58 protein-coding genes and 1 pseudogene (1 of these 59 running past the window's edge) are annotated in these 55,024 nt (G+C 64.1%); 29 read left to right on the top strand and 30 right to left on the bottom strand.

Annotation, left to right across the window (positions count from 1 at the left end; all coding sequences use genetic code 11):
• Window positions 1-48: 48 nt before the first annotated feature.
• Complete coding sequence (locus tag GSQ89_RS10950) at window positions 49-462, bottom strand: hypothetical protein (RefSeq protein WP_158924939.1); 414 nt, start codon at window positions 460-462, stop codon at window positions 49-51.
• Window positions 463-1,031: 569 nt separating this feature from the next.
• Here GSQ89_RS10950 and GSQ89_RS10955 point away from each other — a divergent pair.
• Complete coding sequence (locus tag GSQ89_RS10955; protein ID WP_158924941.1) at window positions 1,032-2,288, top strand: nitrogen regulation protein NR(II); 1,257 nt, start codon at window positions 1,032-1,034, stop codon at window positions 2,286-2,288.
• 99 nt (window positions 2,289-2,387) lie between these two features.
• Here the strand turns inward: GSQ89_RS10955 and GSQ89_RS10960 are convergent, their stop codons facing one another.
• Window positions 2,388-3,185, bottom strand: coding sequence for a radical SAM/SPASM domain-containing protein (locus tag GSQ89_RS10960; protein ID WP_158924943.1), 798 nt, complete (start codon window positions 3,183-3,185; stop codon window positions 2,388-2,390).
• A gap of 147 nt (window positions 3,186-3,332) precedes the next feature.
• Here GSQ89_RS10960 and GSQ89_RS10965 point away from each other — a divergent pair, with 147 nt between their 5' ends.
• The 3 genes from GSQ89_RS10965 to GSQ89_RS10975 all read left to right on the top strand — a co-directional run bounded on the left by GSQ89_RS10965 (window position 3,333) and on the right by GSQ89_RS10975 (window position 6,148).
• On the top strand, window positions 3,333-4,931 hold the full coding sequence (locus GSQ89_RS10965; RefSeq protein ID WP_158924945.1) for a glycosyltransferase family 2 protein: 1,599 nt from the start codon (window positions 3,333-3,335) through the stop codon (window positions 4,929-4,931).
• Between the two features lie 138 nt (window positions 4,932-5,069).
• A complete protein-coding gene (locus GSQ89_RS10970) occupies window positions 5,070-5,831 on the top strand; it encodes a dienelactone hydrolase family protein (protein WP_158924947.1) in 762 nt (253 codons plus the stop codon).
• Window positions 5,832-5,842: 11 nt separating this feature from the next.
• Window positions 5,843-6,148, top strand: a complete 306-nt coding sequence (locus GSQ89_RS10975; RefSeq protein WP_158924949.1) for a DUF6295 family protein — start codon at window positions 5,843-5,845, stop codon at window positions 6,146-6,148.
• 28 nt (window positions 6,149-6,176) lie between these two features.
• Here GSQ89_RS10975 and GSQ89_RS10980 read toward each other — a convergent pair whose 3' ends face one another.
• The 4 genes from GSQ89_RS10980 to GSQ89_RS38255 all read right to left on the bottom strand — a co-directional run bounded on the left by GSQ89_RS10980 (window position 6,177) and on the right by GSQ89_RS38255 (window position 8,061).
• Entirely contained in the window at window positions 6,177-6,479 is a 303-nt protein-coding gene (locus GSQ89_RS10980) for a hypothetical protein (protein ID WP_158924951.1), read from the bottom strand.
• A gap of 85 nt (window positions 6,480-6,564) precedes the next feature.
• Entirely contained in the window at window positions 6,565-6,969 is a 405-nt protein-coding gene (locus tag GSQ89_RS10985) for a HEPN domain-containing protein (RefSeq protein WP_158924953.1), read from the bottom strand.
• Window positions 6,966-7,340 carry a nucleotidyltransferase domain-containing protein gene (locus GSQ89_RS10990; RefSeq protein WP_158924955.1) on the bottom strand — a complete coding sequence of 125 codons (375 nt, stop codon included), beginning with the start codon at window positions 7,338-7,340 and terminating at the stop codon, window positions 6,966-6,968. Before GSQ89_RS10990 ends, GSQ89_RS10985 begins: the two co-directional genes overlap by 4 nt.
• 466 nt (window positions 7,341-7,806) lie before the next feature.
• Window positions 7,807-8,061: a hypothetical protein gene (locus GSQ89_RS38255; protein ID WP_174254847.1), complete on the bottom strand. Its 255-nt coding sequence runs from the start codon at window positions 8,059-8,061 to the stop codon at window positions 7,807-7,809.
• Between the two features lie 35 nt (window positions 8,062-8,096).
• Here GSQ89_RS38255 and GSQ89_RS11000 point away from each other — a divergent pair, with 35 nt between their 5' ends.
• The 3 genes from GSQ89_RS11000 to GSQ89_RS11010 are packed head-to-tail and all read left to right on the top strand — an operon-like array spanning window position 8,097 to window position 9,483.
• Entirely contained in the window at window positions 8,097-8,525 is a 429-nt protein-coding gene (locus tag GSQ89_RS11000) for a PIN domain-containing protein (protein WP_158924959.1), read from the top strand.
• A gap of 52 nt (window positions 8,526-8,577) precedes the next feature.
• On the top strand, window positions 8,578-9,129 hold the full coding sequence (locus tag GSQ89_RS11005; RefSeq protein ID WP_158924961.1) for a DUF6680 family protein: 552 nt from the start codon (window positions 8,578-8,580) through the stop codon (window positions 9,127-9,129).
• A gap of 9 nt (window positions 9,130-9,138) precedes the next feature.
• On the top strand, window positions 9,139-9,483 hold the full coding sequence (locus GSQ89_RS11010; protein ID WP_158924963.1) for a hypothetical protein: 345 nt from the start codon (window positions 9,139-9,141) through the stop codon (window positions 9,481-9,483).
• A 116-nt stretch (window positions 9,484-9,599) separates the two neighbouring features.
• Here the strand turns inward: GSQ89_RS11010 and GSQ89_RS11015 are convergent, their stop codons facing one another.
• Together GSQ89_RS11015 and guaB are read right to left on the bottom strand one after the other, a co-directional pair.
• Window positions 9,600-11,222, bottom strand: a complete 1,623-nt coding sequence (locus GSQ89_RS11015; RefSeq protein ID WP_158924965.1) for an ABC-F family ATP-binding cassette domain-containing protein — start codon at window positions 11,220-11,222, stop codon at window positions 9,600-9,602.
• Between the two features lie 66 nt (window positions 11,223-11,288).
• The gene (gene guaB / locus GSQ89_RS11020; RefSeq protein WP_158924967.1) at window positions 11,289-12,809 is read right to left on the bottom strand and encodes an IMP dehydrogenase; all 1,521 of its coding nucleotides are present in this window, start codon (window positions 12,807-12,809) and stop codon (window positions 11,289-11,291) included.
• A 243-nt stretch (window positions 12,810-13,052) separates the two neighbouring features.
• Here guaB and GSQ89_RS11025 point away from each other — a divergent pair, with 243 nt between their 5' ends.
• The gene (locus GSQ89_RS11025) at window positions 13,053-13,298 is read left to right on the top strand and encodes a type II toxin-antitoxin system RelB/DinJ family antitoxin (protein ID WP_158924969.1); all 246 of its coding nucleotides are present in this window, start codon (window positions 13,053-13,055) and stop codon (window positions 13,296-13,298) included.
• Complete coding sequence (locus GSQ89_RS11030; protein ID WP_158924971.1) at window positions 13,237-13,587, top strand: type II toxin-antitoxin system YafQ family toxin; 351 nt, start codon at window positions 13,237-13,239, stop codon at window positions 13,585-13,587. Before GSQ89_RS11025 ends, GSQ89_RS11030 begins: the two co-directional genes overlap by 62 nt.
• A gap of 34 nt (window positions 13,588-13,621) precedes the next feature.
• Here the strand turns inward: GSQ89_RS11030 and GSQ89_RS11035 are convergent, their stop codons facing one another.
• The 7 genes from GSQ89_RS11035 to GSQ89_RS11065 all read right to left on the bottom strand — a co-directional run bounded on the left by GSQ89_RS11035 (window position 13,622) and on the right by GSQ89_RS11065 (window position 21,408).
• A complete protein-coding gene (locus GSQ89_RS11035; protein ID WP_158924973.1) occupies window positions 13,622-14,842 on the bottom strand; it encodes an ABC transporter substrate-binding protein in 1,221 nt (406 codons plus the stop codon).
• Between the two features lie 106 nt (window positions 14,843-14,948).
• Window positions 14,949-16,757 (bottom strand): GMC family oxidoreductase, encoded by a 1,809-nt coding sequence (locus tag GSQ89_RS11040; RefSeq protein WP_158924975.1) that lies wholly within the window; start codon window positions 16,755-16,757, stop codon window positions 14,949-14,951.
• Window positions 16,758-16,761: 4 nt separating this feature from the next.
• The gene (locus tag GSQ89_RS11045) at window positions 16,762-17,253 is read right to left on the bottom strand and encodes a sorbitol dehydrogenase (RefSeq protein ID WP_158924977.1); all 492 of its coding nucleotides are present in this window, start codon (window positions 17,251-17,253) and stop codon (window positions 16,762-16,764) included.
• A 56-nt stretch (window positions 17,254-17,309) separates the two neighbouring features.
• Window positions 17,310-18,632, bottom strand: coding sequence for a hypothetical protein (locus tag GSQ89_RS11050; RefSeq protein ID WP_216856112.1), 1,323 nt, complete (start codon window positions 18,630-18,632; stop codon window positions 17,310-17,312).
• A 127-nt stretch (window positions 18,633-18,759) separates the two neighbouring features.
• Window positions 18,760-19,542: an ABC transporter permease gene (locus GSQ89_RS11055; protein ID WP_216856113.1), complete on the bottom strand. Its 783-nt coding sequence runs from the start codon at window positions 19,540-19,542 to the stop codon at window positions 18,760-18,762.
• Window positions 19,535-20,365, bottom strand: a complete 831-nt coding sequence (locus GSQ89_RS11060) for an ABC transporter ATP-binding protein (RefSeq protein ID WP_158924979.1) — start codon at window positions 20,363-20,365, stop codon at window positions 19,535-19,537. The genes GSQ89_RS11055 and GSQ89_RS11060 overlap by 8 nt, the downstream gene beginning before the upstream one ends.
• Window positions 20,362-21,408, bottom strand: a complete 1,047-nt coding sequence (locus tag GSQ89_RS11065) for an ABC transporter substrate-binding protein (RefSeq protein WP_158924981.1) — start codon at window positions 21,406-21,408, stop codon at window positions 20,362-20,364. Before GSQ89_RS11065 ends, GSQ89_RS11060 begins: the two co-directional genes overlap by 4 nt.
• 215 nt (window positions 21,409-21,623) lie before the next feature.
• Between GSQ89_RS11065 and GSQ89_RS11070 the strand changes: the two genes are divergently transcribed.
• The 6 genes from GSQ89_RS11070 (at window position 21,624) to GSQ89_RS11095 (ending at window position 24,491) form a co-directional block, all read left to right on the top strand.
• Window positions 21,624-22,328 carry a GntR family transcriptional regulator gene (locus GSQ89_RS11070; RefSeq protein WP_158924983.1) on the top strand — a complete coding sequence of 235 codons (705 nt, stop codon included), beginning with the start codon at window positions 21,624-21,626 and terminating at the stop codon, window positions 22,326-22,328.
• Between the two features lie 66 nt (window positions 22,329-22,394).
• On the top strand, window positions 22,395-23,126 hold the full coding sequence (locus GSQ89_RS11075; RefSeq protein ID WP_158924985.1) for a TenA family transcriptional regulator: 732 nt from the start codon (window positions 22,395-22,397) through the stop codon (window positions 23,124-23,126).
• A gap of 7 nt (window positions 23,127-23,133) precedes the next feature.
• Window positions 23,134-23,439: a 2Fe-2S iron-sulfur cluster-binding protein gene (locus tag GSQ89_RS11080; RefSeq protein WP_158924987.1), complete on the top strand. Its 306-nt coding sequence runs from the start codon at window positions 23,134-23,136 to the stop codon at window positions 23,437-23,439.
• On the top strand, window positions 23,436-23,726 hold the full coding sequence (locus GSQ89_RS11085; RefSeq protein WP_158924989.1) for a ferredoxin: 291 nt from the start codon (window positions 23,436-23,438) through the stop codon (window positions 23,724-23,726). The genes GSQ89_RS11080 and GSQ89_RS11085 overlap by 4 nt, the downstream gene beginning before the upstream one ends.
• A gap of 4 nt (window positions 23,727-23,730) precedes the next feature.
• Window positions 23,731-24,021 carry a 2Fe-2S iron-sulfur cluster-binding protein gene (locus tag GSQ89_RS11090; protein ID WP_158924991.1) on the top strand — a complete coding sequence of 97 codons (291 nt, stop codon included), beginning with the start codon at window positions 23,731-23,733 and terminating at the stop codon, window positions 24,019-24,021.
• A complete protein-coding gene (locus tag GSQ89_RS11095) occupies window positions 24,018-24,491 on the top strand; it encodes a heme-binding protein (protein ID WP_158924993.1) in 474 nt (157 codons plus the stop codon). The genes GSQ89_RS11090 and GSQ89_RS11095 overlap by 4 nt, the downstream gene beginning before the upstream one ends.
• 165 nt (window positions 24,492-24,656) lie before the next feature.
• On the opposite strand, the gene GSQ89_RS11100 is transcribed toward GSQ89_RS11095, so the two are convergent.
• Window positions 24,657-28,079, bottom strand: coding sequence for an indolepyruvate ferredoxin oxidoreductase family protein (locus tag GSQ89_RS11100; protein WP_158924995.1), 3,423 nt, complete (start codon window positions 28,077-28,079; stop codon window positions 24,657-24,659).
• Between the two features lie 166 nt (window positions 28,080-28,245).
• Between GSQ89_RS11100 and GSQ89_RS11105 the strand changes: the two genes are divergently transcribed.
• Both GSQ89_RS11105 and GSQ89_RS11110 read left to right on the top strand, forming a co-directional pair.
• Window positions 28,246-28,719: an Lrp/AsnC family transcriptional regulator gene (locus GSQ89_RS11105; protein ID WP_158924997.1), complete on the top strand. Its 474-nt coding sequence runs from the start codon at window positions 28,246-28,248 to the stop codon at window positions 28,717-28,719.
• A 226-nt stretch (window positions 28,720-28,945) separates the two neighbouring features.
• Entirely contained in the window at window positions 28,946-29,368 is a 423-nt protein-coding gene (locus tag GSQ89_RS11110; RefSeq protein WP_256367316.1) for a response regulator, read from the top strand.
• A gap of 14 nt (window positions 29,369-29,382) precedes the next feature.
• Here GSQ89_RS11110 and GSQ89_RS11115 read toward each other — a convergent pair whose 3' ends face one another.
• Both GSQ89_RS11115 and GSQ89_RS11120 read right to left on the bottom strand, forming a co-directional pair.
• Window positions 29,383-30,144, bottom strand: a complete 762-nt coding sequence (locus tag GSQ89_RS11115) for an inositol monophosphatase family protein (protein WP_254073166.1) — start codon at window positions 30,142-30,144, stop codon at window positions 29,383-29,385.
• A gap of 20 nt (window positions 30,145-30,164) precedes the next feature.
• On the bottom strand, window positions 30,165-30,710 hold the full coding sequence (locus GSQ89_RS11120) for a cytochrome c family protein (RefSeq protein WP_158925001.1): 546 nt from the start codon (window positions 30,708-30,710) through the stop codon (window positions 30,165-30,167).
• A 220-nt stretch (window positions 30,711-30,930) separates the two neighbouring features.
• Here GSQ89_RS11120 and GSQ89_RS11125 point away from each other — a divergent pair, with 220 nt between their 5' ends.
• The 7 genes from GSQ89_RS11125 (at window position 30,931) to GSQ89_RS11155 (ending at window position 36,603) form a co-directional block, all read left to right on the top strand.
• Window positions 30,931-31,665, top strand: a complete 735-nt coding sequence (locus GSQ89_RS11125) for a 3-deoxy-manno-octulosonate cytidylyltransferase (protein ID WP_254073167.1) — start codon at window positions 30,931-30,933, stop codon at window positions 31,663-31,665.
• On the top strand, window positions 31,662-32,513 hold the full coding sequence (locus tag GSQ89_RS11130) for a prephenate dehydratase (protein ID WP_158925005.1): 852 nt from the start codon (window positions 31,662-31,664) through the stop codon (window positions 32,511-32,513). Before GSQ89_RS11125 ends, GSQ89_RS11130 begins: the two co-directional genes overlap by 4 nt.
• Window positions 32,513-33,295, top strand: coding sequence for an enoyl-CoA hydratase-related protein (locus GSQ89_RS11135; RefSeq protein WP_158925007.1), 783 nt, complete (start codon window positions 32,513-32,515; stop codon window positions 33,293-33,295). Before GSQ89_RS11130 ends, GSQ89_RS11135 begins: the two co-directional genes overlap by 1 nt.
• 387 nt (window positions 33,296-33,682) lie before the next feature.
• The gene (locus GSQ89_RS11140; protein ID WP_158925009.1) at window positions 33,683-33,832 is read left to right on the top strand and encodes a hypothetical protein; all 150 of its coding nucleotides are present in this window, start codon (window positions 33,683-33,685) and stop codon (window positions 33,830-33,832) included.
• 223 nt (window positions 33,833-34,055) lie between these two features.
• Window positions 34,056-34,703: a glutathione S-transferase family protein gene (locus tag GSQ89_RS11145; RefSeq protein ID WP_158925011.1), complete on the top strand. Its 648-nt coding sequence runs from the start codon at window positions 34,056-34,058 to the stop codon at window positions 34,701-34,703.
• Entirely contained in the window at window positions 34,694-35,620 is a 927-nt protein-coding gene (locus GSQ89_RS11150; protein WP_158925013.1) for a 2-dehydropantoate 2-reductase, read from the top strand. Before GSQ89_RS11145 ends, GSQ89_RS11150 begins: the two co-directional genes overlap by 10 nt.
• A gap of 311 nt (window positions 35,621-35,931) precedes the next feature.
• Window positions 35,932-36,603 carry a hypothetical protein gene (locus tag GSQ89_RS11155; protein ID WP_158925015.1) on the top strand — a complete coding sequence of 224 codons (672 nt, stop codon included), beginning with the start codon at window positions 35,932-35,934 and terminating at the stop codon, window positions 36,601-36,603.
• Window positions 36,604-36,728: 125 nt separating this feature from the next.
• Here the strand turns inward: GSQ89_RS11155 and GSQ89_RS11160 are convergent, their stop codons facing one another.
• Window positions 36,729-37,634 carry a class I SAM-dependent methyltransferase gene (locus tag GSQ89_RS11160; protein WP_158925017.1) on the bottom strand — a complete coding sequence of 302 codons (906 nt, stop codon included), beginning with the start codon at window positions 37,632-37,634 and terminating at the stop codon, window positions 36,729-36,731.
• 64 nt (window positions 37,635-37,698) lie between these two features.
• Window positions 37,699-38,034 (bottom strand): cupin domain-containing protein, encoded by a 336-nt coding sequence (locus GSQ89_RS11165; RefSeq protein WP_158925019.1) that lies wholly within the window; start codon window positions 38,032-38,034, stop codon window positions 37,699-37,701.
• Between the two features lie 406 nt (window positions 38,035-38,440).
• Here GSQ89_RS11165 and GSQ89_RS11170 point away from each other — a divergent pair, with 406 nt between their 5' ends.
• Both GSQ89_RS11170 and GSQ89_RS11175 read left to right on the top strand, forming a co-directional pair.
• Window positions 38,441-39,448 (top strand): TRAP transporter substrate-binding protein, encoded by a 1,008-nt coding sequence (locus tag GSQ89_RS11170; RefSeq protein ID WP_158925021.1) that lies wholly within the window; start codon window positions 38,441-38,443, stop codon window positions 39,446-39,448.
• Window positions 39,445-41,298 (top strand): TRAP transporter large permease subunit, encoded by a 1,854-nt coding sequence (locus tag GSQ89_RS11175; protein ID WP_158925023.1) that lies wholly within the window; start codon window positions 39,445-39,447, stop codon window positions 41,296-41,298. Before GSQ89_RS11170 ends, GSQ89_RS11175 begins: the two co-directional genes overlap by 4 nt.
• Before the next feature lie 186 nt (window positions 41,299-41,484).
• Here the strand turns inward: GSQ89_RS11175 and GSQ89_RS11180 are convergent, their stop codons facing one another.
• The 4 genes from GSQ89_RS11180 to GSQ89_RS11195 all read right to left on the bottom strand — a co-directional run bounded on the left by GSQ89_RS11180 (window position 41,485) and on the right by GSQ89_RS11195 (window position 45,776).
• Complete coding sequence (locus GSQ89_RS11180; protein ID WP_158925025.1) at window positions 41,485-43,365, bottom strand: ABC transporter ATP-binding protein; 1,881 nt, start codon at window positions 43,363-43,365, stop codon at window positions 41,485-41,487.
• Between the two features lie 73 nt (window positions 43,366-43,438).
• A complete protein-coding gene (locus tag GSQ89_RS11185) occupies window positions 43,439-43,723 on the bottom strand; it encodes a hypothetical protein (protein WP_216856114.1) in 285 nt (94 codons plus the stop codon).
• A 74-nt stretch (window positions 43,724-43,797) separates the two neighbouring features.
• Window positions 43,798-44,991 (bottom strand): LLM class flavin-dependent oxidoreductase, encoded by a 1,194-nt coding sequence (locus tag GSQ89_RS11190; RefSeq protein WP_158925029.1) that lies wholly within the window; start codon window positions 44,989-44,991, stop codon window positions 43,798-43,800.
• A gap of 11 nt (window positions 44,992-45,002) precedes the next feature.
• Window positions 45,003-45,776 (bottom strand): alpha/beta fold hydrolase, encoded by a 774-nt coding sequence (locus tag GSQ89_RS11195; protein WP_158925031.1) that lies wholly within the window; start codon window positions 45,774-45,776, stop codon window positions 45,003-45,005.
• 115 nt (window positions 45,777-45,891) lie between these two features.
• Here GSQ89_RS11195 and GSQ89_RS11200 point away from each other — a divergent pair, with 115 nt between their 5' ends.
• Entirely contained in the window at window positions 45,892-47,019 is a 1,128-nt protein-coding gene (locus GSQ89_RS11200) for a CaiB/BaiF CoA-transferase family protein (RefSeq protein WP_158925033.1), read from the top strand.
• Here the strand turns inward: GSQ89_RS11200 and GSQ89_RS11205 are convergent.
• The 4 genes and pseudogenes from GSQ89_RS11205 to GSQ89_RS11220 all read right to left on the bottom strand — a co-directional run bounded on the left by GSQ89_RS11205 (window position 47,009) and on the right by GSQ89_RS11220 (window position 50,383).
• The gene (locus GSQ89_RS11205) at window positions 47,009-47,209 is read right to left on the bottom strand and encodes a hypothetical protein (RefSeq protein WP_158925035.1); all 201 of its coding nucleotides are present in this window, start codon (window positions 47,207-47,209) and stop codon (window positions 47,009-47,011) included. The two genes, GSQ89_RS11200 and GSQ89_RS11205, sit on opposite strands and share 11 nt — an antisense overlap.
• 270 nt (window positions 47,210-47,479) lie before the next feature.
• A pseudogene (locus GSQ89_RS40085) lies at window positions 47,480-47,752 on the bottom strand (GxxExxY protein); the annotation flags it as partial.
• Window positions 47,753-48,379: 627 nt separating this feature from the next.
• Window positions 48,380-49,483, bottom strand: a complete 1,104-nt coding sequence (locus GSQ89_RS11215) for an aminotransferase class V-fold PLP-dependent enzyme (RefSeq protein ID WP_158925037.1) — start codon at window positions 49,481-49,483, stop codon at window positions 48,380-48,382.
• Between the two features lie 114 nt (window positions 49,484-49,597).
• On the bottom strand, window positions 49,598-50,383 hold the full coding sequence (locus tag GSQ89_RS11220) for an SDR family NAD(P)-dependent oxidoreductase (RefSeq protein ID WP_158925039.1): 786 nt from the start codon (window positions 50,381-50,383) through the stop codon (window positions 49,598-49,600).
• Window positions 50,384-50,462: 79 nt separating this feature from the next.
• Between GSQ89_RS11220 and GSQ89_RS11225 the strand changes: the two genes are divergently transcribed.
• On the top strand, window positions 50,463-52,598 hold the full coding sequence (locus tag GSQ89_RS11225; protein ID WP_158925041.1) for an acetate--CoA ligase family protein: 2,136 nt from the start codon (window positions 50,463-50,465) through the stop codon (window positions 52,596-52,598).
• Between the two features lie 3 nt (window positions 52,599-52,601).
• On the opposite strand, the gene GSQ89_RS11230 is transcribed toward GSQ89_RS11225, so the two are convergent.
• Window positions 52,602-53,831, bottom strand: a complete 1,230-nt coding sequence (locus GSQ89_RS11230) for a YbfB/YjiJ family MFS transporter (RefSeq protein ID WP_158925043.1) — start codon at window positions 53,829-53,831, stop codon at window positions 52,602-52,604.
• Between the two features lie 28 nt (window positions 53,832-53,859).
• Window positions 53,860-54,612, bottom strand: a complete 753-nt coding sequence (locus tag GSQ89_RS11235) for an SDR family NAD(P)-dependent oxidoreductase (protein WP_158925045.1) — start codon at window positions 54,610-54,612, stop codon at window positions 53,860-53,862.
• A gap of 101 nt (window positions 54,613-54,713) precedes the next feature.
• Between GSQ89_RS11235 and GSQ89_RS11240 the strand changes: the two genes are divergently transcribed.
• Window positions 54,714-55,024: the beginning of a TetR/AcrR family transcriptional regulator gene (locus GSQ89_RS11240; RefSeq protein ID WP_158925047.1), read on the top strand. The gene runs 364 nt beyond the window's last position; the window shows 311 of its 675 coding nt (coding positions 1-311); the start codon lies at window positions 54,714-54,716; its stop codon lies beyond the right edge, outside the window.

The raw sequence follows: 55,024 nt of genomic DNA on the forward strand, positions 1-55,024 counted from the left end.
TACCAGACACCGCGCCCGCGTATCCAGGCCGCCAGCCGGTCGAACCTGCTACCGAACGATCCCCTTGTTCTCGACGCCGAAGCCACCGGCCGCGTTCGCCAACCGCTGCAGATCGGTGCGGGACACCAGAAGATCGGCCGATTTACCGCAGTTTCCGGTGGTTTGATTCGTCTCGGAACCGGCCCAATGGACACGGTACTCAACAGCGGGCGTGTCTTCGAGGCCCTCGACAATCAAGCTGCCGCCCTTATCCGCCATCACATTCGGGTCAAGCGAGCACGCCGCCAGCGGCGAACCCTGTGTCGACACCAATGTCGCGGGAATCGTCATCTGCCACATATCGACGTCCGCCGACCCTGGCTTGAAGGCGACGATGTCGCCCACCTTCGGGCGAAACTCATCCAGTTGCAGTACCAAAAAGGTGCTCAGGCAGCCGGTCACCATAATCGCCATGGCGGCCAAAACCGGCAGCCAGGCCGCCAGCGATGTCCGTTCGGGCGTTCCATTCGGACTGCTGTTCCGGGTGGGTTCGTGTTGATTCGGTCGTCTCATGGCGTCCTTAGCCTTTAACCACGGCAATGTGAAAATCGTCCTCCCACTTATATTGTGCAGTGCAACATATCCGCAAGCCTTGCATTCGACAAATGTGTCGGCCAGGGGACCGAAACAAGACCGGGAATCGGCCCGCGACCGCTCTGTTCGGCTCTCTGGAGGCAGCCATCCACCATCCTCGCTTCGAGCAACCTTACCGCCACACTGGAAGGGGCGTTCATGTTGCGTTCGGACACCCGGCGGCGCCCTGCCTCCCGCGGTCGTGTCGCAACCGTGGTGTGGCACACGGCGTTGTACCGATCCACGACGAGGAAACCTTTCGCCATGCACCGTCAAGGATTGGGCAACCACGGACCGCCCTCTATCCCTGAAGTGGCGACTGGCGAGCGTCTGGTCCGGCGTGCCGGTCGCCCGCCGGCGGCATCGATCGAACCATGGTGCTGATGGGTGCCCTTCGCGCGGCGTTGCGACCGCGCCAAATGGACACACAGGTTCGGGTGGCTCGTGAGCGCTATCGCATGATCGTCGAAAGCGCGATCGACTACGCGATCTTCACCTGTGGGCTGGACGGCCGGATCACCAGTTGGAATGCCGGCGCGCAGGCCATCCTCGGCTACGCCCCGGAAGACATCGTCGGCGAACCATGCGCCCGCGTCTTCATGGCGGACGATATCGTCGCCCATGTCCCCGAGACGGAAATGCGAGCCGCCCGGGACGGCATCAGTGTTCGCGCCGAACGCTGGCACCACCGCCGCGACGGCACCCGCTTCTGGTCCAGCGGCCGCATGCTGGCATTGCGCGACTCACAGGGGCAGGTCATCGGATACCTGAAAATCCTCTACGACCGTTCGGTCGAGAAAGACGCCCGCGACGCGCTGGAAGCGCTGAACGCCGAACTGGAGGACCGCGTCACCGAACGGACACTCGCCCTCGCCGCGGCCAACGAGAAGCTTCGCGCCGAGATCCTGGAGCGGGAGCGGGTGGGGGATCAGATCCGCCAGTCGCAGAAAATGGAGGTGATCGGTCAGCTAACCGGCGGGATCGCCCACGACTTCAACAATTTGCTGACGGCGATCCTGGGTGCTTTGGAAGTGACCCGCCGCCGGATCGACGACACCCGCAATCTGCGGCTGATCGACAGCGCGATCAACGCCGCCCAGCGCGGCGCCAAGCTGATCGCGCAGCTCGTGGCCTTCGCCCGGAAGCAGAACCTGCAGGTGGCGTATCTATCGGTGAACACGTTGGTGGAGGACATGCGGGAGTTGCTGGAACGCAGCGCCGGTTCCTCGGTCAGCGTGGTGTTTGATCTGGCGGACGACCTCTGGCCGGTGATGGCGGACGCCAGCCAGATGCAGACGGGTTTGCTGAACCTGGCGTTCAACGCGCGCGATGCCATGCCGAATGGTGGCACGTTGCGGATCGGCAGTGCCAACATCCACGTTGAGATGGCCGAGTCGGACCTGACGGTGGGCGACTACGTGACCTTGTTGGTGCAGGACAATGGGACCGGCATGCCCAAGGATGTCCAAGCCCGGCTGTTCGAGCCGTTCTTCACCACCAAAGACGTCGGCAAGGGCACCGGCCTGGGACTGGCACAGGTCTATGGCTTCGTCCGCCAGTCCGGCGGCACCGTCCGGGTGGACAGCGCGGTCGGTGAAGGGACGACGATTACGATCCTGCTGCCGCGCTCGGCCGATATCGAGGGAGATGGTGAGCGCGTGATTGCCCCGGGTTAGGCCGCCTGCCAGAAATGTTTCGCCGGCCCGACGCTGTACGACTTCGCGCGGTCGCAGGTCTTGCACAATGACTTGCGGGAAAAAGTCGGATCCATGTTCTCACTGATCAGTCGCGCCAACCCGGATCAGTCGCGCCAACCCGCCGGAAGCATACATCTCGTAGTACTCATGTTCGAGCAGGTTGCCGATCTTGTGTTTCAGCGAATAGTCCATGCAGCACAGCACGACGTCGCCGTTCGGCAGGATGACGTTCTGGTCGTAGAACGGGGTGAAGCTGCACGTTACCGCGCCGTGCCGCTCCGGCATGTCCAGGATGGCCTGTCCCGGCACCGCCGCCGATCCGACATTGCCGGCTCTTGTGTGGCCGACCCAGGCGCCCAACTGGATGCCCAGGTGATCGAGGTCCTGGTGCGGCTTGCCGCCAGCGTCCATCGTCATGACCTCGAACCGCGGCAAGATGCCGGACAAGCCGAGCTTGATGAAGGCGATCAGGTTGGCTTCGTAGACCGGGTTGTATTTCCAGCCGCGCATGTTGCCGTTGCGGTCGGGCAGATGCAGGCACATGACCTCGACCTGCGCGGCGTGGGTTCGGATCAGTTCGGCGACGGTTTCGGCGTCCTCGGCCTCCATGCCGTACAGCGTCGTGTAGATCGCCATGCTGTAGCCGGCTTCGAGCGTGTGGCGCAGCATCGCGGTGGCGTCGGGGTTCGCCCAGGGTTCGGCCATGCCGGAAAAATCGATCCGCACGTGTTTCGGCACCTTGCCCAGCACCGTCTTGAAGTCGTCCAGGGAGAAATACTTGGTGTTCTTGCCGTACAGCCCGCGCAGCGTGTCCTGCGGGCAGAACGTGCATTTCAGCGGGCAGCCAACCATCAGGGTGAATTCGAGCGATGGCATCGGTGTCGTCTCCTGACCGCCGGGTGGCGAACGGGCGCCGTTCTACGACCGATTGGTTGCCAAGCCGTTAACGCGCCGCCGGCCGCATACGTTAGCGATGCGTTAACTTTTCCCGGGCAGGGTTCACCGTGTGTAACGGAGAGCCCAGTGCCCCATCGTCATCGCCCGTCGGGCCAGCCGCGTGTCATCGGCCTGACCATGGTCAAGAACGAGCAGGACATCATCGAGCCGATGCTGCGGCACAACGCCGCGCTGCTGGATGCTCTGATCGTGCTCGACAACGGATCGGTGGACGACACGCGCGTGATCGCCCTGGCCCTGGCGCGCGAGTTGGGCAACGTCGTGGTCACCGACAGCGCCCAGTTCGGCTACACTCAGGGCGAGCGCATGACCCGGCTGCTGCACACCGCCCAGAGCGCCTATTTCGCTGATTTCGTGCTGTTCCTGGATGCGGACGAATTCATCGGCGCCACCAGCCGTCCGGCCTTTCAGGTGGAACTGGAGAAGATCCCGTCCGGCGGCTTCGGCGCCATCGCCTGGCGCAACTACGTGCTGGCCGACGATGCCAAGATCACCGATCCGCCGCGCGGGCTGGAACACCGCCGCCAAGTCGAGGCGCTGCCCGCCTACAAGACTGTCCTGCGGCTCGACGGCGTGTTCTGCCCCGACCTTGTGGTCAACCGGGGCAGCCACGCCGTGACCCGAGCAGGTGAGGCCCTGCCGGGCGTTTTGCTGCCGGACCTGCCGTTGTGGCATTTCCCGATCCGCGGCCATGCGCAACTGACCGCCAAGGCGCTTGTGGGATGGCTCGCCTGCTTGGCGGCCAATCCGCGTGCGGCCGAGACCGTGCAGTCCCATCACTGGCATGGCATGTACCGGCGCATCGTGGATGGATCGGGCTTCGATGGCGGCGACCTGCGCACGCTGTCGCTGCACTATGCCGATCCCAGCTACACCCTGGGCCTGACCCACCCGCCGGATCCGCCCATCCTGCACGATCCGCCGGCGATCGACACGGAACGCCGTTACTCCACCGGTGCGTTCCTCGATCCCCTGGTGCTGGTCGCCCGTTCGTGGGAGGAAACGTTGCGTGCCCGCGACCCGCTGTTCATGCCGGATGAAATTCCGGGGACAGTGATCGATATTCCCCCGTTCCGGTTCCTGGCGGAGAAGCATCAGCCGGCGTCGATCCTGGATGTCGGCTGCGGCATCGGCCTGGACCTGGAGCTGTTCGGCCGCCTAGGCATCACCGACATTGCCGGCGTCGGCCCCCTGCCCCGCGAGGCGCTGGTGCTGCGCCAGGGCGGCTATGTCAGCCATGACCCCACGGTCGGCTTCATCCTGGGCCGGCAATACGCCCTGGTGCTGTGCCTGAACACCGTATCAGCCCTGCCGCCGGACGATGCCGCCGCACTGATCGGCAATGTCGACCGCCACGCCGAAGCGATGGTCGCGTTTTCCCTGGACGATCCGGCCGCCGAGATGTTGGACACATGGCTGGAACGATGGCGCCGAGCGGGTTGGGGTCCCGATCTGCTGGAGACCCAGGCGCTGCGGTGTCTGAGTTCGTCCGCCACGCTGCGTCGGGGCCTGGTGATCCTGCGGCGCGGCGTCGGCGCTGATGAAACCGAAGAACTGCTGGCGATCGCCCGCCGCCCGTTCCGGATGCCTCCGTTCGCCCCCGGCGTGCATGAGGAACCGCTGCTGGACCCGGCCGAACGCAGTTGGATGGGCTACGCCGCCTGAGGGGGGTCGTGTTGCGCGGCGTGCGCAAACGTCGAATAGTGGGGTCGCGGCGCCTTCCGATGGCACAACCCGTTGGCGCGACGCTTTGGACGGCCTGGCAAAGGGGCCGACACCCACGCTCATACAGGAGGACGAACAATGTCATTCTACCGAGGCATGACCTGCGAAAACGTGACCCTGAAAGGGGATAAAGGCGCGCCGATCACGGCCTATGTCGCCAAGCCGTCCGGTCCCGGCCCGTTTCCGGGCGTGGTGCTGATCCATCACCTGCCGGGCTGGAGCGAGCTGTATATCGAGACCACCCGCCGCTTCGCGCATCATGGCTATATCGCCATCTGCGCCAACCTGTATGAGCGCGAGGGTGGCGGCAGTGACGGCAACCCCGACGACGTCGCTGCCAAGGTGCGCGCCGAGGGCGGCATCGCTGACTCCCAGATGGTCGGTGACACCGCGGCCGCTGTCGCATGGATGCGCGCGCAGCCGGAATCCAACGGCAAGGTCGGGCTGATCGGATCGTGCTCCGGCGGGCGGCATGCGTTCATCTATGCGTGCCAGAAGCACGACGTCGATGCGGTGGTGGAGCAATGGGGCGGCGGCGTGGTGATGGCCGCTTCGGAGTTGAACGAGAAGAAGCCGGTCGCGCCGATCGACATGACCGCCGGCCTGGCCTGCCCGCTGCTGGGCATCTTCGGCAACGACGACCGCGCACCGAGCCCCGAACAGGTGAACCAGCATGAGGCGGAGCTGAAGAAGCAGGGCAAAAACTACGAGTTCCACCGCTACGACGGCGCCGGCCACGGGTTCTTCTACTGGCACCGGCCGCTGTACCGGGCGGAGCAGTGCATGGATGCCTGGGGCAAGATCTGGGATTTCTTCGGCAAGCACCTGGCGAAGAAGTAGGGGGAACGTCCATGTGCACGTCGATCATCGAGATCGCTCGGGCCGAGGGCATGGCGAAACGCGGGGACCAATGGTTCCCGCTGTCGCAAACCGTGGTGGCGTATGACCACGCGCGGCATGCTCCGCTGGGGGATGTGATTACGCTGGACTTCGTGAACGGCGAACTGGGCGCCGGGGCACGGGCTGGCGTGGAACTGACGCTGGAGACAGCGAAGGAACTGCGCGCGGCACTGGACCGGGCGATCGCCGCCGCCGATTACGAGGAGGCGGAGGTGCGCGGCAAGGGCGCGGTGCCTCGACTGGTTCGGGCGGCGTGAGGGACGCCGCCCTGGCTTAGCCTGTGGGTTAGGCGCTGGCCTTGAAGCGGGCGTAGCCGCGCACGCGGACGGGGTATTTGTGCCAGGCGGAGGTGCCCTTGTACCGAGCGAACGGGGGCACCTTCTGCCGGGGCGCTCGGCTGAGGGCGTTCGGCGACGCCGCGGCGGCGGCCTGGGCGGCGCTGAGCCACTCAGCGGACAGCGAGGTCGTGGCGTTCAGATGCGCCGGGGCCGGGATTTTGCCGGCACGGATGGCCCGGCGGAGAACCCGGACGGGAACGCCGAGGCGGCTGGCTGCTTCGGGAAGGCCGAATGTGGTGGTGTCAGACATGGGTCGCGATCCTGGTTAAAGCGGCGGTGTATGATCGGGGTTGGGGTTGGGCGCAAGGGCTTGCGCAATCGCCGAGATAGCCGCATCAAGGCGAATGCGGGCGGAACCTATACCGCACCCCACAGATCGCGAGGAAATCGGTGGCCGCCAGCAGGGCGTCCCTGGCTTCCTCGGGCGATGGCACAATCGTTTCGTCGTAGTCGGCCGCGGTTCGCTCGTCCTTTACTTCGTTGAACGCTCTCCCGGCGACCTTCACGGCGTCGTCCAGGTCCCGGACCAACAGTCCGAACTGCTGAATGACCCCATCGTGCCGCTTTGGCGCACTGCCAACCGCCTGAAACAACACCGCTCGGGCAGCATGAAACATCGCGTAGTAGCTGGAATGGATGACAGCCATGGGCGAAGCATACGCATCTTGCACCGAGGCTTCACGGAGGTGCGCTTCGGCCTTTTGCCAGGATACCGCCGCGCGGCCGGGATCGGAATTCACGTGATTTCCACGCCGTCGCGAATGATGTCCTGAGCCAACTCTGTCGGCCGCCGGTCGTGCGGTTCAAGGTAGTCCGATGGTAATGGGATCGGCCGGATGAAGAAGCCGCTTAGGATATGGTCGTAGGCCAGGTCCGAGAGTATGCGCCGGATATGCCGGCGATCCGAGAGATCGCGGACGACGACGGCGATGTCGTAGTCACTGTCGGCGCGCGCCTGACCGCGGGCGCGAGAGCCGAAGAGAATCAGCTTTTCCACATCCGGCAGCACGCGCTGGACGTCGCGTTTGTAGGCCGCGAGGCGAGATGCCGCCTCATGGGGGAGGATTTCGGTTAACGCCCTGGTGGCCGTTGCGGTTTGTGTCTGGGCCATGGCCTACATAATAACACGGGCGGGTGGAGCCTGTCGCTCGTTTCAGTCGGCCTCGGTGGGAGGCGGGATTGCGACGGCAGGGCCAACGTTGACGCCGCGGCAGCAGGCATCGATGTGTTGTCGATAAAAGGGGCGCAAATGCGGGTTCTGATCAAGAAATCGGGTAACGGTGCCTCGGTTCGCATTCCCGTCGCCGTGACGGAAGTGGTTGGGCTGTCGGGGACAGGCCGAGGAGGGTGGTCGCGTGGCTATGGAGCGGATCCCAGGGCCAGTGTTTAGCCTTCGTGAGCTGCTGTCAGAGGTCACCAATGTGAATATTCATGATGAGGTCGACTTTGGCCGTCCGGTCGGCGAGGAAGTGCTTTAGGTGGCTCCGGCGCGGGGTGTCGGCCCTCATGCGCCTTGATTAGACGGGCTGCACCGGATATATTACTGGAAATATCCAGGAGGCTTGGCCGTGGGCGGTTCACAGAAGCGCGCTATCCAAAACTATCGCACGCGCCTCGGCGAACGTGGCCTTGCCCGGTTTGAAGTGCTCGGGCGCGATGCTGATCGCGACCTTATCCGGTCCCTCGCGCGACGGTTGGCTGAGGATGGGCCTGAGGCGTCGCGGTTGCGCGCCTTCGTGAGCCAGACGATCACTGGGGAACCGCCCAAGACGGGTGGCATTCTTGCAGCGCTTCGGCGTTCTCCGCTGGTTGGGGCCGACCTCGATCTTCAACGCCCCCGTGAGGAAGGGCGTAACGTCACGATCTGATGCGGTACTTGCTGGATACCAACATCATCAGCAATGTAACGAAACCGGCTCCGTCCGAGTCGTTGCTGGCTTGGATGTCGCAGCAGGCGGACGAAGACCTGTTCATTGCTTCGCTGACTGTTGCGGAAATACGCCGCGGCGTGTTGGAAAAACCGGCTGGGAGGCGACGTGATCAGTTGGAAAGTTGGTTCAGCGGTCCGGAAGGCCCCCAAGCTCTGTTCGCGGGGCGAATTCTTTCCTTCGATGAGGCGGCGGGGCTGGTCTGGGCTCGGCTTATGGCCGATGGGAAAGCAAGAGGTCGGCCGCGGAATGCGCTTGATACGATTATTGCTGCCGTGGCGGAGGCTAATGGGTGTGTTGTCGTGACTGATAACGAAAAGGACTTTGACGGGATCGAAATCGTTAACCCGTTGCGGAGTGCTACTTGAAGCAGCCAAGTGCTTTACGCTCCGTAATCGGGTTCAAAGGGAGACGAACAACTTGGACATAGCACTCAGCCTAGCCATCGTAATTGCTACGCTCGCTGGCCCCGTTCTTGCGGTTTACGTGACCCGCCGGATCGATGCTGATCGGCAGAAACGAGATCGTCAAATGACGGTCTTTCGTGCCCTCATGGCCACCAGACGGATTCCTCTCTCCCCCGACAAAGTAAACGCTTTGAATATGGTTGAAATTGAATTTTATGGCGTTCCTGCTGTTGAAGAGGCCTATCGAACGGTGATGGCTCATATAAATCATCTTCGCCCCTTGCCTCCCAAATGGAATGAGGAATTGCGAAAGCTTACTACAAAATTGCTTTCAGAGATGGCCAAAGTATTAAATTATGAACTACAGCAACTCGACATGCTTGATGGTGGGTACTATCCTCAGGGATTGGTGGACATCGAAGGAGAGCAACAAGCTGTACGACAAGCTTTAGTCGAGGTTCTTTCCGGCCGCCGCCCTCTTCTCACAAGCCCATCGGCTCCCACACCACCAGCGCCATTTCCACCCCCACCCGCGCCATCACAAGTCGAATCCAAGTCACATTAGGAGAGAAGCATGCAGCAGGGATTCTTCCGTATTGCCTTCACCGGAGTGGCTGGTAGTGGATTCGGTGTCACTGTCCTTCAGAATGGAGCAATTGCCGGAGCGGATGTAGCTGGAGGTACGTTTAGCGGCACATATGTTGAAGACCTACAAAGCAACAAAATCAATTTTGATATAACGATGCATATGCCTGCCGGAGTTACGCCTGTTCAGACCGGAATCCCGCTTGCTGCAGCACAAGACATTCCTATAACGGGATCGTTTCTGTTGGCGGATATATTAAGCGAAAATCCCATATTGCTTCAGACACTGATTGGACCAATAAACATTGTGTTTAAGAAATTAAGCGACCTGTGAATGAAACTATTCACCTGGTTGCAGTGGAAGGTGCAAATTTTCTTTGATGGGGCCAGGAATCCTCCCTGGACGCGCACCAACCACTCTCCAACCGAGGCCGCATCAATAATCAACCCCTACCCATGCAGTCCAGGCGCCTCCTGCCCAGTCCGAGCGACATACTCCGTATACCCACCCCCATACTGATGCACCCCCTCGGGCGTCAGCTCCAACACCCGGTTCGACAGTGCCGCCAGGAAATGCCGATCGTGCGAAACGAACAGCATCGTGCCCTCGAACGCCGACAGCGCCCCGATCAGCATCTGCTTCGTCGCGATATCCAAATGGTTCGTCGGCTCGTCCAACACCAGGAAATTCGGCGGATCGTACAGCATCAGCGCCATCACCAGCCTGGCCTTCTCGCCCCCCGACAGCACGCGGCACCGCTTCTCGACCTCATCGCCGGAGAACCCGAACGCCCCCGCCAGAGACCGTAACGACCCCTGCCCCGCCAGCGGAAACGCCTCCACCAGCGTTTCGAACACGGTGCGTTCGCCATCCAGCAGATCCATCGCGTGCTGGGCGAAATAGCCCATCTTCACGCTGCCCCCCAGCACCACCGACCCGGCATCCGGCTCCGTCGCACCCACCACCAACCGCAGCAGAGTCGATTTCCCCGCCCCGTTCACCCCCAGCACGCAGCAGCGTTCCCGCCGCCGCACCAGCAGGTCCAGCCCGTCGTAGATCACGCGGTTGCCGTACCGCTTCCCCACCCCCCGCAGTGCCGCCACGTCCTCCCCGGACCTCGGCGCCGGCGCAAAATCGAACGCTATCGAAACGCGCCGCTTCGGCGGTTCCACCCGGTCGATCTTCTCCAGCTTCTTGACCCGGCTTTGCACCTGCGCGGCGTGCGACGCGCGCGCCTTGAACCGCTCGATGAAGGCGATTTCCTTCGCCAGCATCGCCTGCTGGCGTTCGAACTGCGCCTGCATCTGCTTCTCGTTCAGTGCCCGCTGCTGCTCGTAAAATTCATAATCGCCTGAAAACGACGTCAGCACGCCGCCGTCGATTTCGATCACCTTGTTGATGACGCGGTTCATGAATTCCCGGTCGTGCGACGTCATCAGCAGAGCACCATCGAACCCCGCCAAAAACTGCTCCAGCCAGATCAAACTCTCCAAATCCAGATGGTTGCTCGGTTCGTCCAGCAGCATGACATCGGGGCGCATCAGCAGGATGCGGCCGAGCGCCACGCGCATCTTCCAGCCGCCGGACAGCGCGCCGACATCGCCGTCCATCATCTCCTGGCTGAACCCCAGCCCGTCCAGAACCGAGCGCGCCTGGCCCTCCAGCGCGTAGCCGTCGAGTTCCTCGAACCGGGCCTGCACTTCGCCGAAACGTTCGATGATCGCGTCCAGATCGTCCGCCTGCGCCGGATCGGCCATCGCGGCTTCCAGCCTTGCGAGTTCCGCGCCGACATCGGCGACCGGGCCAGCACCGTCCATCACCTCGGCGACCGCGCTGCGGCCAGCCATTTCGCCGACGTCCTGACTGAAGAAACCGATGGTGACGCCGCGATCGACCAGGATCTGGCCGCCATCCGGCTCCTCCTGTCGGTTGATCATGCGGAACAGCGTGGTTTTGCCGGCGCCGTTGGGGCCGACCAGGCCGATCTTCTCGCCCTTCTGCAGCGCGGCCGAGGCCTCGATGAAGACCAGGCGCGTGCCGTTCTGCTTACTGATGGTGTCCAGGCGAATCATGGGTCCTCGGGGGCGGTTGCGGGGGGCTTATACAAGACCACCCGCCGCCGTGAACCGCCCCGGACGTCAATCCTGCCGGTAGTTTGGTGCCTCGCGGTCGATCGCCACGTCATGCACGTGGCTTTCCCGCAGCCCCGCCCCGGTGACGCGACGGAACCGCGTGTTCGCCTGCAACGCGGCGATATCGGCGCTGCCGGTGTAGCCCATGCCGGCTTTCAAGCCGCCCACAAGCTGGTGCACCACGTTGCCGACCGGGCCTTTGTAGCCGACGCGGCCCTCGACGCCCTCCGGCACCAGCTTCAATTGGTCCTTGATGTCCTGCTGGAAGTAGCGGTCGGCTGACCCGCGCGCCATCGCGCCCAGGCTGCCCATGCCGCGATAGGATTTGTAGGACCGGCCTTGATACAGGAACACCTCGCCCGGCGCTTCGTCGGTGCCGGCCAGCAGGCTGCCGATCATGCAGCAATCCGCCCCGGCAGCCAGCGCCTTCACCACGTCGCCGCTGGTCCGCATGCCGCCATCGGCGATCGACGGGATGCCCAGTTCCTTGCACGCCGCGGACGTCTCCATCACCGCGGTGAACTGCGGCACGCCGACGCCGGCGACGATGCGGGTGGTGCAGATGCTGCCCGGCCCGATGCCGATCTTCACCGCGTCCGCCCCGGCCTCGATCAGCGCCCGCGCACCTTCCGGCGTGGCCACATTGCCGGCGATGATCTGCACGGTGTTGGAGGCCTTCTTGATCGCCTCGATCGCCCGCAGCACCCCCGCGGAATGGCCGTGTGCGGTATCCACCACAACAATGTCCGCCTCGGCCGCGACCAGCGCCCGAGCGCGGGCTTCGCCGTCGGGACCGACCCCGGTGGCGGCGGCAACGCGCAGCCGGCCGAGTTCATCCTTGTTGGCGAGCGGATGGGATTCCGCCTTGTCCATGTCCTTGACGGTGATCAGGCCAATGCAGCGATACAAGTCATCGACGACGATCAGCTTTTCGATCCGATGCTTGTGCAGCAACTGCCGCGCTCGGTCTGCACCCACATCGGCGGTGACGGTGACCAGGTTTTCCCGGGTCATCAGTTCGTAAACTTTGAGGCTGGGTTCGGTGGCGAAGCGGACGTCGCGGTTGGTGACGATGCCAACCAGGCGGTTGGTTTCGCGCTCCACCACCGGGATGCCGCTGATGCGGTGGCTGCTCATCAGCAGCTTCACATCGGCCAGGGTCTGGTCCGGGTGAATGGTCAGCGGGTTCACCACCATGCCGGATTCGTATTTTTTCACGCGGCGGACCTGCGCGGCCTGTTCCTCGGGCGACAGGTTCTTGTGGATGACCCCCATGCCGCCGAGCTGCGCCATCGCGATCGCCATTTCGGCTTCGGTGACGGTGTCCATCGCGGCGGAGATCAGGGGAATGTTCAGCGAAATGTCACGCGTCAGCCGCGTGGCGGTGCTGGTCGAGGACGGCAGCACCTGGGAATAGGCGGGAACGACAAGCACGTCGTCGAACGCCAAGGCCTCCTCGACCCGAGGGTAAAGCCCCCCCGAATGGGTGGAGGAAGGAAGAGTCTGCTGGGGAGTATCGAATGCCATGGGCGGGTGAGCCTTTCCGCTACCTTGGCGCCCCCACATAGGCGGGTGGAGGGGAGTCTGCAAGCGTCTGGTTGATGAAGATGTGATAGGAAGGCCAGGGCACACCACCGAACCGGGTCCCAGCGCGTTCCGATCTCGGGTGATACCCGAATGCCACCGCGGCGTTGAACCGTACCATGCAACCGTGTTGTGCCGTTGCGAACCGCCCTGTAAATAGCCAGTTATGGGCGATGGAGAATGACGATGTCTGAGGCCCTGCTTTCATTCCGGGTGGATGAGCAAATCGAACGTCGAGCGGAAGCCGTGTTTGCCGCGGCCGGCTTGACGCTCGCCGATGCGGTGCGGGCGTTCCTGGAGGATGTTGCCAACAACCGGGTGCCCTTCGACATCCCCAACGCCGAGACGCAAGCGGCTCTGAACGGCCCCCATGTGGGCCCCTTCTCAAGCGCGGAAGCGTTGTTCAGTGCCCTCGACGAGAGCGGCCGGTAAACGCGCCAGGCTTCCGCGTGCCTCGTATTATGCGAAGACCTTCGAAAAGGACTGGAAAAGTCTTTCGGAATCCGGTCGCTACGATCTGAACCTCCTGAAGGACGTCATGATGAGTCTGATCGCCAATAGCGGCCCGCTGCCGCCGGAGCGGAGGGATCATGACCTAGTCGGCAAATGGGCGGGCTATCGGGAATGCCACATTGGTGGCGACTTCCTGCTGATTTACAAAATCACCGATACCACGATCAGCTTTGAACGGGCCGGCACGCACGCCCAGCTATTCGAGTAAGCATCGACGATACACCCACAACGAGCGAAGCAGATCACATTTTCGGCCAGATTGTCGCCGCCTGTGCCATCTCCGGCGGATCGGTCGTGACGATCCGCCCATTCTGCCACTGCACGATCATCAGCTTCGCATCCAACCGCCGCCCGGCGGCGTCATACTTGACATGCTGCCCCGGAAACAGCAGCGCCGGCCCGTCCCGCAGGTCGAACGCTCGGATCTGCTCCGCCACTTTGCGCCGGTCGGCGCTGCCCGCGCGCTCCACCGCGGCGGCCAGCAGCATGATGTGGCCGTAGGCCATGATCGGCTCCTGCAGCATCCACGGCTCCTTGGTCCTGGCCATGTAGCGGCGCTCGATGTCCTCCAGCCCCTTGCCGGCCCCGGCGGCGGTGACGATCATGATCCCCTGCACCACGTCCTTGCCGGCATTCGCCACCAGCTCCGGCGTCGCCCAGTGGCCGCCATTGCCCACCACCGGCAGCTTGCCGCCGCCCAGCCCGTATTCCGACAGCTTGTCCAGGACCATCTTGTCGTCCGGCACGTTGGACGGCAGCGCCAGCAGGAAATCCGGCCGAGCCGACCGCACCCGCTGGATCAGCGTCGTGGCATCGGTCAGCGGCGGCGTGAACACCTCATCCACCACCGCCGTCAGCCCCAAATCCTTCAGCACATGGCCGCGGATCGGCTTCAGGAAACTGACGGACGACGCCGTGTTATCAGCGATGATGCCGATCCGAGTCGGCCGCTTGCCGGTACTGCGCTCCGCCAGGTCCAGGATCGTCGGCAGCGCCTTCTCCGCCTGGTCAACGGCGGTGGGTGACGACTGGAAGATGTAGTGAAACCCCCGCCCGGTGATCAGATCCGAATACGACTGAGTAAACCACGGGATCTGCGCCCGTTCGGTGACCTCGGTGACCGCCAGGGTGAAGGTCGACAGCCACGCCCCGAACCCGCCGCTGACGTCGGGTTCCTGCGCCACCATGCGCTGAGCGGCATCCTTCGCCTTCTCCGCCGAATCCCCGGCATCGAACTGCACCAGGCGGACCTTCGCGCCGCCCAGCGCCTTGATCCCGCCGGCGGCATTGATGTCGTCTACCGCCATCGCCGCGCCGCCCAGTTGCAACTGGCCTTCCCTGGCCCACGGCCCGGACAGCGGACTGATCATCGCGAACGTCACTGTTGTCTCCGCCCGCGCTCGACCGATCGCCGGCACCGAGGCAGCGCCCGCGAGCAATGCCCGCCGCTTCAGGGTGGCCATGGTTCCCTCCCGTTTGTTGGTTCCCCACAGCACCGCACGCCGACGCGATGATGTAAAGGCTCGGGTTGGAACGGCCAGGCCCCCTGCCGACGACTTCAACCGGCGGCTACAGCCCGCTTGCCAGGATGGCGTCGGCGGTCCGCAGCGCCAGCGCCGCGATGGTCAGCGTCGGGTTGCCCGTCGCCACTGTCGGGAACGTCCCGCTGCCCACCAGATACAGATTGGGATGATCCCAGGACCGCTGATTGGCATCGACCACTGAATCCGTCTTGTTCCCGCCCATCCGGTAAGTGCCGACGATGTGCCCGGCTCCGAAATAACCGAACGTTTCGCCCTCGAAGGTGAACTGTGCCGGCCCCGGCGCCACCGCGGTGAACTGTTTCGCCCCCAGCTTGGCGAATATCGCATCCGCGGCCCGTTTCGCCGCCACGAACCCCTGCTTGGTGTAATCTGAGATGTCATACGTCACGCGCGGCCGCGGCAAACCCAGATGATCCACCCGGTCCGACAGCGTCACACGATTGCCCGGTTCCGGCGACTGCTCGACCAGGAACCCCAGCCGGAACTGGCGGCTCAGCGCAGCATTCATCGCTGAGGTCAGCGCCTGCCCCGACAGCGCCTTGCCGCCCGGATTCAACCGCGAGACATTGCCGCCGTTGATCAGGTCCATCACGGTCGTGTACGGATCGCCGATCGGGAAATTCCAACCTTCATTGCCGATCTCGATCCGGAACGCGGCGCGATCCTTGCGGAAGATACCATCGCGCAGCGTTTCGATTCCGGCGGTGGACAGCGGCCCGCGATAGCCGAACACCGGTTGCGGCATCTGCGCCCAGGCCAGGTAGATCGGGTGATCCATCAGGTTGCGCCCGACCAGGTCACTGCTGTTGGCCACGCCGTTCGGCGTGCGTCCCTCATTCTTCGACATCAGCAGCAGCTTGGGCGTCTCGATCGCATGTGCGGCCAGGATGAACACCTTCGCCGTGACGCAACCGCGTGCCGTGGCCGGGCCGCCGGCCGTTGCATACTGGATATAGTCGATCTGGCGGACCTGCCCGGTCCCGTCCACCGCCACGTTGCTGGCAACCGTGTTGCCCCAGATCACCACATTGCCGGTGTCCAACGCCTTGTTCAGCGTCACACTGGGATCGTATTTAGCCTGGATCGGACAGATCGGGATGCAGTTGGTGTTGCCCGCGCAGACCCGCCGGTTATCATACGGTTGCGAATTGCGGCCCGCCGGCGTCGAGGTCACCGTCAGCGCCTCGCCGTCCAGTTCCATCCCATCCACCTTCGCCGCCACCGCCTGGTCCACCAGCGACAGTGGAATCTGCGGCATCGGATAGTTGTAGTCGGGCGGAAAGGCGATGCCATGATAGGCTTGGTCGGCCTTGTTGGCCGACACCCCGATCGCATGTTCGGCGTCGCCGTACCACCGCTCCAGCTCGTTGTAGCCGATCGGCCAGTCGACCAGCCGGCCATAGGTGGTTTTCATGGTGAAATCATGCGGCACGAAACGCAGGCTGGTCCCCAGCCAGTGCCGCATCGTTCCGCCTGAAACACGTTCATAGGTGCTGGCGAACGGCAGTTTCCCCACCTGATCCAGATAAGCCTGCTTCGGATCCTTCCAGTTGTCCCCCAGCGTCAGCACCGTCGGCCGCGGCGCGTTCATCGTCCCCGGATCGACCAACCCGGTGCTATCCATCAGGGCCGGCGTATACGGGATTTCCGGAACCTTGGCGGTGGCGAGATAGAATCGCTGCATATAGTCATTGACATTCGGCGGCAGCGGGTCCCCCGCCTCCATGATCAGCACGCGCTTGCCTTTCAGGCCAAGCTGCCACGCGATCATCGCGCCCGAGATCCCCGCACCAACGATCACCGCATCGAAAACCTGTGTCTGGGACTGGCTCATGACATCACGCTCCCGAGCCGATGTAGTCGGTAAGGGACGGCGGTGCCGCACTCCAGTAGCCGAAGATGTTGGTGCTGAAGCCCATCGGATGTGCCTGCGCGACACTCCAGGCGAAGCCTTTTGTATAGGCGTTCATCGTGATGACCCGGAACGCGATCGGCGTCGGCGGCGGGTTCGGCCCCGCATACAGCTTCAGGTCGCCAGGATCGTACCAATTGCCCAGATACCACGCCAACATGATCGCACGAGCCAGAAACCGGACATCGTCGCCCGATTGTTGCAGCACCAGATCGGCCAGTTGTTGCGGCGGCAGCGTCGAATTGTTGGCGACGATCGTCAGCAATTGCCCGAACACGGTCGGATCGGCCTGTTGCGCGGTATCGAAATAGGTCTGCTTGATATCGATCGGATCGATCCCCGGCGCCAGGATCCCGGACGCGATCCCGGTGAGTGCGCTGGAAAGCGTGACGAACTGGTCCATCGGTGAGGCTGCCATGATCGGTCTCCCGGTGAGTGTGATCGCCCGAGGGCGTGAATCACACGAAAAACGCTCTATTGCGCACGCTCAAGGATATAGGTGAAGTCGGAGAAATGGCCCGGTTTGTCCGCCGCGTCCTTGTGGCAGTCGATACAGGTCGACGACGTCACCGGCACATGTCCCTGGATGTAGGTTTCCATTGTGGTGTTGGCCAGGAACTGTGGCGCCGGCGCCCCCGTCAGGTCCGTTGTGCTGGTGGGGTCGGTCGGCCATTGCGTGCTGAGCAATTCGTAGTTCGCCCACACCGTCCCCTTCAGGATCGACTGAAACTGTCCGTTCAACGCCACCGTCGCCGCCGTCAGCGGGGTCACCCGCACGATCTGGCTGTGATAGCCATTGGCGAACGGCTCGACATTCGGGTTCCATGGCCGCGGCGGCGGCGTATTGACCACGCACTGGCTCGCCGAACACGCCGGATCGTAGAAATTATACTTGGCCAATAGTTTCTTCGCATCGATATCGGCCTGCGACGGCACGTTGGCGACCTGCTCGAACGATGACCACACCCATTGCGGCTCCGCGACGGTCTTATGGCCGACATGCAGGCCGACCAGGACAACCCGAGCGGAACGGCAGGATTCGGCGATGGGTGGATTGACGACGGCCTGCTGATACAGCAACGCCGTTTCGGTATGAAAACTTCCGGGATCGTCACCCGGTTCCAGCACCTTCCAGGCGGCCTTCACCATGATGGCGCCGATCGTCGGCGGCGCATCGACACCGGCCGGAAAATCCACCTTGCCGGTGAACGCGTCCTGCCCGGCTTTACTGTATAACTTGTTAGCCATGATGTAGTCGAACATCGGCTGGTTGATCAGGATCTCATAATGCACGTAACGGCCTGCCTGATCGATCAGCGGCCCCGTGTCGAACGGCTGGTTGATCGCGGTCAGCAGGTCCGGCGTCTTGCCCACCATCCGCAGCACGGCAGTGTGCGTGTCATGCGGCACCGATTGGCAGATCGCCGGGATCGGATCGGGCGCGCCCCACGGCGTGGGGGTCTGCCCCGGCGGCACCATCACCGCGAAGATGTTCTTCCACGACTCCCAGATCGCGGTGGCATCCTTGCCGATCGGCCCAGACCCATCCGCCGGGGCGTTCAGCGCCAGGAAACTCAACCAGGAAAAGAAATCGAACGCATCCTGCAGGTGCACCAAATTGAACGGCGCCACCGCTTCGACGGCGCACGGCAGCCCGCTGGTCAGCAGCGCCGGCGTGATCGGGGTTCCTTGCGGGGTCGTATTGCAAACCACCGGACTGGTTTGCGCTGAGGCCGGAGACACCCCCAGGATTGCCACAAGACCGACGACAGTCGCCAGCGTTACGCGCTTTCTCATGACCGCCCCCGTCGCTTTCTTCCCCGTAAGGGATGAGAATTACAATCGGAACGGGAATAGTGTCAATGCAAATCCATCCAGCCGAACAATCTCTCTCTATCCTATGATCCTCGGTTGTATACCAAGGCTATGCCTCTCGCCGTTGCGACGCATGCCACGGCACGCACCGTCGTTCCAGCAGCGTCATCCCCCAGAACAACACGATCCCCGCCGCCCCCAGCAGAATATTGGCGGCGAAAATCTGCGCGGTTTCAAACGTCCCCTGCGCCGTCAGAATAATATAGCCCAGACCGTGATCGGACGCGACGAACTCACCAACGATCGTGCCCACCAGCGCCAGTGAAATACCCACCTTCATGCCCGCGAAAATACTGGGCAGCGCCGTCGGCAACCGGATGCGCCAGAACTGAGCCAACTGGCTCGCCCGCATGCTGCTCGCCAAGTCTAGCATTTCCTTCGACACCGACTTCAGCCCCAGCACGCTGTCGATGACGATGGGAAAGAACGCGATCAGAAAGGCGATGGCAATCTTCGGCCCGTACCCGGTCCCCAGCCAGATCACGAACAGCGGGGCGATCGCCACCTTCGGCACGCTGTTCAACGCCGCGATCAGCGCATACAGCGTGTTCTCCAGCAGCTTCACCTCGACGATCAGGATCGCCAGCAATATTCCGACGACCACCGCCAGCCCGAAGCCGATCAGCATCGTCAACATGGTGTACAGCCCCTCCTGCATGAACCAGCCTGGCTGCGCCGCCAGTGCCTCCAAAATCGCGCTCGGGGCCGGCAGGATCACCTGGCGCACGTGAAAAGCCTCGACCAGCACCTGCCACACGACAAACATCAGGATGATGGTCGCCGTGGGCGCGCACATGTCCCAGGCCCGGCGCAGGCGGCTGACGTCATTCATCTTTCAACAGCCCCATGTCACCGAACAATGCGCGTATCTGCCCGCAGTACAGCGCGAATTCCGGCATTTCCCGCACCATCATCCGGCGCGGCCGAGGCAAATCGATCGTCAGCGTCATCGCGATCCGGCCCGGACGCGGGCTCATCACCACCACCCGGTCCGACAGGAACACCGCTTCCCCGATCGAGTGCGTCACGAACAGGATCGTTCGCCGCGACGCCGACCAGATCTTCTGCAGTTCCAGGTTCATCTGGTCGCGGGTCAGCGCATCCAGCGCCCCGAACGGCTCATCCATCAGCAACAGATCCGGGTTCGCCAGCAGCGCCCTGCAGATCGCCGCACGTTGCCGCATGCCGCCGGACAGTTGCGCCGGAAACGCTTTCTCAAACCCCTTCAGGCCGAACAGATCGAGCAGTTCGTGCGCCCGCTCCATATACCGGCCACGCGGTTCACCGCGGAAATCCACCTGCAGGAACATGTTGTCGAGGATGGACCGCCATTCCAGCAGCACGTCGCGCTGGAACACCACGCCCATGTTCGCCGGCGGCTTGCGCACCGGTTCCCCATGCACGCGGATTTCCCCGCCGGTGGGACGCTCCAGCCCGGCCACGCAACGCAGCAGGGTGCTTTTGCCGCAGCCGCTGGGTCCAAGGATGCTGAGGAATTCCCCTTCCCGCACCGACAGCGACACCTGATCCAGCGCCAGGACACCCTTGGCGCCATATTGCTTGCTGACGCCGGTGGCCTCGATATGGACCGCGGCCGGCGGCGCAGCGGCCACCTTTGGTGCCAGGCTCAGGGCTTCCAGCACGCTTGCGTTCATGCCTTCGTTCCGACTGTACGAGCATACAGCGACGAATCGAACAAATCGTTGGAATAACAGTCCGTCGCCGCCAGCCCCTTGGGGATCAGATCGGCCGATGCCAGCGTCTTCATGGCGTCAGTCCAGTCGACAGGCGCCATCTTGCCCACCGGGGCGTCCTTGGTCGCATCGGTCTTGAAGAATGAAATGAAACTGTTGACCTGCCCCAGCATCGCGGCGGCGTTCAGCTTGGCGTTGGGACGGGCGGTGTGGATCGCCGCCACGCTTTCTTCCTGGTGACCCGCCGCGACATACGCCCATGCACCGTCGGTGACGCTGGCAAAACGGGTCAGCGCCGCCTGTTTCGCCTTGATGTCGGAATCCCGTGCGAACAAGCCGTAACTTGGCATGCGCAGCCCGGCATCCGCCAGCATGATCGCCCTCGACTTGCGCTGCGTTTCCACCACGGGAACGAAAAACGGAATGGATGAAAACGCCCCATCCAGCTTGCCGGTCAGATACGCCGCCAGCTTCGTCGCGCCATCCAGGTTGACCAGTTCGACATCGTCACGGGTCAGCCCGCCGGCCTTCAGGAACAGTCCCAGGAACGGCGTCTCCAGCGAACTCGCGGTGTAGCCGACACGCTTGCCGCGCAGATCCTTGATCGCACGGATGGGGGAATCGACCGGTATCATCACGCCGATGTCGCTGGTGCGCACGTAGGACGCGATGGCCTTCAGGTTCAGCCCCTTGCCGCGCGCGATGATCATCGACGACAGCGCCGCATGTCCCACATCCACGTCGTCACCGCCGCCGACGATCTGCACCGTCTGGTTGGTGCCGTTGCCGTCATCCACCGTGACATCCAGGCCGGCGTCGCGATACCACCCCTTGACCGAGGCCAGATGGATGGCGGCATGTGCGCCCCAAGGCGTCCAATCCAATCGAATCCGCAATGGTTCGCCCGAACCGGCACGTGTTCGCGTGGCGACGAACGGGGCGGCCAAAGGGGCAGCGAGCAAACCGAAGCCGACAGCACGGCGTCCGAGGCGGAGGGAGGACATGAAGGCCGATCTCCTGATGCTGGCCCGTCGGGCCTGATTTCGGCTACTGTATACAAAATCACGGAGCCGCCAATCTTTTTCTGCATGGCATCGTGAATTCAACCCGAGATTGCGATATGATAAGACCGACAGTGCCTGACGGACAGCAAAGTTCTGTTTTTTGTATCCAAAACTGCCTATATGCTGGGCAACGCTGACACTGGAGACCGACGCCCGTGGCTGATTCCGACTCCCTCACCCAAGTCCGGCCGCGCCGCATCGGCGCCGATCATGCCCCGTTGCGCGACAAGGTCGCCGAGGAAATACGCGCCGCCATCCTCTCCGGCCAGTTCAAGCCCGGCGAACGCCTGGTCGAGGATCGCCTCGCCGAGGAATTCGGCGTCTCCCGCAATCCGGTGCGGGAAGCGATGCGGACGCTCGCCTCCGAGGGGTTGATCGAAGTCACCGCTCGGCGCGGTGCGGTGGTTGCGTCGCTGTCGCCGCAAGAAGCCGAGGAATTGCTGGAAGTGCGCGCCACCCTGGAAGGCGCCAACGCCCGCCTCGCCGCCCGCCGCCACGACCCCGAGGTGCTGGAACAGTTAAAAAGCGTTCTGATCAGAGGCAACGCGGCGATCGAGGCGGCACGTCTCGCCGAACTCTCCGACCTCAACATCGCCTTCCACGACCATCTGGCGCGGGCGGGCCGCAACCGGGTCCTGGTGGATCTGATGAAGACCCTGCGCGACCGATCCGGCCCGCTGTTCCAGGGCGTCGGCATCGAATTCGCTCGGGAATCCTGGGCCGAACACGCCAGCATCCTGCGCGCGGTGATCGCCGGCGATCCGGAACTGGCCTCGATGCTCGCCTACCGGCACGTCCTGAACGCCGGCGCCCGCCGTCCGCCCGCGGCAGCCGAGGACGCCACCTCCCCGCAGGAATAAGGCTTGACGTTCATGGACATTGTATACAGTATCCGTTCATCAAACCCGACCGAACAGGAGGCTCGCATGCCCGCATTGATGGATCCCGTGGAATTCCGCGGCGCTCTCGAAACCGCCATCAAAGGCAAAAGCGCCAATAAATCGCCCTTCAGCATCGCCTGGGCCGAAGGCAAGCTGTCCCGCACCCACCTGTGCCGCTGGGCGGAAAATCATTACCATTATGTCGGCCCGTTCGCGGATTACCTGGCCTACGTCTACGCCCGCATGCCGGACCAACTGACGGACGCCAAGGACTTCCTGCTCGCCAACATGTATGAGGAAGAGATCGGCGGCGACCGCCACACCGACCTGCTGATCCGCTTTGCCGAATCCTGTGGAACCACCGCCGACCGGGTCAAAGACCCCGACAACATGTCCCCCACCACCCGCGGCCTGCAAAGCTGGTGCTATGCCGTCGCCATGCGCGAAGACCCGATCGTCGCCGTCGCCGGTCTTGTCGTCGGCCTGGAATCGCAGGTGCCCTCCATCTATCGCCGCCAGACCCCGACGTTACGGGAAAAATATGGCTTCACCGATGAAGAAGTCGAATTCTTCGACCTGCACATCGTTTCCGATGAAATCCATGGCGAACGTGGCTTCCAGATCGTCCTTGAACACGCCAAGACCGTCGAACTGCAACAGCGCTGCCTGAAAATCTGCGAAGTCGGCGCCCAGATGCGGCTGTTGTACACCACGGCGCTGTATCACGACTATGTCGAGGCGGAACTGCCGCTCAGCGCCCTGCCCCTCGCCGCCTGACAGCGCAATGCCCAACGTTGTTTTCCACAAGCTTGGTGTCACCTATGCCGAAGACGTTCCGGAAGACACCAACCTTGTGGTCAACACGGCCATCAAACGATTCCCGTTCCCACACCTGACCTTCGGCTGCGGCATGGGCAAATGCGCGCGATGCGCCTGCCGGGTTCTCAGCGGCGCCGAACATCTGCCCGAACCCAACTGGAAAGAACAACAACGACTGGGTCCACGCCTGGAACAAGGCTACCGGCTGGTTTGCCAGCTCTGGCTCAAGCACGACATCGAACTCGCCCAGGACGCTCCCGTTCGGCCATGACCTACGTGATCCTGACCAGCAAACCGGGAGTTTTCCATACGGAACCGGACGATGCGGTCCGCCCCTGCGAAACCTATGACTATGTTTTCCATGGCCAGCGAAAAGCCCGCTTCATCATTGCCGAATTGCTGCGGCCGACCAAACTGCGCATCGTCGACGAAACCCCGCCCGAGGTCACCACGCTCGTTCCTTCCAAGTTTCTGCCGGGCTTCTCCACCATCGAAGCTGCCCGCCGCGAACTCCAGCAACTCTCCGGCCGCGACATGGTATTGGAAAGACTGCCATAACCGCATGATCACGATCACCTTCGTAACCAACGACATGAAGTCGGTCACCGCGCCGGAAAACAGCAACCTGCTGCGTATATCCTTGCGCGAAAAAGGCGGCATCCCGTTCAAGTGCGGTGCCGGCCTGTGCGGCACCTGCAAGTGCCATTTCGACGCCGGACTGGAACACGCCGACGCCATCAAGCCGAAGGAACGAAGGCATCTCACAGATGCCGATTTCGCCAACGGTTACCGCATGGCCTGCCAGACCTTCGTCAACGGTGACGTCAGCATCTCCTGGAAAACACAAGCATGAAAACCGCCCTGAAACTGGAAACCAGCGAGGCCCGCCTGATGGTCGCCGCCGCCGTCGCCAAGGCGGCGGAACTCGGCGTGCCCGAAACCGTCTGCATCACCGATGAAGGTGGCTTCCCCATCATCATGGAGCGCATGGACGGTGCCCGCATCACCGGCCCGCAAATCGCCTGGAACAAGGCCTTTACCGCCGCTGGCCACAAACGGTCCACCCACCTGTTCAACCGCCCCCCCAACGGCCCTGCCCTGCCCGGCAACGAGGCCTACGGCATCCAGTTCAGCTTCGACGGAAAATTCGCTGTCTTCGTCGGCGGATTCCCGATCGTGGTGGATGGCCAGGTGGTCGGCGGAGTCGGCCTCAGCGGCGGCAACGGCGAACAAGATACGCTGTGCGGCGTTGCCGCGCTGGCGGCGCTGCAGGAAGCCCTGAACGGCCACGACGTTCTGGTCGCCGCAGACATCAAGACATGAAGCTTACGGTTCGCAGCGAACAACCCCATCGTTCGGCGCGCATCACCGTCTACCGTCATGGTGTGCGAAGGCACACCATCCACGCCTTCGTTTCGCACGAAGAAGGCGTGGATGCTGACCTACGTCAGCATGACGGGGCCAACACCACAATAGCGCCGGCCAGTATTACTCCGCCGCCATCATCACCGGCGCTGGCTGCGCGAACGCCGCCAGTAACTCCGCCCGCCGAACCTCTGCCTTCGCTCGGTTTGCGTCCTTCACCGGCCCAAATCCCCTGATCTGGTCAGGCAATTCCGCCAACGCCACCGCCGTGTCGAAATTCGCTGCCGTCAGCCGGTCCAGCACGCCGCGCAAATCCGCGGTATACTGTGCAATCAATGCCCGCTCCTGCCGCCGCTCCACCTGGTACCCGAACGGATCCATCACCGACCCCCGCACCAGCCTGCCATGCCGCAATACCTTGAACAGCGGCAATCCCAGCCAGCCTGGAATAACAATCTTCCGCCGCCGTCCCGTCGCCTTGTCGATGCCCTGCCACAACGGCGGAGACATATGGAACGCCGGCTTCTCACCATACGTCGCGCTCGCGTGCAGCCTGGCGACCTCGTATTCATCCTTGTAGGCCATGACGCGATACAGCCCCTCGGCCGCCGCGCGAGACAACCGTCCCGGCGCCCCAGCCACGGCGGTTTCACGCGCAACCACATCCTTCATCAGCACCTGGAACCGCCGAGCGTAACGCTTCGACTGATACGCCGTCAGCGCCGCCGTCCGATGCGCGATCAGCCCGTCCAGATCGGCCGGAGGCCCCTCGACCACGCCTTCCAGCACGTCCTTCATCAACCCCGGCTGCTCCGCCAGGATCCGCCCCCACAGGAACGCCCGCTTGTTCAGTTTGACCGCCGCGCCGTTCAACTCGATCGCCCGCAGGATCGAAGCCTCGCCCACCGGCACCAGCCCGCGCTGCCACGCCATCCCCAGCAGCATCGTGTTCATCGCCTGGGCGTTGCCGAACAGCCGTTCCGCCAGCCGCACCCCGTGCAGCCAAATCGAGCGGCCCTTGTTCGTAGCCTTCTCGATCGTCCGCCTATGCAACGCCGCGTCGATCGACAGCGCCGCATTGCGCTTGAAGTCCGCCGTCGCCGCCAGATCCAGGTTGCCGATCACCACCGAGGACCGCGCATTCCGCTCCAGCACCCCCGCGGCGCAGCCAACAGCCAAATCCGCCGCCAGCATCACATCGGCGCTGCCCAGCGGAATGCGCACCACATCCAACGCCGCCTCATCCGCCGCGATCTGCACATGCGCCACCACCGCGCCGTTCTTCTGCGCCAGCCCAGTGAAATCCAACGTCTTGACCGCTCGGCCTTCCAGATGCGCCGCCATCGCCAGGATCGCGCCGGAGGTCACGATCCCGCCCCCGCCGATCCCCGCGAACAACCCGCGCCACACGCCCAGCGCCGGCACGACCGGCATCGGCAACCCGGCCGCCAATTCGGCCTCCCGATCCTGCCAATGCGTATCCGCATCCGGCGCCGCCGGCGGCCCCGCCACGGTCACGAAGCTCGGGCAGAACCCTTTCAGGCACGACAGATCGACGTTGCAACTGGTCGGATTGATCCGCCGTTTCCGCCCAAGCTCCGTCTCCACCGGCTCGATCGCGATGCAAGCCGACTGCACCGAACAGTCGCCGCAGTTCTCACATACCGATTCGTTGATCACGACATGCCGCGCCGGCTGCACCATCGAGCCACGCTTCCGCCGCCGCCGCTTCTCCGTCGCGCACACCTGGTCGTAGATCAGCACCGACGGCCCTTCGAAGTCGCGCAGTGCCGTCTGCACCGCCTCCAACTCCTCCCGCGTATGCCGCGTCACCCCCGCCGGCAACGCCGAGGCCGGCGGCAACCGCTCCGCCTCATCAGCTACAATCACAATCCGCTTGACGCCTTCCGCCGCCAACTGCGCCGCGATCGACGGCACCGTCGGCGCGCCCTCCGTCGGTTGCCCGCCTGTCATGGCGACCGCATCATTGAACAACAGCTTGTAGGTAATCCGGGTCTTCGCCGCGACCGCCTGGCGGATCGCCATGCTACCCGAGTGCTGGTACGTTCCGTCGCCGAGGTTGGCGAACATATGCTTCATCTCGGTAAAGCTGGACAGCCCGACGAACGGCGCGCCCTCGCCGCCCATGTGCGTAAACGTCCGCGTATTCGGCCCATCATCCATGGCCATGAAATGGCAGCCGATGCCGGCGCTCGAGAAGCTGCCGTCCGGCAGTTTGGTGGAGGTGGCATGCGGACAGCCCGCGCAGAACGCCGGAATTCGCCGCAACAGCCCATCCGGGCGTTCCGCCGCCACCGGCATCGGCGCCGCCGGCAAATTCAGCCCGGCCTGCCCCAGGAACGAGGTCAGCCCGCCGGCGACGCTCTCCGGAGACAACTCCATCAGCGGCGACAGCAACGGCGCACCACGCCCGTCGGTCTTGCCGCTAACCTCCGGCCGTTCGTCCGCCGGCAGGTTGTACAGCGCGTCGCGGATCTGGCTTTCGACGAAGCTGCGTTTCTCCTCGATCACCAGCAACTGCCGCTTGCTGCGAGCGAAGTCTCGCAGCCCCTCGGTCTCCAGCGGCCAGGTCATGCCGACTTTGTAGACTGCGATCTGAGGATGCCGATCCAAACCAAGCCGCCGCAGCGCATGCATGGTGTCCTCATGCGCCTTACCCACGGTCACTAGCCCGATGGTCGCGTCAGGCGAGCCGCTGATCAGCCGGTCGATCCGGTTGGCACGCGCCCAGGCCAGCACCGCCGGCATCCGTTCCTCGATCATCCGCCGTTCCAGTTCGGCTCTGTCGCCGGGGAAATGCAGCGTGTGGTCGTAATTCAGCCCGTGCGGCGGCAGCGCGATGTCCGGGGTCACGAACCGTCGCTCCGACGGCACGATCGCCGTCGACGCCTGCTCCATCGTCTCCGCCGTCGTCTTCATCGCCACCCAGACGCCGGCGAAGCGGGACAGCGCCCAGCCTGCCAGCCCCAGGTCGATCACATCCTGCACCGATGCCGGGTTGAGCACCGGGATGAAGCAGTTCTGGAACACATATTCGGTCTGGTGCGGATAGGTGGACGAATGCGCCCCATGATCGTCGCCGGAGATCGCCAGAACGCCGCCGAATTTGTGCGTGCCGCTCATGTTGGCGCAGTGGAATGCGTCACCGCTGCGGTCCACGCCCGGACCCTTGCCGTACCACATGCCGTAGACGCCATCGACCCGTTTGCCGGGGAAGGCGTCGATCTCCTGCGTGCCATACAGCATCGTGGCCGCCAGGTCCTCGTTCACCCCCGGCTCGAACCGGATGTCATGCGCCGCCATCAGCTTCTTCTGGACCCATAGCTCCCGGTCCAACCCGCCCAGCGGCGATCCCCGATAGCCCGATACCAGCGCCGCGGTCTTCAACCCGGCTGCCATGTCGAGTCGCCGCTGTTCCAGCAGCAGCCGCAGCAACGCCTGGATGCCCGTCAGCAAAACCGGCTGATCGAGGTCGGCAAACCGCGACTCCAGGGTAATGCCGCCGTGTCCGAGACCGATATCCATGGGCGTTCGTCCCTTCGAGGATTCTGACTACTAGATAGTAGGTATGGCACTGCAAAAAAGCTTGCCATAGTGGGGGCGGCGGCTGGCCATTTTTGGCAGGAACCACCAAGAATGCGCTCGCAACCCAGGATGCCGTCATGGAGTTCGCCTAAATGGGTCTGGCCACATGGAACTAGATCGCCTCGATCTGGCCATACTGGATCACCTGCAGGCCAACGGCCGAGCCACGGCGCAGGATTTGGGCGACGCGGCGCATCTGTCGGCGTCTCCGTCCCATCGGCGGCAGAAGCTGCTGGAGGAAGCCGGGGTCATCACCCGCTATGTCGCGCTGCTGGACCAGGACAAGGTCGGGCTGCCGGTGAATGTCTTCGTCACCGTCAAGCTCGCCAACCACAAGGACGAAACCCTGATCGGTTTCGAACGCGCCATCGAAGCCTGTCCCGAGGTGATGGAAATGTACGAGATGACCGGTGCCACCGACTACCTGCTGCGCGTCGTCGCCGCCGACGTCGCGTCGTATGAGGCATTCCTGCGCGGCCGGCTGACACACATCCCGGGGGTGCAGTCGTTCGAATCAGCCCTGGCGCTGAAGCGGGTCGTCTACCGGACCAATCTGCCGTTGCGGCAGGGCGGCCGCTAATCCGGCACCCAGTCGCTATCCCCGAAACCGAGGCCGATCGCCGCGCAATGACGCGGCGAAATGCGTCGGAAAACCATCATGAAATCACAATATTGAGAGACTTGGATCGTCGCTGCATACAAATCAGCGCTCGTTAACTTTTTTGCAATAAGTCCAAGCTACAAACGACAAACCTGATCCGAGGGTCTGTCACGTGCCTCTTATGCCGTCCTATCAATGGCCCCAAATGCCGCCCCATGATGACTGGGCCGGCTCTTGTAATGACCTTCGTTCGGCGCGCGGCCGTCTCACCATTCTTGTCGTCGAGGATGAGGAATTGATCCGCCTGTTCGTGGCCGATGTCCTCCAGGACAGCGGACACACGGTGCTTGAAGCCGGCACCGTGGCCGAGGCCAAGCGTCTCCTGATCGAGAATTCCGTCGATCTGGTCTTCAGCGATATCAACATGCCCGGATCCGAAACCGGCTTCGCACTGGAAAAATGGGTCCGTCGCCAATACCCGCGGACCAAGGTGCTGCTAACCTCCGGCTTCCCGCAAAACCCCTGCGATACAAGCAGCCTGCTCGAACCGATGCTGCAAAAACCTTATACCACTTCGGTGTTGCTGCAACGCATCAATGGCATTTTCGACGCCGATCCCATGGCCTGAGCCTCACCGAACCATCAGCCGTCCTGTAACGCCGCCACCACGCCGGCCAGCAACCCTGGATCGCCCACCGCGATCACCCGCCCGTCGCCATCAACCCGCAACGCCTGCCCGCGCCAATCCGTCACGATGCCGCCGGCGCCGGCGATCACCGGCAGCAGTGCCGCCCAGTCCCACGGCTTCAGGTCGCATTCCACGATCACGTCGATCTGCCCCAGCGCCAGCAGCCCGTAGGCGTAACAATCGCCGCCCCAGTAATTCCGCCGCACCCGACCCGCCAGGCGCTGAAACGCCGGCAGCGACGGCCCCAGCATCTCCGGACTCGTGCAGGACAGTTCCGCCAACGCAAGATCCGCACAGGCCCTGGTCCCGACGCGTCCGCCCAGCGGCCCGGAGAACGACGTCGGCCGTCCCGTCGCGCCGATCCAACGCTCCCCGGTCACCGGCTGGTCGATGATCCCCACCAGTGGTGCGTCGCCATCCAGCAATCCCACCAGCGTACCGAATGTCGGCCGCCCGGTGATGAACGCCCTGGTCCCGTCGATGGGATCCAGCACCCAGCGCAACCGCGCCTCGGGCCTCACCAGGCCAAATTCCTCGCCCAGGATCCCGCATTCCGGGCACAGTTGCTCCAGCACCGCCCGCATCGCCAGTTCGGCGTCACGATCGGCGATCGTCACCGGTGACTGGTCGGCCTTCAGGTCCGCCGCCACCGCACCACGAAAATGCGGCCGGATTACCGCTCCGGCCGCATCGGCGGCAGCCTGCGCCGCCGCCACATAGCGTTTGAGGTCGATACTCAGGGCGTCGGCAGCGGCACGGGGCTGTGCGACAGCGTGTGCAGATAGTCGATCACGTCCGCCCGCTCCTGGTCGTTCTTGATGCCCGCGAAGGCCATCCGTGTGCCCGGCACGTAAGCCGAGGGCTGATGCAACCACTCGTTCAACTCGTCGAACGTCCACGGCCCGGTCTTCGCCTTCATCCCGGCCGAGTAGTTAAAGCCTTCCATATGCGCGTGCGGTCCGCCGACGACATTGTACAGGTTCGGTCCGACGATCGCCTTGCCGCCTTCGTTGAAGGAGTGGCAGGACGAGCACAGTTTCTTCACCGACGCTTCACCGGTCGCCACATCGGCCTTGGCCAGCAGCGGTGCGATCGGCGGCAGCGGCGCGGGTTTCGCTGGGGCCGCCGCGGCTTCGGCGCCCGGTGCCGCCGGAGTCACGATCGCCGGCTTCTCCAACCGGTGCTCGACCACCAGGTTCATGCCAACCGTGCCGGTCAGAAAGAACGCAATGCCCGCCACCAGGACCGCGGCCACGCCCTTGTTGATTTCCATGCTGTCCATGCAGCGAAGCTTCCCGATCAGATAAGGGCAGACAGCCCCGGTTGAATGGACGCAAGCGGACCCGCCCACCCGCCGTTGCATGGCGACGAGCGCATCCGTAAGCTGGCCGCACCATAGGGAAACGAATACGCCTCTTCAACCCCACCCGCCGCACGCGCCAGCCGGATCGATGCCGGGACGGACGCGAAACCGGCGAGACATTTCCAGGAAATCCAGGCCGTTGAACCCCATCGTCGTCATCCCCGCCCGCATGGCCTCCACCCGCCTGCCCGGCAAACCGCTGGCCGACATCAACGGCAAGCCGATGATCGTGCACATGCTGGACCGCGGCCGGGAAGCCGGAATCGGCCCAGTTGCCGTGGCCTGCGGCGACCCCGAGATCGCTGACGCCGTACGCAAGGCAGGCGGCCGAGCGGTGCTGACCGACCCTGATCTGCCGTCGGGGTCGGACCGGGTGCATGCCGCGCTCGCCGAACTCGACCCGAATCGCGAGCATGACGTCGTGGTCAACCTGCAAGGCGATTTTCCGACTCTCGATCCGGAGGGCCTGCGCCTGGTCGTCACGCCGCTGGCCGACCCGAACATCGATATCGGCACCCTGGTGGTGCCGATTCGCGACGAGATCGAGGCCACGACGGTGTCCTTCGTCAAAGCCGCCTGCGCGTTCGAGGACGGCCAGACCATCGCCCCGGCGCTGTATTTCTCACGCCAACCGATCCCCTGGGGTCTCGGCCCGCGCTGGCACCATGTCGGCATCTACGCCTATCGGCGGCCGGTGCTGGACCGCTACGTCTCGCTGCCGCCAAGCCCGCTGGAGCGGCGTGAACAACTGGAACAACTGCGGGCACTGGAGAATGGAATGCGGATTGCCTGCGTACGGATGGAACACGGCCCGTTCGGGGTCGACACCGCCGAGGACCTGGAACGCGCCCGCGCAATGGTGCCACATTCATGACCGGAAAGATCGCCTTTCAGGGCATGCCGGGCGCCTATTCCGACCTCGCCTGCCGCGATGCCTATCCCGGCATCACCACCCTGCCCTGCCTGTCGTTCCAGGCCGCGATCGACGCGGTGCGGGAAGGCGGCGCGTCGCTGGGCATGCTGCCGTGTGAAAACAGCCTGGCCGGCCGGGTCCCCGACATCCATCATCTGCTGCCCGAGTCCGGCCTGTTCATCGTCGGCGAGCACTTCCAGCGCGTCGAGCACTGCCTGCTGGGCGTCAAGGGCGCCACCATCGCCGACCTCCGCAAGGCGCATTCCCATACGGTCGCGCTGGGTCAGGTGCGCCGCATCCTCGCCGACCTGAACCTGACCCCGGTGGTCGAAGCCGACACCGCCGGCGCCGCGCAGTTGGTCGCCGAGTGGGGCCGCAAGGAGGACGCCGCCATCGCGTCCTCCCTGGCCGCCGAGATCTACGGCCTGCAGATCCTGCGCGCCAACGTGGAGGACGCCGCCCACAACACCACGCGGTTTTACGTCGTCGCGCCGCGGGCCGCCGAGGTCGATCCGGCGACGCCCAATCTGATGACCACCTTCGTCTTCCGCGTCCGCAACGTCCCTGCGGCGCTCTACAAGGCGCTGGGCGGGTTCGCGACCAACGGCGTCAACATGACCAAGCTGGAAAGCTACATGATCAACGGCCAGTTCGCCGCCACTCAGTTCCTGTGCGACGTCGAGGGTCACCCCGAACACACCGGCCTGCGCAATGCGCTGGATGAACTGTCGTTCTTCTCCACCGAGGTGCGTGTCCTCGGCGTCTACCCGATGGCATCGTTCCGCCTTGCCCAGGGGGACGGCAACTGATGGACGACATCCTGGTCGAGTCGCGAGACGGCTGGCGACGGCTGATCCTGAACCGGCAGGCCAGGTTGAACGCTGTCAACGCCGAGATGCTGACCCGCCTGCTGGCCGCGATCGATGCGGCCGAGGCTGATCCAGGGTGCCGAGCGGTGATCCTGACCGGGGCGGGCCGCGGTTTCTGTGCCGGCCAGGAACTCGGGCCCGACGTGACGCCCGGTGCAGACGGGCCGCCCGACCTGGAGAAGCTGGCGGACACCCACCACCATGAGGTCGTGCGCCGCATGCGCGCGTCCCGCTTGCCGTTCATCTGCGCGGTGAACGGGGTCGCGGCCGGCGCCGGTGCCAGTTTCGCCCTGGCCGGCGATATCGTCCTGGCCGCAAGGTCGGCGACGTTCGTTCAGGCGTTCATCCGCATCGGCCTGGTGCCGGACACCGGCGCCAGCTTCTTCCTGACCCATCTGGTTGGCGATGCCCGCGCCCGAGCCCTGGCCATGCTGGGCGATGCGATCGACGCGGAGACCGCCGAACGCTGGGGGATGATCTGGAAGGCGGTGGACGACGCATCACTGGGTTCCGAATCCGAGACCCTGGCGGTTCGTCTGTCGAAGGCCCCGGCCGAGGCGTTGGCCGCGATCAAGACGATGTTCGCCGCCGCGCCGGGGAACACGCTGCACCAGCAGCTCGACCTGGAAGCCCGGCTGCAAGGCCAGGCCGGCCGATCCGCCGACTTCGCCGAGGGCGTGCGTGCGTTCCAGGAAAAGCGGCCACCGCGGTTCGGTGGGTAGCTTCATGCCGCTTAGCGTTTACGCGTCGCCTGATGGTGGACTCTACCCGTCCCATGGCGTGACCCCAGGTTGGTCAGTGCAGGGACTCACTCAGCAGCTTCAGGCCCCGGCAGGTTGGGGATCCTGTCGGGGCCGTTAGCTCATCCGGGCGCTTCACCGGGATGGAGATACCGAGAGCGCATCACCAGGATGGCAAAACCCCATGTGGTATCAGTACCAATCCGGATCAATGACGTGGCCAAGCTGTAATGCATGGCTCGTTGGCATCTTCATCGCTCAGCGCATAAGTCTGATGCTGCAATGCGGCATTATCATTCGCGATACGGAGTTCCATCTACTGCTTCATTGAAGCCGGACACCTCGCCCGACGATAGATGGAGAAATCCGATGAAGAAGCTGATCCTTGCTGCTTTCGCCGCCCTGAGCCTCTCGGCCGCGATCGCCCCTCTGGCCAATGCGGAGATCTATTCCCACCATACGGGTCCGTATGACAACACGGCGAACAGCCTGAACCGCAACGTGATCGGCGGGCAATAAGCCAGGGCCTGAAGGGTCAATGATAGCAAAGGCCGGGGCAAACCCGGCCTTTTTGCTGTACCGGGCGGGGAGCGCACTGGCCTCGGACGCGGGCATCGACAGGCAAGGAAACAAAAGGCGGCTTATCTCGTCGGTTCTCATCGTGAAAGTGCCAAGGCTGCTCAGTCGCCAACAAACCGGGCCCATTTGCCTTCCCCCCGAATCCCAAGCACTCTCCCGCGCCATGACCCAAGACCCCTCCCGCCTGACCCTCTACGGCAGCTTCACCTCCAGCTCGTCCTACAAGCCGATGCTGTATCTCGCGCTGTCCCGCCTGCCGTTCAGCTTCCGCACCGTGAACCTGAAGAACGGCGTCCAGAAGCAACCCGAGTATCTCGCCATCAACCGCTACGGCCAGGTCCCTACGCTCCGCCATAACGGCCTGACCATCGTCCAGTCCAACATCATCCTGGACTACCTGGCCCGGACCACCGGCCACTTCGCCGGCGAAACCGAACAGGACAAATGGACCGCGCGCGAGTGGCTGTCCTGGGAAGCCGACAACATCACCAACGTCGCCAAGGTCCGCCACTACAGCCGCTTCCGCAAAGTCGACGACGCGGTGATGGACTATTTCCGTCCCCTCGCGCTGGCCGCCGTCACCCTCGTCGACAAAGCCCTTGAAAATAAAGACTGGCTGGTCGGCAACACCCTGACCATCGCCGATATCGGCTGCTGGGGCCGCATGGTGTTCATGGCCGAGGGCGGCCTCGACATCACCACCTGGCCCAATGTGTACGCCTGGTCGAAACGGCTGAAGGACCAGCCCGGCTTCGCCCTGCCCTACGACCTGATACCCTCCAAAGATAAAGAGTTCGATCCATGCGCATAGCAGTCATCGGAGCCGGCGGCGTCGGCGGAGCTTTCGGAGCCGCCCTGGCGAAAGCCGGCGCGGACGTTACTTTCGTCGCCCGCGGCGCCCACCTGAAAGCCATGCGCGAACACGGCCTGCGCGTCGAGGGCGGCCGCGGCGAGACCCACATCAACCCCACCCAGGCCACCGACGACCCCGCCAGCATCGGCCCGGTCGATTACGTGCTGTTCTGCGTCAAGCTGTGGGACGTCGAATCCGCCGGTGCCGCGATCAAGCCGCTGGTCGGCCCCACCACGGCGGTGATTCCCTTCCAGAACGGCATCGACTCGGCCGAACGCCTGATCCCCATCCTCGGCAAGCAGGCCGTCATGGGCGGCGTCGCCCAGATCAGCGCGACCATCGCCGCCCCCGGCGTCGTCCGCCAGGTCGGCACCTTCATGCGGCTGATCTTCGGCGAACTGGAAGGCGGCAAATCCGCCCGTGGCGAGGCCTTCCTCGGCCTCTGCCAAAAAGCCGGCTTCGACGCCACCCACAGCGACCAGATCATGACGGAGCTGTGGATGAAGTTCATCCTGCTCGCCACCAACGCCGCGCTCACCGCCGCCACCCGCACGCCTTTGGGCATCCTGCGCGACGACCCCGACATCGCCCCGCTGTTCGCCCGCGCCGCCGCCGAGGTCGCCGCCGTCGGCCGAGCACGAGGCGTGAAACTGCCGGACGACGCCACGGAAAGAACCGTCGGCTTCACCAACGCCGCACCGCCGACGATGATGGCGTCGATGGCGCACGACCTGATCCGCGGCAACCGCATCGAACTGCCCTGGCTGTCCGGCAAGGTGGTTGCCCTCGGCCGCGAACTCGGCGTTCCCACCCCGGTGCATGAGGTTCTCTACGCCGTGCTGAAACCCTTCGTGGACGGCAAGCCGGGGACTTGATGGCGTATACCGCACAACCCAATCCACGGCAGGCACCCATTCCGGTCTTCGTCGTCTGACAGCAATTGTCAGGCGACGCTTGGCTGTCTTCGCATATTCTTCATTCCACGTGCCTGCGACGCCGCGGCATACGCTCCTATACAGACGTGCAGAGGGGCTGCTCACCCTTCTTGTGGTTCGTGAAAACGCGAGACTCCCCGGCAGAGCCGCAAGGTGTGACAATGACCTTCCCGACCTCTGCCTATCCACGGCCGCAATTGCGGGACTGGGCGGTCCTGGCGACTAGTCTGGGCTTCGCCGTCATCGGCCTGTTGCTGTTCACATCCGATCCCGGCACGGCCATCGTCACGGTCGGATTTTTCGGATCTTGCGCACTTTTTACCGCCGTCCTGATCTACCAGAAATTACGTCGTCACGCGCATGCGCTAGTTCGGGTCGGGGTAGTCGGCGGCGTACCGATCAGACCCTCAAGGTTCCTCCTTGCCGCCCTCGCCACATGGATGTCGACACTCGGCGTGATCACGCTTTGGGTCGGATGGTACAGCGGAATACCAGGCTACCTCGTCAGTGGCCTTCTCCTCGCCGGCCCTGGGTTCTGCCTGGCAATCGGGCTTGTGACAGGCCGGATTCCGACTGGATACTTCCAGTTCGATGTTTCGGGCCTCACTTTCAGCGGGCATGGTTCCGTCCACACGGTTGCATGGGACAACATCCAAGGGATCGGAACCGGGACATTCAATTCCGCCCCTGTCGTGCTCATCAAGCTCCGAGAACTAACCATCATCGACGTGCATCCACCCGACCGCGCAGTCCGCGTCTTCCGGCAGTGGGCAAAGAACGAAACGACGTTTGGCGCGCAGATCGTTCTCCATCCCATGCGATACCTGGTTGATATGAATCTGTTGCTGCAGGCCCTGGATCGTTACGTTACGGACCCATTTAGCCGCATGGAACTAGCGCCGCGGCAACGACTGCCAGGTTGACGCCGCCGGCCATCAATTCCCCCGCCGTCCATTCGATCGAGGCCGTCCGGCGCCGAACACCTGGTCAAGAGGCACTCGGTCCAAGACCGCGCCTCGGGCACATCGTAAGGCCCTTGCGAACCCGATCAGACAATCGGCACATGGCTGATCGCGTGCCAACGCATCATCCGTAGCCGTCCGTCCTTGATCAGCCGGCGCAGCAGCAGCCACAATTCCGCCTCCCGCACCAACTGCACGGCCTCCTGCCGGCTGGGCTTGCGATCCAGGTCGCGCAGCAGCACCCGCCAACCCAACATCGCGTGGTCCAGGTGGCGTTGCGACATGTCCTCGGCGACTCGGACATCCAGGCCAACACGCCCCAGCATGCGAGTCACCGAGATCGGCGCCACCATCAGGGTCGGATCGCGATGATCCAGGTCGGCCCACCGGCGCACGGTCGGATCGGCCGGGTCCAGCGGCACCGGGGCCGTCAATCCGGTGATCACCATCTGGCCGCCTGGCTTCAGCACCCGGGCCAACCCATCCAGGATGGGTTCGGGGCGCGCGCGCTGAAACGGTTCCAACGCCAGGCAATGATGGTGGGTTTTGGCTTCGAACGCCGGATTGGCCGGGTCCCACGCCTTGATGCTGACCTTCTTGGTCATTTGCGCCCGTTGTATCAGCACCCGGGCAGCCGTCAGCAGCGACGGATCGGTATCCATCCCGGTGACCCAGGCACCCAGGTTGCGAGCCGCCGCCGCCGCCGGCCCGCCATTGCCGACTCCAACGATCAGCAGGCTGGCCGCCGCGGACAGGCCCAGCGGACGGGTCAGCCGCAGGGTTTCGATTTCGCCACCGGGGAAGATGAACCCCGGACCCCAGAGCTGGTCGGTGAGGGTCAGCCGGCCAACCGGCCACGCAGTTTGGATTCGGGCCTCAGGCAAAGCCGCTTCGGTCGTCGGCGCAGGCCCGCTCTCAATAGGCACAGCGACGGCCTGCACCGTCCCCAACGGCGGTCGTCGAAACAGGCCACGCATCGTGGACGCCAACATTATTCGGTCTCCATCGACCGAAACTAGGCTGCAATCCCTACCAAAAAGTTTACAGACGCGAGGTTTATTCGAATTCCGTCAGTACATACCGCACCGTATCGGGACCAGGCACGCTCGGTTTGTGGCGATGCTGCGGCCCGGCCGGGATATGCAGCATGTCGCCGGGTCCTGCCTCGACGCTGTGGGTGTCGAAGCGATAGCGGATACGGCCGGCCAGGATGAAGATCGAATGGCCGGTCTCACACCAATTGCTTTCAGGCGCCGGGACGGGGTCCGGCGCACGCTCCTGGTAACGCAGTGCGATGCCGAAGCCGGAAACGGCCTCACGCACCTTGAGCCGATCGGTCGCGTCGAGCAGCGGATGATCCGCGGCTGGGAATAGGTATGGGCTGTCGGTCATGGCCCCACCGTAATCGTAAAACCCGATATGGCATAGCTGGGCTTCGACCGTCGGTATGACAAATACGGGCCAGCCGCGGGAACGCTGTCGGAATATTTTGCGGGCATGCAGTCCGTGAATCTGAACCAGCCAGCAAGATATTGAATAGAAACATCTTATTCTATGATACAACCTTTGCTTCGGGCGCCCCTCAATGCGCGCGCCGCCGACAAGCAGGTAAGCCGTCATCACTGTCTTTTCGAAATGGGGCATCTATACTTTGTTGCCTTGTCGCGCCCTTTAGCCACGGGTCAACAAAATGGAGCACAAACCAACAGACCCCTTCCGAACCCCTTGCCACATCACCGTCACCGGGTATTTTGCCCGCCCCACACGCCATTAAACAGAAACGCCCAAGGACCCCTGCATGACCCGCCTCTACCGCCGCACCCTGCTGACCGGGGCCGCGCTGCCGTTGTTCGCCATCAACACCCGTCCCGCCCGAGCGGCGGACTTCAGCCTGAAGCTGGCGAACAACTCGCCTGTTACCCATCCGCAGAGCGTCCGCCAGCAGGAAGCCGCCGACCGCATCAAGAAGGCCACCAACGGCGCCGTCGACATCCAGGTGTTCCCCAACAACCAGCTTGGCTCCGACACCGACATGCTGTCGCAGCTCCGCTCCGGCGCGATCGATTTTTTCACACTGTCCGGCCTGATCCTGTCCACCCTGGTGCCCGCCGCGTCGATCAACGGCATCGGCTTCGCCTTCAAGGACTACGACACCGTCTGGAAGGCGATGGACGGCAAACTGGGCACCTATGTCCGTTCCGAGATCGACAAGCGCGGCCTGACCGCCATGGACAAGATGTGGGACAACGGGTTCCGCCAGATCACCAGCTCCACCCATCCGATCAAGGTGCCCGCCGACCTGAAGGGCTTCAAGATCCGCGTCCCCGTCTCCCCCCTGTGGACCAGCATGTTCCAGGCGCTCGGTGCATCGCCCATCAGCATCAACTTCGCGGAAGTCTATTCCGCGCTACAAACGAAGATCGCCGAGGGCCAGGAAAACCCGCTGTCCCTGATCCAGATCGCCAAGCTGTATGAGGTGCAGAAATACGTCTCCATGACCAGCCACATGTGGGACGGGTTCTGGATGCTCGCCAACAAGCGCACTTTCGCGACGTTGCCCGCCGACGCCCAGGCGATCGTGGCCCGCGAACTCAACAAGTCCGCGCTGGATGAACGCGCCGACATCGCCAAGCTGAACGGATCGGTCGCCGACGACCTGAAGGCCAAGGGCCTGACCTTCGTGGAGGTCGACAAGCCCGCCTTCCGCCAGGCGCTGAAGTCGGCCGGTTTCTACGCCGACTGGAAGAAGAAATACGGCGACGAGGCCTGGGGAATCCTGGAAGCGGAAGTCGGCACGCTGTCTTGACGCAGACGCACGCCGGCACACCACCCCGCCTGACCGCCGCCGCCCGCATCGACCTGCTGCTGCGGCTGGTGGCGGAAATCCCCGCCGCGATCCTGGTGGTCGCCGAGGTGGTGGTGCTGTTCGCCGGCGTCGTCGCCCGCTACGCGCTCCACACGCCGCTGATCTGGACGGACGAACTCGCTTCCATCCTGTTTCTCTGGCTGGCGATGCTGGGCGCCGTCATCGCGCTGCAACGGTCCGAACACATGCGCCTGACAGCGGTCGCCGGCGGCCTGTCATCCACCGGACGCGCGCGCACCGATGCGCTGGCCGCCGCCGCGGTGGCGACGTTCCTGCTGATGATCGTGCCCCCAGCCTGGGACTACGCGTCCGACCAGTGGTACATCCAGACCCCGGCCCTGAGCATCCACGACACCTACCGAGCGGTCGCCATCCTGGTGGGCGGCGTGCTGATGCTGATTACCGCGCTGACCCGGCTGCTGGCGCTATCCTGGAAGGACGCGGCGTTCGGCATCGTCGTGGTGGGTGCGCTGGCGGCGGTGCTGCACTTCGCCGCGCCCTGGCTGCTAGGTTTTGGCAACTGGAACCTGGTGCTGTTCTTCGTCCTGCTCTTGGGCGCCGCCGTGCTGCTGTCGGTGCCGATCGGCTTCGCCTTCGGCCTGGCCACACTGGCGTATCTGGCCACCCTCACCCGCACACCGCTGACAGTCGTCGTCTCCCGCATGGATGAGGGCATGTCCTCGCTGATCCTGCTGGCGGTACCGCTGTTCGTGTTCCTCGGCCTGCTGATCGAGATGACCGGCATGGCGCGCGCCATGGTCAACTTCCTGTCCGCCCTTCTGGGTCACGTGCGGGGAGGCCTGTCCTACGTGCTGCTGGGCGCGATGTACCTGGTCTCCGGCATTTCCGGCTCGAAAGCCGCCGACATGGCCGCGGTTGCGCCGATCCTGTTCCCCGACATGAAACGGCGCGGCTTCAACGAAGGCGAACTGGTCTCCCTGCTCGCCGCCTCCGGCGCCATGAGCGAGACGATCCCCCCATCCCTGGTGCTGATCACCATCGGATCGGTCACCGGCGTATCGATCGCCGCCCTGTTCACCGGCGGCCTGGTGCCCGCCGCCGTGTTGGCCGCCGCCCTGGCCTTCATCGCCCGTTGGCGCGGCCGCAACGAAAACATGGAAGGCGTGACGCGTCCCCCCTGGGCGGTGATCGGCAAAGCATTCGTCATCTCCCTGCCCGCCCTGGTCCTGCCGTTCGTGATCCGCTTCGCCGTCATCGAGGGCATTGCCACCGCCACCGAGGTCTCCACCATCGGCATCGTCTACGCGATCATCGTCGGCATCCTGGTCTACCGTCAGTTCCCGCTGCGCCGGCTGTATCCCATGCTGGTGGAAACCGCGTCACTGTCCGGCGCTATCCTGCTGATCATCGGCACCGCCACCGGGATGGCCTGGGCGCTGACGCAATCCGGCTTCTCCCACCAACTGGCCGCCGCGATGACGTCCATGCCCGGCGGAGCGACAGGCTTCATGGCCGTTTCCATCGTCGCCTTCATCGTCCTCGGCAGCGTGCTGGAGGGCATCCCCGCCATCGTGCTGTTCGGCCCCCTGCTGTTCCCCTCTGCCCGCCTGGTCGGCATCAATGAGGTCCACTACGCGATGGTGGTCATCCTGGCGATGGGGATCGGCCTGTTCGCACCGCCGTTCGGCGTCGGCTACTACGCCGCTTGCGCCATCGGCCGCGTGTCCCCGGACGCGGCGATGCGGCGGATCTGGCCCTATCTGCTGGCGGTGCTCGCCGGCCTGATTGCCGTGGCGGCGGTGCCATGGTTCAGTACCGGGTTTCTGTAGAAGCTGACTGCGACGCGAACCGCTCCATTCATCGATCACGGAAGGTCAGACTGATATCACGGTGGAGTTCGGTCCCAATAGGACGTCAATCCAATCCAGCGGCTTCGATCGTGTCTACCCGGCACATCGTAGTCAGAATTTCCAAGTATCGAAGCCCACTCCATATCGGCCGGCAACGTATCGCCCCTACTTCGCCGCCAGACCGTCGCTGACGCGCTGGTCACCGAACGCCCCCGACTGGCGCCGCCACAAGCGGGCATAGACCCCGTCCCGCCGCAACAGTTCGGCGTGAGAGCCGGATTCGACGATGCGCCCTTCGTCCAGCACGATCAGCCGGTCCATCCGCGCGATGGTGGACAGCCGGTGGGCGATGGCGATCACCGTACGCCCCTCCATCAGCCCGTCCAACTGTTCCTGGATCGCCGCCTCGACCTCCGAATCCAGCGCCGACGTCGCCTCGTCCAACACCAGGATCGGCGCGTCCTTCAGGATCACACGCGCCAGGGCCACGCGCTGGCGCTGCCCGCCCGACAGCTTCACCCCGCGCTCCCCCACATGCGCGTCGTAGCCGGTCCGGCCATGCCAGTCCTCCAGCCCCAGGATGAAGTCGTGCGCCTGCGCCTGTTTCGCCGCCGCGACGATCTGCGCCTCGGAGGCCTGCGGCTGGCCATAGCCGATATTCTCCCGAATCGAGCGGTGCAGCAGCGACGTATCCTGCGTCACCATCGCGATATGCCGGCGCAAACTCTCCTGAGTCACGCCTGCGATATCCTGCCCGTCGATCAGGATGCGCCCGGATTCCGGATCGAAGAAGTGCAGCAGCAAGTTGACCAACGTCGATTTGCCGGCGCCGGACGGCCCGATCAGCCCCACCCGCTCCCCCGGCGCGATCGTCAGGTCGATCCCATGCAGCACCGCCGGATACCGCCCGCCCGCATCCGCCCCGCGCACCCGCCCATAATCGAAATGCAGGTTCTCGATCCGGATCCCACCGCCGGTCACCACCAGTTCGGCCGCATCCGGCGAATCCGGCATCTGCCGCGGCACATCGATCGAGCGCATCCCATCCTGCACCGTGCCGATATTCTCGAAGATCGAGGTAATACTGCGTGCCACCCACCCTGCGATGTTGTTCAACTGCCAGGCCAGCGGGATGGCGGTCGCCACCGCACCGATCGAGATATGCCCAACCGACCACTGCCACAGCGCCACGCTCGCCATCGACACCACCAGGCAGGCATTCATGCTCACTAGGGTCGAGGTATACGCCGTCGTCATCCGTGTCTGGTCGCGGAACGCCTCGGTATGCTCATCGATCGCATCCCGCACGAACGCATCCTCATCGGCGGCGCGTGCGAACAGCTTGACGGTCAGGATGTTGGTGTAGCTGTCGACGATCCGCCCGGTCAGCATCGACCGCATCTCCGACATCCGCCGCGACCGGTCGCGCAGCCGAGGCACGAAGAAGCGCAGCATGACGGCATAGAACGCGAACCACAGCAACATCGGCAAGGTCAGCCGCCAGTCCAGGCGCGCCAGCAGCAGCACCGCGCTGCTGCCGTAGACCAGGATGTACCACGCCGCGTCAAACGCCATCACCAGGCTTTCCCGCAGCGCCGGCCCGGTCTGCTGCACCCGGTTGGCGATGCGCCCGGCGAAATCGTTCTGGAAGAACGTCCAGCTCTGCCGCACCACATGCCAATGGTTCTGCCACCGGATCATGTTGGAGAACCCGGGATTGACGATCTGGTTCACCAGCACGTTGTGCGCGATGAAACTTGCCGGCCGCACGAACAGCAGCACACCCGCCATGCCCAGCAGCACCGCACCGTGGTCGCGAAACAGCGTCTCCGGAGTCTGGGAGGATACCAAACTGACGACTCGGCCGATGAACACCGGGATCAGCGTATCGAGGATCGCGATCAGCCCGCCGCAGACGAACAGCGCGACCGTCAGCGCGCGCACCTGCCCGATATAAAACCAGTAGAACCGCGGCAACCCGGCGTTCGGCGGCGCGGCTGGCGTACCGGCGGTAGGATCGAGCAGGGCTTCGAAGCGGCGCAACATGGGATCAGCGGTGGACCCAGTTGGCCGCTACGTCAATCGTGGGCGCCGTTGCCGCGGCGCACCATCGAACCCCTCAGCGGCGCCAATAGCCGCGGTGCCAGCCGCCGCCATACCAACCCGGCCGGATCCACACCCTCGGCCCATAGTAGCCGACCACTGGCGGAGCATAAACCACCGGCGGCGCATAAACGACCGGCGGCGCGTAATACACCGGCGGAGGCGCCACCACGACGGCGGGGCCGGGGATCCACACGCCACCGCGCCACCAGGCGTTCGCATTGTGCGGCATCGCCATGACGCCGACCGTCGCGAGCCCAAGCACCGCGGCCACCGAAGCCACCCGTTTCATTCCAAGCATCGCAACCTCCTGTCGTCCGGATGACTGTAGATATAACATCTCTTTGTTACAATGGTATGTCTTGTTGTATCACCTTATTCGGCGGCTTCGGCCTGTTCGGGGGCGCCAAGCTCCAGCAGGCGCGGCGCGACTTCCTTGCCGAACAGCGCGATATTCGCCTTCGCATCCTGGTGGTTCAGTTGGCCGCCCTGCCCGAAGAACAGCAGATGGCCGACGCCGCCCATACGCTGGTTGAACGCTTTCAACTGGTTGAACACGTCGTCCGGCGTGCCGGCGAACACGGTTTCAGTGTCCATGAACTGTTCGACTGTCGCCGTCCGATGGTCGATCGGCACGCCGTTGCGGTCCGTCACCATCCGGTGCGCACGCGGCCCGGCCTTCAACATCGCGATGTTGGCGCCGACGGAATTGTAACCTGGCGGATTCGTGAAGGGCTCGAACACCACCGGCGCCGTACGCACGTAATCGGCGATGATATTCGCCCGCCGCAGCCCTTCCGCCCGCGTATCCCCGACACCGATGATCGCCGCATAGGCCATGCGGTCCGGCCCGGCCTGCCACCCCAGTTCGCGGGCGCGCTTGCGGTACGCCTCATACATCGGCTTGGCCAACCCGCCCGACAGCAGCGTGCCCACCACATGGCCGCGTTCGGCCGCCGCGATGCCGGTGTCGACACTCATCCCGGTCATCCAGATCGGCGGCGTCGGCTGCTGGATCGGCCGCGGCCAGATATTCACCGCGCGATACTGGTAGAACTCGCCTTCCCAGGAGAACGGGCCGGTCGTGGTCGACAGCGCCTTGATAATCAGGTCGTGCGCTTCCCAGTAGCGCCGCATCAGCCGCCCCGGATTGCTGTTCGCCGGCGCGATCTCATACGGCGCCCCCTTCACCAGCCCCATCTCGATCCGCCCGCCCGACAGGCAGTCGAGCCACGCCATCTCCTCCGCCACCCGCACCGGATCGGGCCGGTTGGCGATCGGGTTGCCGAGACTCAGCAGACGCGCCTTCTTGGTTTCACGCGCAATCACCGACAGCGCCATCGGCACCGAAATGGTCATGCACGTCGCCGTGCTGTGATGCTCGTTCACCATGATGTCGAGCCCGACCTCATCGCACAGCGCGAATTCGTCCAGATAACGGTTCAGCAACGTGCCCGCTTCCACCGGATCGAGGTTTTCACTGGGAAAATTGACCCGCAACGACCCGCGGGCAAGGCCCTTGTCCCAGGCCGGGTGATAAGCCATTTCGGAGAAATACCAGGTGCGCATGGCGGTTTTTCCTACAGGCGATTGGTGAAGGTTTTTACGCGTGCCGCGAAGCTGTTGGGGTGTTCCCAGTGCGGGTAGTGGCCGGTGGCCGGCATCGTTTCGATCGTGGCGCCTCGGATTTCGGCTTTCCATGCCTCGCCATAAGCAATCGAAACGATACCATCCTCTTCTCCCCAGACCAGGTGCGTCGGAATGTCGATACGATGCAGCCAGCGTTTCAGCCGAGGATTGTGCATGTACGGCTTCCAGCCGAACACCGCCAGCGTTTCCCGCCCGCGCGCGATACCCGCCAGTTCCGCATCCGCCAGCTTGGTATAATCGATCGCCCCCTTCTCCGGATCCGCCCACGCTCGGCGCATGAACTCGGTTCGGGAAATGGCGTGCATGTCGGTGATGTCGCGATCCAGCACCCCGCCGACCTTGATCCCCAGCGGCGCTGCCAGCAGCAAGCCGGCAAAGCGGGCGGTGTTGCGCACCGCCATCTCCGCCGCCACCCAGCCGCCAAAGCAATTGCCCACCAGCACGGCGTTTTCCAGCTTCAGCGCCGCCGCCAGATCAAGATACAAATAGGCCAGGTCATCCACCGAACCCACCCAGTCCGGCAGCACCGACCCGCCAAACCCGGGATGATGCGGCGCGATCACGCGATGGTTTTCCGCCAGCCTGTCCAGCCATGGCCGGTTGGGCTGCAAGCCCTCGCCCGGGTGCAGGAACAGGATCGGACGCCCCTGCCCTTTCTCCTCGATCTCCAGGCTGACGCCGGAGACAGTGACCTGGCGGCTCATGCCGTTTCCCCTGTTCTTTTTCCTGCCAGCGAGTTTACCCATCCGCGACCGGCCGGCAACCTTGCGCCCGCTGCCCCGGCCGTGGTTCCTGTCCCCGGCTGACAAGGACCGCACCATGACCAAACCGCTGCAAGGCCTGCTCGTTGTCTCGCTGGAGCAAGCCGTCGCCGCCCCCTACTGCGCCGCCAGGCTCGCCGACGCCGGCGCCCGCGTGATCAAGATCGAGCGCCCGGAAGGCGATTTCGCCCGCGGCTACGACAGCGCGGTACAGGGCCTGTCCAGCTATTTCGTCTGGCTGAACCGCGGCAAGGAAAGCCTGGTCGCCGACATCAAGGACCCGGCGGACGCGGCCTTGTTGCACCGCCTGATCGCCAAGGCCGATGTGTTCATCCAGAATCTGGCGCCGGGGGCAGCGGCCCGTTCCGGGTTCGGATCGAACGACCTGCGCGTCCGCTATCCAAGGTTGATCACCGTCGATATCTCCGGCTATGGCGAAACCGGCGAATACGCCTCGATGAAGGCCTACGACTTGCTGGTGCAGGCGGAGTCAGGCCTGGCGATGGTCACCGGCCATCCCGCCGGACCGGGCCGCGTCGGCGTGTCGATCGCCGATGTCGGCTGCGGGATGAATGCCTATACAGGTGTCCTGGAAGCATTGATCGAGCGCGGCGTGACCGGCTGCGGCAAGGGCCTGAAGGTCAGCCTGTTCGACGCCGTCGCCGACTGGATGAACGTCCCGCTGCTGTATTTCGAGGGCACCGGAAAGTCGCCCCAGCGCATGGGCCTGGCGCATCCGTCGATCTGTCCCTACGGCGCGTTCGCCACCAAAGATGGCGCACTGGTGCTGATCTCGATCCAGAACGAACGCGAATGGGCCATGTTCTGTGCAAAATTCCTGGATGCGCCGGACCTGCCCCGACAACCCGGTTTCGAGACCAACACGATCCGGGTCGCCAACCGAACCATGGTGGACGAACGCGTCGGCCAGATGTTCGCCACGCTGACACGGGACCAGGCGGCGGTGAAACTGCGAGCGTCCAACACCGCCTATGGGTTCGTCAACGATCTCGCGGCCCTGAGCCACCACCCCGCCCTGCGGCGCACGCAAGTGGAACTGCCCAGCGGCGGGGTTGCCAAGATCGTCGCCCCAGCCGTCATCCGCGTCGGTGAGACCTTAGATCTAGGCTCCGTCCCGTCGGTCGGCCAAAACAGCGCCGCGATCCGCGCGGAATTCACAGGATAATCGCATTGCCGCGAATTCTCCACACAACCTCCGCCGTGGGGTTGGAGGGGCTCATGGCCATTCCGGTTCGATTGATGACGTGCCAGCCGGGCACTGCCGGTGCGGTTGCCAATACCGCATTTAACACAGAGGTCACGAAGAACACCGAGGCCGCAGAGAAGAATTTTTGGGCCTTCGGCCCAGGTTTCATACCAGCTGCCGTTGAGGCCAACCCTTAATTCGTCATGCCCAGCGGCGTCCGGGGCATCCGCCCCAGTAAGGTGCTGGATCGGATGCCCCGGACGCTGCTGGCCTAAGACGAGCCTGATGTGTCAACATCAACGGTCGCCGGTATGAGTTTCCACTGGCAGCCCGACCCGCCATGAATGAAACTCGGCCCGTGGGAGCCACGGTCATGGCTTTTCTTTTTATAAGGCGGATGAAGCGGGATAAGAAGAGATGAAGGAGATTGGTTCCGCAATCAGGCTTGGGCGGTGATGCGGCGGATTTCGACTTTGCGTTGGCCGACGTTAATCAGTAGCCACAGGGGCTTGCCGGTTGCCCGCAAGTAATTTCGGCATTGCGGGACATGCACGCCGCTTAGCCCGCCGACCACTTTGAGTTCGACGATGACCTAATCCTCGACAAGCAGGTCGGCTGCATATTCACCAACAATCACGTCGTCGCAAAAGACCACCATTCCCCGCTGCTGCACGACGCTGAGTCTGGACTTTCGCATCTCATGCGCAAGGGCATTCTCGTAGACTCAACGAACCCATGACCGAGCGGATCGGCAACCCGAAAAGCACACCCAACGATCCGTTCGGTGACCGGCCCCCAAAACCGCAAATCTCCTTCATCCATCTGCATCCCGCTAATCCGCCTTAACAAACCTGCCTTGGCGTCCGTGCCGAGCCTGAAGGGGGCGCGAAGGTCTTACGCTGCTTGTATTAGCGAACCATAAATCCCTCCGAACGCGGACAGCCCATTATTCGTGTCTATTTAGTATCGTTTTGCGTTCGACCGCCCCGCTAACCCCGCGCGCGATACCGACGGCCCTGATTGCCGGAAGAGTCGGCAATCAGGGCCGTCGGTATTATTTGCTGCTTTTACCCCCTGATACATGCCGGGGTACGCGTTATACGTTTTCCAGTCGTACTGAAATTCTTCTCTGCGTCCTCAGTGCTCTCAGCGACCTCCGTGTTAAATGCGGAATAAGCACCCACACCGGCGCGCGCCAGCACAACGTACACGAAATCCCCTGTCGACGCCCACACGAAACCGAATCAACCCGGAAATCTCGCCCCAACCGGAACAACGCAATCGGGACGACGCGAAACCACCCGACCCGCATCATGCATCCGCTTCGACTTCACCTCCATCACCAACACCCGGACAAAGCCTCCACCACCCGATCCACATCGGCCATTGTGTTATAACCATGGAAACTGAACCGCACCCGTCCCTGCCCGTTCCACGCGTACACGCCACATTCGTGCAACGCATCGACAATCGCCGCCGCCCGCGGTGAGGCGACGCACACGCTGGCCCCATGCCGCGCCGGATCGTTCGGCGTCATGACCGGAACCTGAGAGGCCGCCAGCGCCTCGATCAACGCCACCGTCAACGTCTGCACATGACGCTGGACATCCCGCATGTCGTACCGTGACAGATACGACAACGCGCTGTTCAGCACATAGAGCGGGCAGTGCGCCGGATTGCCCCGGGTAAACCGCATCGCATCGGCTTTCAGCGCCGGAATCGTGTCATAACCACGCGACCCCGGGGCAAACGAATGCCACCCCGCCGACGCAGGACTCCAATCCGGCTGTCGGACCCGGTTCCAGTACGCCACCGCCACCCCGGTGATACCCAGCATCCATTTGTAGCAGGCCGAAAAAGCGAAATCGGCAACCGAGGCCTCAATCGGCAAATACCCGGACGCCTGGGTGAAATCGACGATCAGCAGCGCCCCGACCCGATCCGCCAACGCCCGCAGCGCCGCCAGGTCCACCCGCTCACCCGTCAGGTAGGAGACATAGCTGGCGGCAATGACCCGCGTGCTGCCATCGACGCAGGATGCCAGGCGATCCCGTTCGGTGCCTCGGGCCTGGCGCACCTGAATGACCGGATCGCGGCGCATGACAATGGGGCCGACGACGGACGGGTATTCGTTGGCGTCAATGGCGATGGAATCGCCGTCACGCCAGTCGATCGATTCGGCGACAATCGACACCCCCTCGGCGACGTTGCTGACGAACCCAATGTCGCCCTGGTTCACGCCCCACAGCCGAGCCATGCCGGCGCGCGCGTCCTCGATCTCCCGCTCCTGTTCGGTGCGCCCGGGCAGGCCGCTGCTTTTGTCCGCCAGGTAGCGCAGCACGGCTTCGTCATGCCTGCGCAGGGCCGCCGTTTCACCCCCGGCGCAGACATGGGCAATGCCGGGGGGCAGGCGGAAATCGGCTGGATCGAAGAGTGAGTTCATGGATGCCCCGCCGGTGACGGCCGCTTCCGCAATAACGCGGTTGCCGGCCGAGGATGCGCAAACTACCGCCAGGTGACCCCATGGCAAGGGTCGCGCCGGCGCCTTCGCAGGTCCTCAATCGTCGGCCGAAACAACCGACCCCGCGGTTGTGCCACCATCGATCACGATCGCCTGGCCAGTGGTGAAACTACCCGCCGCCGATGCCAGGAACACCGCAGCGCCGGCGATCTCATCCGGCTCGCCGATCCGTTGCAGCGGCGTATCCCGGGTCCGCTTGCGATACAGCACCGGATCTTCCCACAACGCCCGGGCAAAGTCCGTCCGCACCAAACCCGGCGCAATGGCGTTGGCCCGAATGTTTTTCGGCCCCCACTCCACCGCGATATTCCGCGCCAACTGAATGTCGGCCGCCTTGGACAGCCCATACGTCCCCAGTTGCGCCGATCCCCGCAGTCCGCCGATCGATGAAATAATGATCACCGCGCCACCCCCACGAGGGACCATGTGCGGGATCGCCATATTCGCCAGCCACCAGTTGCTGCGGACATTGGTGTTCATCACCCGGTCGAACGCATCGTCGGGCATGCCGGCGGCCGGCCCGAGATAGGGATTCACCCCGGCATTCTCCACCAGGATGTCGATCCCACCGCAGCGCGCCACGGTCTGGTCCACCAGCGCCTGAAGCTCCTCCTTGCGCCCGACATGGCACGGAATGACCTCCGCCTTGCCGCCCGCCCCGCGAATGCCCGCGGCCACCTTCTCACACGCGTCCGCCTTGCGGCTGGACACCACCACCGTCGCCCCGTGCTCCGCCATCCGCGTGGCGATAGCCAAACCGATCCCCTTGGTGGACCCGGTCACGATGGCGACTTTGCCGGTCAGATCGAACAGTGACGACATCCCGTTTTCCCCCTGCGCTTGCCGGATAGCTACCGGTGAGTATGCTGCCTGTCCAGGGAACGTCAATCAGGCGAGAACAATGCAGAACAGGCGCACCGGCGTTTACAGCCGCGAACAACTCACCCGGCTGCTCCATCCGGCCAGCATCGCGATCATCGGCGCCTCGACACGCGCCGGTTCGTTCGGCGAACGCACGCTTTTCAACATGAAGCACTATGCCGGCCGAGCGTACCCGGTGAACGCGCGCTATCAGACGATCGGCGAGCACACCTGCTACCCCTCCGTCGCCGCCCTGCCGGAGGTACCGGACTGCGCCGTGATCACCGCCCCGCGCGAGTCCGTGGAAGAAATCGTGCTGGACTGCGCCAAAGCCGGGATCGGCGGCGCCATCATCTTCGCCTCGGGCTATTCCGAGACCGGAAAGGAAGACCGCACCGCCCAACAGCAACGCCTGGCAGCAATCGCCAGGGAAACCGGCCTTCGCATCGTCGGCCCCAACTGCATCGGCGTGGTGAACGCCCAGCTGGACTGCCGATCCACGTTCATGGACATCACCCCAATCCCGAGACCGGAACGAAACGCCGTCGGCGTCATCAGCCAGTCGGGCGCGCTGGGGATGGCACTCGCGCAAGGCGTGGTGCGCGGCCTGTCGGTCAGCCACGTGCTGACATCGGGCAACTCCTGCGACGTGGACATGGCCGATTACGTCAACTACCTGGCGACCGACCCGTCCTGCGGGTCCATCGCCTGCGTGTTTGAAGGCATGGCGACTCCCGATCGCCTGCTGCTGGCGGCGGAAAACGCATGGAAGGCCGATAAGCCGCTGGTGATCTTCAAGATGGCCACAGGCGAACAAGGCGCCCAGGCCGCGATGTCCCACACCGGCTCGCTGGCCGGCTCGCACGCATCCTATCGCGCGATGTTCCGCCGCGCCGGCGCCATCGTGGTCGACGATTTCGAAGCGCTGATGGAAACAGCCGCATTCTTCGCCAAGGCCCCGCCGCCGAAAGCCCCCGGCGCGGCGGTCGTCGCGGCCTCCGGCGGCGCCGCGATCATGGCCGCCGATCGCGCCGAACAGCACAACGTGCCGATGCCGCAGCCCACCGAAGCAGTCCGAACCATCCTGGAATCCCGGATCCCGGAGTTCGGATCGTCGCGCAATCCCTGTGACGTCACCGCACAAATTCTCAGCGACCCCGAATCCCTCGGCATCTGCGCCGGCGCGCTGCTGAGCGACCCCCAGTACGGCGTCCTGGTGTCGCCGCTGACCTACGGCTACGCCCCATCGGCGAAACGGCCGCAGGTCTACAGCGCGTTGGCCGAGGAACACGGCAAAATGGCCTGCGTCGTCTGGCAGACCGAATGGCAGGACGGACCAGGCGTTGTCGAAGCGAACCAATGCGACCGCGTGGCCCTGTTCCGCTCGATGAACGCCTGCTTCTCAGCACTCGCGGCCTGGCAGTGGCGAGCGGACAAGCGCACCGCCGGCGCCCAGATCGTTTCGGCAACCGCGGCGGCAACGATCGCAAAGGCTCGAGGCTTGATCGCCGAGGCAAGCGGTCCGACCCTGACCGAACGCGAAGCCAAGACGGTGCTGGCCCTCTACGGCGTACCCGTTGTGGGCGAGCAACTGGTCCAGTCCGACGACGAAGCGGTGAACGCGGCCGCGGCTCTGGGATACCCCGTGGTGCTGAAAGTCGAATCCCCCGACCTGCCGCACAAGACCGAGGCCGGGGTCATCCGCCTGAACCTGCGCACCGCCGATGAAGTACGGGAAGGTTACGCCGCCGTGATGGCGAACGCCGGCAAGGTGACGCCGCCCCCAAGGATCAACGGCGTCCTGATCCAGCCCATGGTGCCGCAAGGAATCGAGCTGGTCGTCGGCGCTCGGAACGACCCGCTGTTCGGCCCGCTGATCGTCGTCGGCCTGGGCGGCATCCTGGTGGAGGTCCTGAACGACACCGCCCTGTCCCCCGCCCCGGTCACCCCGTTCGAAGCCGAGGCACTGCTGCGGCAATTGAAAGGCATCAAACTGCTGCAAGGCTTCCGCGGCATGCCGGCGGTGGACATCAAGCACCTCGCCGGCGTGATCAGCGACGTGTCGCGCTTCGCCGCCGATCACCGTGACTCAGTCGCCGAACTGGACGTAAACCCACTGATCTGTTCGGGCGACCGTATCACGGCGGTGGATGCGCTGATCGTCGTCGCGCGGTAGGCTTCAGAAAGCGTCCGACGGTTCGCGTTGCAGCGCCGCAACGACGGTGGCGACCGCCAGGATGCCCACCGAAAGCCACAGCCCGGCTCGCAGGCCATCGGGTCCATCGGACAGCGCACCGCTCAACACCGGACCAATGCACTGGCCCACACCGAACGCGACGGTCAGGGCGGCGATCGCGGCCGTCCAGGCATGCGGCTTGGCCGCACGGCGCGCGAACGATGTCACCGCGGCAACGACGGCGAGAACAGAGCCTCCAAAGAAAACGGCAGACAGATAAGCGCCTGCCGGTGCGGTCCATACGAGCGGCACCGCGGTCCCGATCGTGACGGCGCTGAGTGTGGCCGCCGTTCCCCAACCGCCTTTCAGCCGGCCGAGGATGTGTCCCCAACCGAACGCGGCAGCAACGGCAACCAATCCGAAGACCGCCCAGAAGCGCGTGATGCCCGCACTGGAGAATCCTTCCTCGCTGCGCAGATAGGCGATGATGAAGGTCGTATAGGCGATGTAGCCGGCACCGAAGAGACCATAGGCCAGCAGCTTGCAGGTCATGAACCGCGCCGACCAACCCCCGCGCGCCGTGCCGGCCGAGGCATAGGCGGTGTCGGGCGTGCGCCGCAGCACCAACGCACCGAATACGGTGGCCGCCAGCGCGAGGGCGCCCAGGACAAGCCAGCCGCCTCGCCACCCAATCGTCCCGAGCAAAGGGGGAACCGCCAGGGCAGACGCCGTGATGCCCATCCCGGCCCCTCCGAAATAGACCCCCAACAGCGTCGGCGCTCGGCTTCTGGACCCGCCCATCGCGGCCGCGGACGTCAACCCCGCTCCGGCCACAAAGGCCAGCGCGCCAGTGAGGCCCGCAGCAGCGCGCAACGCCAGAAGCACGCGGAAATCAGCGGTGAGACCCGATGCGCCAACGGTTAGCGCCGTCAGCAGCAGGCCGACCGCGAACACCGGCTTATCGCCCATTCGCTGCCCGAAGGGTGCCGCCAGCAGCGCCCCGGCCAGGTAACCGGCTGCGTTGGCGGTGTTCATCGCCCCCGCATCCGCGAAACTCCACCCGAGGTCCGCACGCATCGGAGGAAGCAGCAGCGCATAAGCGAAGCGCGATAAACCCAGCGCCACCGCCGGCCCCATCGCAAGGCCAACCACGACCCACAAGGGCGTTAATGCTGCATGGGGCTTTGCCGCCGTCCTGCGTTTCGCCGTCACATCGATCGTCGGACTGGTCATGGGGTTGTCCCGGATTGGAGGATCATGCCTAGACCTGCGCCCAGCCGCCATCCGCCTGGATGTCGGCCCCGTTGATAAAACTGGACGCATCGGAGGCCAGAAAGGCCACGATCTCGCCCATCTCCTCCGGCTGACCCACACGCCCCAACGGTACTGCACCGATCACATTCGCCTTGTATGCCTGGACAGCCTTCTCATCGGCCAAGGAAGCCTTGACGGCGGGCGTTTCGATCGGCCCCGGGCTGAGAACGTTGATGCGGATGCCGCGCTCCTTGAGTTCCGTAACCCAACTCCGGGCAAAGCTCCTTATGGCGGCTTTGGTCGCCGAATAGACCGTGCGCGTGCTCAGACCTTTCATGGCTGTCGTCGACGACATCAGAATGATCGATGCGCCCCGGGTCAGCAGCGGCAGTGCCTGTTGAACAGTAAAGATGGTGCCTTTGAAATTGACCGCGAGCTGGTAATCGAGCGCCTCTTCCGTGATGGACCCAAGCGTTTCCCTCGCCTGAACGCCGGCGTTCGCGACCAGGATGTCCAACTTGCCCTTCGCAACACGAACCGCCCCGTAAAGCCGGTCCAGGTCCGCCGGCTTGGACACGTCCGCCTGCACGGCCACGACATCGCCGCCGATCGCGGCAACTGCGTCATCCAACACCGTCTGGCGGCGGCCAGTGATAAAGACCGCCGCACCGTCAGCAGCGAGCCGCTTTGCCGCGGCCAATCCAATGCCTTCGCTGCCGCCCGTAACGACAGCCACCTTGCCCCGCAGAGACGTACCCATCGACTGCTTTCCATTATGTGATGATCATCACATAACCGCGCCGGGTAGACGAGGCAAGCGAATTATGTGATGATCATTAAAATTGATCGGGGTTGTTTGAAATGGCGCGACCTCGCGTTTTCGAAGAAGCAAACGTGCTGGACCGGGCGATGGACGTATTCTGGCGCCATGGCTACGAAGGCGCCTCCATGGCTGAACTGACGAAGGCGATGGGCCTGAACTCGCCCAGCATCTATGTGGCCTTTGGCAGCAAGCGCGGCCTGTTCGATGCGGTTCTCGATCGGTACCGCGAGCGCCGCGCCGTGCACAAGCAGTACGTCCTGGCCGGCGCTACCGCCCGCGAGGTCGCGGAACGATTTCTCTTCGGCGGAATCGAATGGCTCGTTGACCCCAGGGAGCCTCGCGGTTGTCT

It is taken from the genome of Acidisphaera sp. S103 (genome assembly GCF_009765975.1).
In the GTDB taxonomy this organism is placed as follows: Bacteria; Pseudomonadota; Alphaproteobacteria; order Acetobacterales; family Acetobacteraceae; genus Rhodopila.

What these genes read in the sequence shown, in the direction of transcription:
- GSQ89_RS10955 (WP_158924941.1), top strand. Translation starts at nt 1,032, where the DNA reads ATGGACACACAGGTTCGGGTGGCTCGTGAGCGCTATCGCATGATCGTC.
- GSQ89_RS10960 (WP_158924943.1), bottom strand. Translation starts at nt 3,185, where the DNA reads ATGCCATCGCTCGAATTCACCCTGATGGTTGGCTGCCCGCTGAAATGC.
- GSQ89_RS10970 (WP_158924947.1), top strand. Translation starts at nt 5,070, where the DNA reads ATGTCATTCTACCGAGGCATGACCTGCGAAAACGTGACCCTGAAAGGG.
- GSQ89_RS10975 (WP_158924949.1), top strand. Translation starts at nt 5,843, where the DNA reads ATGTGCACGTCGATCATCGAGATCGCTCGGGCCGAGGGCATGGCGAAA.
- GSQ89_RS10980 (WP_158924951.1), bottom strand. Translation starts at nt 6,479, where the DNA reads ATGTCTGACACCACCACATTCGGCCTTCCCGAAGCAGCCAGCCGCCTC.
- GSQ89_RS10990 (WP_158924955.1), bottom strand. Translation starts at nt 7,340, where the DNA reads ATGGCCCAGACACAAACCGCAACGGCCACCAGGGCGTTAACCGAAATC.
- GSQ89_RS11000 (WP_158924959.1), top strand. Translation starts at nt 8,097, where the DNA reads ATGCGGTACTTGCTGGATACCAACATCATCAGCAATGTAACGAAACCG.
- GSQ89_RS11010 (WP_158924963.1), top strand. Translation starts at nt 9,139, where the DNA reads ATGCAGCAGGGATTCTTCCGTATTGCCTTCACCGGAGTGGCTGGTAGT.
- GSQ89_RS11015 (WP_158924965.1), bottom strand. Translation starts at nt 11,222, where the DNA reads ATGATTCGCCTGGACACCATCAGTAAGCAGAACGGCACGCGCCTGGTC.
- guaB (WP_158924967.1), bottom strand. Translation starts at nt 12,809, where the DNA reads ATGGCATTCGATACTCCCCAGCAGACTCTTCCTTCCTCCACCCATTCG.
- GSQ89_RS11025 (WP_158924969.1), top strand. Translation starts at nt 13,053, where the DNA reads ATGTCTGAGGCCCTGCTTTCATTCCGGGTGGATGAGCAAATCGAACGT.
- GSQ89_RS11030 (WP_158924971.1), top strand. Translation starts at nt 13,237, where the DNA reads ATGTGGGCCCCTTCTCAAGCGCGGAAGCGTTGTTCAGTGCCCTCGACG.
- GSQ89_RS11035 (WP_158924973.1), bottom strand. Translation starts at nt 14,842, where the DNA reads ATGGCCACCCTGAAGCGGCGGGCATTGCTCGCGGGCGCTGCCTCGGTG.
- GSQ89_RS11040 (WP_158924975.1), bottom strand. Translation starts at nt 16,757, where the DNA reads ATGAGCCAGTCCCAGACACAGGTTTTCGATGCGGTGATCGTTGGTGCG.
- GSQ89_RS11045 (WP_158924977.1), bottom strand. Translation starts at nt 17,253, where the DNA reads ATGGCAGCCTCACCGATGGACCAGTTCGTCACGCTTTCCAGCGCACTC.
- GSQ89_RS11050 (WP_216856112.1), bottom strand. Translation starts at nt 18,632, where the DNA reads ATGAGAAAGCGCGTAACGCTGGCGACTGTCGTCGGTCTTGTGGCAATC.
- GSQ89_RS11055 (WP_216856113.1), bottom strand. Translation starts at nt 19,542, where the DNA reads ATGAATGACGTCAGCCGCCTGCGCCGGGCCTGGGACATGTGCGCGCCC.
- GSQ89_RS11060 (WP_158924979.1), bottom strand. Translation starts at nt 20,365, where the DNA reads ATGAACGCAAGCGTGCTGGAAGCCCTGAGCCTGGCACCAAAGGTGGCC.
- GSQ89_RS11065 (WP_158924981.1), bottom strand. Translation starts at nt 21,408, where the DNA reads ATGTCCTCCCTCCGCCTCGGACGCCGTGCTGTCGGCTTCGGTTTGCTC.
- GSQ89_RS11075 (WP_158924985.1), top strand. Translation starts at nt 22,395, where the DNA reads ATGCCCGCATTGATGGATCCCGTGGAATTCCGCGGCGCTCTCGAAACC.
- GSQ89_RS11080 (WP_158924987.1), top strand. Translation starts at nt 23,134, where the DNA reads ATGCCCAACGTTGTTTTCCACAAGCTTGGTGTCACCTATGCCGAAGAC.
- GSQ89_RS11085 (WP_158924989.1), top strand. Translation starts at nt 23,436, where the DNA reads ATGACCTACGTGATCCTGACCAGCAAACCGGGAGTTTTCCATACGGAA.
- GSQ89_RS11090 (WP_158924991.1), top strand. Translation starts at nt 23,731, where the DNA reads ATGATCACGATCACCTTCGTAACCAACGACATGAAGTCGGTCACCGCG.
- GSQ89_RS11095 (WP_158924993.1), top strand. Translation starts at nt 24,018, where the DNA reads ATGAAAACCGCCCTGAAACTGGAAACCAGCGAGGCCCGCCTGATGGTC.
- GSQ89_RS11100 (WP_158924995.1), bottom strand. Translation starts at nt 28,079, where the DNA reads ATGGATATCGGTCTCGGACACGGCGGCATTACCCTGGAGTCGCGGTTT.
- GSQ89_RS11105 (WP_158924997.1), top strand. Translation starts at nt 28,246, where the DNA reads ATGGAACTAGATCGCCTCGATCTGGCCATACTGGATCACCTGCAGGCC.
- GSQ89_RS11110 (WP_256367316.1), top strand. Translation starts at nt 28,946, where the DNA reads ATGCCGCCCCATGATGACTGGGCCGGCTCTTGTAATGACCTTCGTTCG.
- GSQ89_RS11120 (WP_158925001.1), bottom strand. Translation starts at nt 30,710, where the DNA reads ATGGACAGCATGGAAATCAACAAGGGCGTGGCCGCGGTCCTGGTGGCG.
- GSQ89_RS11130 (WP_158925005.1), top strand. Translation starts at nt 31,662, where the DNA reads ATGACCGGAAAGATCGCCTTTCAGGGCATGCCGGGCGCCTATTCCGAC.
- GSQ89_RS11135 (WP_158925007.1), top strand. Translation starts at nt 32,513, where the DNA reads ATGGACGACATCCTGGTCGAGTCGCGAGACGGCTGGCGACGGCTGATC.
- GSQ89_RS11140 (WP_158925009.1), top strand. Translation starts at nt 33,683, where the DNA reads ATGAAGAAGCTGATCCTTGCTGCTTTCGCCGCCCTGAGCCTCTCGGCC.
- GSQ89_RS11145 (WP_158925011.1), top strand. Translation starts at nt 34,056, where the DNA reads ATGACCCAAGACCCCTCCCGCCTGACCCTCTACGGCAGCTTCACCTCC.
- GSQ89_RS11150 (WP_158925013.1), top strand. Translation starts at nt 34,694, where the DNA reads ATGCGCATAGCAGTCATCGGAGCCGGCGGCGTCGGCGGAGCTTTCGGA.
- GSQ89_RS11160 (WP_158925017.1), bottom strand. Translation starts at nt 37,634, where the DNA reads ATGTTGGCGTCCACGATGCGTGGCCTGTTTCGACGACCGCCGTTGGGG.
- GSQ89_RS11165 (WP_158925019.1), bottom strand. Translation starts at nt 38,034, where the DNA reads ATGACCGACAGCCCATACCTATTCCCAGCCGCGGATCATCCGCTGCTC.
- GSQ89_RS11170 (WP_158925021.1), top strand. Translation starts at nt 38,441, where the DNA reads ATGACCCGCCTCTACCGCCGCACCCTGCTGACCGGGGCCGCGCTGCCG.
- GSQ89_RS11180 (WP_158925025.1), bottom strand. Translation starts at nt 43,365, where the DNA reads ATGTTGCGCCGCTTCGAAGCCCTGCTCGATCCTACCGCCGGTACGCCA.
- GSQ89_RS11185 (WP_216856114.1), bottom strand. Translation starts at nt 43,723, where the DNA reads ATGCTTGGAATGAAACGGGTGGCTTCGGTGGCCGCGGTGCTTGGGCTC.
- GSQ89_RS11190 (WP_158925029.1), bottom strand. Translation starts at nt 44,991, where the DNA reads ATGCGCACCTGGTATTTCTCCGAAATGGCTTATCACCCGGCCTGGGAC.
- GSQ89_RS11195 (WP_158925031.1), bottom strand. Translation starts at nt 45,776, where the DNA reads ATGAGCCGCCAGGTCACTGTCTCCGGCGTCAGCCTGGAGATCGAGGAG.
- GSQ89_RS11200 (WP_158925033.1), top strand. Translation starts at nt 45,892, where the DNA reads ATGACCAAACCGCTGCAAGGCCTGCTCGTTGTCTCGCTGGAGCAAGCC.
- GSQ89_RS11205 (WP_158925035.1), bottom strand. Translation starts at nt 47,209, where the DNA reads ATGAAACCTGGGCCGAAGGCCCAAAAATTCTTCTCTGCGGCCTCGGTG.
- GSQ89_RS11215 (WP_158925037.1), bottom strand. Translation starts at nt 49,483, where the DNA reads ATGAACTCACTCTTCGATCCAGCCGATTTCCGCCTGCCCCCCGGCATT.
- GSQ89_RS11220 (WP_158925039.1), bottom strand. Translation starts at nt 50,383, where the DNA reads ATGTCGTCACTGTTCGATCTGACCGGCAAAGTCGCCATCGTGACCGGG.
- GSQ89_RS11225 (WP_158925041.1), top strand. Translation starts at nt 50,463, where the DNA reads ATGCAGAACAGGCGCACCGGCGTTTACAGCCGCGAACAACTCACCCGG.
- GSQ89_RS11230 (WP_158925043.1), bottom strand. Translation starts at nt 53,831, where the DNA reads ATGACCAGTCCGACGATCGATGTGACGGCGAAACGCAGGACGGCGGCA.
- GSQ89_RS11235 (WP_158925045.1), bottom strand. Translation starts at nt 54,612, where the DNA reads ATGGGTACGTCTCTGCGGGGCAAGGTGGCTGTCGTTACGGGCGGCAGC.